The organism is Mesorhizobium sp. M0954 (assembly GCF_040319155.1).
Taxonomy (GTDB): Bacteria; Pseudomonadota; Alphaproteobacteria; order Rhizobiales; family Rhizobiaceae; genus Mesorhizobium.
On record NZ_JAMYNR010000004.1, the window covers coordinates 225,661 to 279,168 of the forward strand.

Sequence of the window (53,508 nt, forward strand, 5' to 3'; positions counted from 1 at the left end):
ATATGTTGATCGCCGCCGCCATTCCACCAAGATCTGCCGCTGCCTCGATGGTGTTGCCGACGAGCACACCCAACAGCACCGACCAGAGCAGCCACCGCGGGTAGAAGTCCTTGATGACGTGGAACAATCCGCGCCCCGACACCTGGCCGAGCTTCGACGACAGGTAGACGACCGCGTACATCATCGGCAACGTCACCGGAGCCGTCCAGAGCAGGTCGGGTCCGAAACGGGCGCCGGCACTGGCATAGGTGCCTATTGCGGAACAATCGTCGTCGGCCGCCCCTGTTATCAGTCCGAGGCCGAGCGCTCGTCCTATGCCGCCTTTGCCCTCCTTCGGTGGGATGGAATGATCGGAACCGGCCTGCCTCATTGCGACGGGACCGGGTTGCGAACGAAAGACGCGGCCTGCCATGCAATAATGGTAAGGATCGGTCGCGGCGCTGGTCTCATTTTGCTTCCTTCAACAACTTGCCCAAACCCGGCGTGCCATGACTTGTTCCGCGACGACGGGACAGGGGTTTTGTCTCAGGCAAAAAAGTTCGGGTTGACCGCTTCCGAACGCGAAGCGACTATCCGTTCGAGGCGAAGATCGCAGGAGGAAATGCAATGGACGAGCCCGGTCAGTGGCGCCACATGTCGAGCGCGCCAAGGGACGGCAGCAGAATCCTTGTCACGGTTCGGCCGTCCGAACAGGGTCCGGCCGAGGTCGACATGGCTTACTGGGCCCGCGCCGATCAGTTCGGCAGCGAAGGCTGGCGCGCCTCCGACTCGTCTCCAGGACGCATCGTCGAATATGCCGAACCCGAACTGAAGTGCTGGATGCCGCTGCCGTCGGCCAATCTCAGCAAGGGATCGATGCCTAGCCCCTGGGAGGGCGAAGATGTGCCGCTGGTGGATGGCTCCGGGATATGAGCGAGCGGGAAGGGTAGTTTTGATCGCTGGCGGGACAGCGCCCCCCTCTGGCCTGCCGGCCATCTCCCCCTCAAGGAGGGAGATTGGCCCTCATCGCGGCCTTCGCTAATCTCCGACGCTGCAAGAAGGGCGCGGCTATTGAAGCTGCCGATCTCCCCCTTGAAGGGGAGATGTCCGGCAGGACAGAGGGGGGTGTGAAGGAATGCCAACGTCCCGGTTGGCCCGCCTCGTTAGAACAGGAATGCGGCCGTGGCGGGGTTCGGGCCGGTGCGGCCGTCGGGCGAATCCATGCCCCGGATAAGCTCGAGGTCCTTCGCTTCCAACTCGAAATCGAAGACATCGAAATTGGCGGCGATGCGGTCCTGGTGGATCGACTTTGGAATGACGATCAGCCCTTCCTGAAGGTGCCACCTGACGATCGTCTGCGCCACCGACTTGCCGTGTTTCCTGGCGATGCTTTCAAGCGTCGGATCGCTCAACAGCCGGCCGCTGCCCAGTGGGCTCCAGCTCTCGATGCGGATGTTGTGCCTGTCGTGGAATTCACGTTTGTCACGCTGCTGGAAGCGGGGGTGGAGCTCGATCTGGTTGACGGTCGGCGTGACGCCGGTCTCGCCGATGATCCGTTCGAGGTGGTCCTGGTTGAAGTTCGAAACGCCGATCGACTTGATCCGGCCTGATTGCCTGAGTTCGATCAGCGTCTTCCAGGCCTCGACATATCTGTCCTGGCTGGGCACCGGCCAGTGGATCAGGAACAGGTCGATCTGTTCGATGCCGAGCTTGCTCATCGTCTCGTCGAAGGCGCGCAAGGCGGCGTCGCGCTGATGCGCGCCGTTGCGCAGTTTCGAGGTGATGAACAACTCGCTTCTCGGCACGCCGGCCGAGCGGATCGCCTGCCCGACACCTTCCTCGTTCTGATAGCCTTCGGCGGTGTCGATCAGCCTGTAGCCGGCCTCGATTCCCCAGCGCACCACCTTGGCGGTGATGGCTGGATCGACCTGCCACACGCCGAGGCCGATTTGCGGAATGGCGGAGCCGTCGTTCAATCTGATTTGTTCAGGTCTATTCAGGGTAATCTGTTCAGGCATGTTCAGGTCCTTCTGCATCGTTCCGCCCGGCGCAGGCTCTATCTAGTCTGAATGGCCGCCAAAGCCAGTCGATCTCAGGAGAATGTGAGGAGACGGACGTGAAGCGCTGATCCTCCGCTTCGGGCCGACAGCTCTCTGCGACCCACGGACTCCAGGGAACTCTATACAGGACGACCCCACTATCGCGGATTCTGTGGTATTCTGTGGACGATCCGAGGAGGCGACTGCGTTGACCAACAGCTTGGAAGCCGAAGGGGCAAGAGACTGGTCGCCCCTGCTGGTCGCGGCAGAACAAGGCGATGCGGAGGCGGTTCGATCGGAATTGGCGGCTGGCGCCGACATCAATCAGTCGGACGACGGCGGCTGGTCTGCACTTCACCTTTCAGCCCTCAATGGCCGCACAGCTGTGGTGGAGGCGCTGATCGAAGACCCGGAAATCGACGTGAATGCCAGAAACAAGTGGAAGAGCACGCCCTTGAGCCTTGCGTCGGCCAAGGGACATTACGCGTGTATCGCAGTCCTCGTGAGACACCCCCAAATAGAGATCAACGCGCGAGCTGACTACTACGGCAGAACGGCTCTTATCGAGGCGGCGAAGAACGGGCATCTCGAAGTCGTCAAGTTGCTCGTGGAGAATGGCGCGGAAGTAAATCTGACCGACAAGACGGGCAGAAACAACGCGCTCATCGAGGCTATCAAGGGGCGGCACTACGAGATCGCGGAATACCTGCTGGATTCTGGGAAAGTGAGCTTTATCAACAAAGAGATGAGGCTAAACGCCCTGATCTGGGCTGGCAGCTGCCACAACCCTCAGCTTATCGAAAAGCTGGAAGCCGCGATCCACCGTTTCTTCGACGGCAAATAAGGGCCTCGCCCTTACTGTCGCGGGGCGCGTCCGCATCTCCCGTCACGACAAGCTCGATGGCGCAAACGGTCCCGCGACGCTTCGCATAAATTATTCAACCAAATGGTTGACTATCTCAAAGCGTGCGTCTATATTCAACTACATGGTTGAATTAGAGACACCCAAGATGGACGCGGTTTTTCACGCCCTTGGCGACGCCACCCGGCGGCACATGCTTCGCGATCTCGCCGATGGCGAGAAAACGGTAAGCCAGCTGGCGGAACCCTTCGCGATGTCGCTCGCGGCGGCCTCCAAGCACATCAAGGCGCTGGAGAACGCAGGGCTTATTCGTCGAGAGGTGAGGGGCCGAACGCATCTGTGCCGACTAGCCCCTGGACCGCTGGCCAGCGCCCATCAGTGGCTCAGCTTCTACGAGCGCTTCTGGACCGGTCGTCTCGATGTTCTCGAACGCCTTCTTCGCGAAGAGGACGCACGCAAAGCCCAGGAAGAGCCCAGGAAATCGCCCAACTCAGAAGAAGGAGACGAGCAATGAACCAGATGAGAACCATCGACGCCTATGGCGAGCTGAGCGAGCCCGCCACGTTCACCATTCAGCGCCTCTTGCCCGGCCCCATCGAGCGCGTCTGGGCCTATCTCACCGAGAGTGACTTGCGCCGGCAATGGATGGCCGCGGGCCAGATGGAAATGAAGGCCGGCAGCTCGTTCGAATTGGTCTGGCGTAACGACGAGCTGACGGACCCGCCTGGCCAGCGACCAGCGGGCTTTCCCGAAGAGCATCGGATGGAGGGCCGGATCACCGAACTCGATCCGCCGCGCAAGCTTTCCATCACCTGGGGAAACACCGGCGGCGTCTCCTTCTTGCTGGAGGCGAAGGGTAACGATGTGCTGCTCACCGTCGTTCATCGCCGCCTGCCGGAACGTGCAATCCAGCTCAACATCACGGCCGGCTGGCACATACACCTCGACCTGCTGGCCGCCCGCCTGGCGGGCAAGACGCCGACCTCGTTCTGGGACGGCTGGAGCCGCCTGCGGGAAGAATACGACCGCCGCCTGCCGGCCTGATGTAACTCGCGGCGGCCATCCCTGAGGTCGCCGCCAGCAACACGAAGCAACGCTGAACCGATGAAACGTGCTTGCATCCCGCAAGCCTGATGGAGGAAGTCATGCGCAAATTAATCGCTGGAATGAAAATTTCCGTCGACGGCAAGATGGAGGGGCCCGAGGGTTACGCCGATTGGGTCGACGCGTGGTCGGACGAATACGGCCTGACGCCGCAAATCGACGCTTGCCTGCTTGGCAGCGTCATGTATGCCGGCTACGAGCGCTACTGGAGCGCCATCCAGAACGAGCCCGACAAGCCGCTGCCGATGACCGGCAAATTGCCGAAGCCGGCCGAGCTCGAATGGGCCCGCTTCGCCGCGCAGACCCCGCATTATGTGCTGTCGAACACAATGACTTCGGCGGCCTGGCCAAAGACGCGCTTCGTGCGGAATTTCGAGGATATCGCTGCACTGAAACAGCAGCCCGGCAAGGACATCTACCTTATGGGCGGCGCCCGAATTACCGCGAGCCTTATCGATGCCGGGCTGGTCGATGAGCTCAGGCTCATCGTCTATCCGCTGCTCGCCGGTGAAGGAAAGGCGCTGTTTGGGACGGCGAAAAATCGTCGTGGGCTCGAACTGCGCAAGGTCGAACAGCTTTCGGACGGCCGCGTTGGGCTGGTCTACGGGATCGGCTAAAGCGCGTCGCGTTCGATCGGCCTCATGCGATGCGCTTTTTACACGGCATGCATTAGCGCCAACGTCAGGCAACGACGCCGCGGCAGGCCCAGGCGACATTGGCAAAGGACCTCGGGCCGTCGGGCCGGCCGGCCTCATAGGCGTCGCGCATGGCGGCGTCGGTGCGCGCCCGCTCTTCCGGGTCGAGCGCGGCCACATACTTGCCGAGCGGCCCTTCGCCGGCGGCAATCGGCGCCCAGTAATCATCGAAATTTTGGTAGTCCATGCGGATCATCAACTGGGTTTCCGTAACGTCGCGGAGATCCTGTTCGACAAAGGTCCGTTTCATTTCACCCGGCTGCATCATCGGCTGCGTGCAATAGCGGGCACGCAACTGGCGTCCGCCTTCACTGAGCACCGCCACCGTGTCGATCATCATGCGCATCCCCGGCATGCCGCCGAGATGGTCCCATACCGTCGCCGCGACGACGCCGCCCGGCCGCACGACGCGGCGCATCTCGGCGACTGCCTTGCCGGCTTCGGGCACGAAATGGAGCACGAGCAGGGCTAGGGCACGGTCGAACGCGCCATCCTCAAAGGGCAGGGCGCAGGCATCCGCCTGACGGATTTTTATCCGCGGATCGGTGTTGCGTCGGATTGCCTCCTCGACGAAAACGGCCGAAAAGTCGATCGCCGCGACCTCGCCGAGGTCAGCGGCCTTGACGAGCGCGAAGGTCAGGCTGCCGGTACCGCAACCGACGTCGAGGATGTTTTCGCCGTCGGCAAGCCCCACGAAGTCGATGAACAGCGGCGCGAGTCTTTGGCTCCAGCGGCCCATGAGCTGCTCATAGCCGGCAGCATGATGAACATTGAAACTTGAAGTCATCGAAGCCTCCTCCCAAAGCCGTATGCTAGACTTCGGCGGCCGCTGACGAAAGCCACTTTTGGCGCGTGTTGGTTCGGCAGCCCGGAGCGCGCGAAGACATCGCCGGCCGGATTTGACGGCGCCGACCAGCCAGCCTCCGTGGCCTCGACCACCTATTCGGCGGGCAACCCGCGGCGCTTCCATTCGCTGCGCGGCACCGGATCTCCGACACGGAAGGCGAAGGAAATGACTTTCGTCGCGTCCGGATCGACCTCGCAACGATAGCTCAAATCGTACCACTGCCCGTTGGCACGGAAGGCGGTCCTGGGAACTTGCATGATAGTGCCTTCCTTCAGCCTGAATGAACGCAAGAGGTCGGGAAAATAGGGGGGCGAGGCGCGGCGCAACTGTTCGCGCAATTCCGTGAGGCAGAGCTGACCGATCCGCACGGGGCGGGGTATATTGCCCATTGCGCTTGTCGCTATCGGATCACCGGTTGCTGCTTCCGAGAACAACGTCTTGGCTTGCTGAAGCTTCAAGGGTTTTTGCTCCTTGACATCCGCTGGCTTGGGCTTCGGCGGCGGTGATGCGCCAGGCGACGGAGCCTGGTCTTTCCCCTCGACCGCTGTCACGGCAGGTGGCTGTGCAAGATCCTGGTTACTGGGAACTTGCGGCGCTGGCGGTTGTTCCGAACCATCCTCCGCACTGTTGCCGTCCAGAGACTTGCGAGGACCGGCGTCCTTCTCACCGAATTGGAAGACAGGTCTCTGCGCGGTGACCTCACGGCTCGTCGGCGTCTCGACCTTGGCTTCCGGCTGCTTTTCCGGCTTGGGCGGTTCAGCGGGGGACGGAGGTTTGGTTTTTTCCGGCGGTTTAGGCGGCGGCACGATATCAACTGCGATGGGCTGCTCCTTCTGCGGCTGCGGGGGCGACAGCGGCAGTGCGGACAAAAGAAGCGCGGCGGCGAGCAAATGCACGACCGCGGAGGCAGGCAAGGCCCACCCGAAAACCCGGCGCTGATCCCGTATGTCGTTTCTCATCATGACCGGTGTGTGGAATGAAATATTGGCGGCATCAAGCATCGATGCCGCCGGACGTCGAAATAACCCGTTGCGAATCGATAGTCGGCGGCTGCAACACGGCGCGGCATCCAATCGTGTGGCGTCGGCGTCCGCGCAGGGGACCGGGCCAGCAGCGCATGCGGCAAGTCGTCATTTCAGGCGGCTAGCAGGCACGCCCTGCCGGCACGGTGTCGCCGGTTGAAATCACAGGGAAACCGATAGCCCGCCGTCAACCGCCAGCACGTGCCCGTTGACGTAAGCGGCAGCGTCGGAGGCGAGAAACACCACGGCTCCGCCGAGCTCCTCAGGCTGGGCCCAGCGGCCCGCGGGGGTTCGTGCCTCGACCCATTTGGTGAAGGCCTCGTCGCGCATAAGTGCGGTGTTGAGCTCGGTGGCGAAATAGCCGGGGGCGATCGCGTTGACGGTGATGCCGTGACGGCCCAGCTCAGCGGCAGTGGAGCGTGTCAGCCCGTGCAGGCCCGCCTTTGCCGCCACATAGGCGTGAATGGTGGGACGGCCAAGGATCGCTGCGACCGATCCGGTGTTTATTATGCGCCCGAACTTGTTTGGCAGCATCAGGCGCACCGCGTCGCGCATCATGCGGAAGCAAGCCGACAGATTGACGGCAACCACATGGTTGAAATCCTCGTCCTGCCATTCGACCAGCGGTTTACGATGCTGGATGCCGGCGTTGTTGACCAGAATATCGAGGCGGCCGTGGCGTTCGACGATTCCTTCGAGCGACGCCCTTGAGATCGCCGCGTCGGTGACATCGAACGGCAGGGCTTCTGCACCGATCCTTTCGGCGGCCGCGGAAAGGGCGGCCATGTCGCGCGCATTGACGATCACCGTCGCGCCGTTTTCCGCAAGTGCCTTGGCCATGGCAAAACCAAGACCACGCGAGGCACCCGTGACCAATGCGACACGGCCCTTGAGCGAGAACAATTCCGGCATTGAGATCCCCTGTGAAAAGGGCGGGAGTTTCCTCCCGCCCAAAAGCACTATTTGGCGACGCAAGTGTCGGCTGTCTCCGGAGTGCAGACATCGAGGCCCGTGTAGGTCGGGTCGGCCGGCGGAGCCTTGCCCTCCTTCATTTCCTTCAGCGCCATCATCGTCTTGTAGCCCATCTCGAACGGCCGCTGGCCGACCTGGCCAAGGGAGAAACCTTCCTTCATCTGGTCGATCTGTACCGGAAGCGTGTCGGCAACGACAAGGGCCAGGGCTTTCGAGGCGATCTTGTCCTTGTACGGTGCGACCGCGGCGCGGTTGGCATCGGGAATGAACTGCGGGAAGCCACCGGTTGGGACGAATGCGTCGAGGTTCGGGTTTTTCGCCATGATATCCTCGAACTGTTGCACCGAAAGCGGGAAATCATCGTTGGTGTAGAGCGGACAGCCTTCGATTTCGGTCCAGCCGTTCTGGCCCGTCAGCCGATCCCCGGGCGAGGCCGCCGATTTGGTGCCCGAAAGCGTATCGCGAATGCCCTGCATGCGCTCGTTGTGGTTGGCCGCCGCGGCGCCGCCGGACTGGATGCAGATCGTGCCGCCTTTGGGCTTGATCTGCATTACAAGCTTGGCGAGGTTCTCGCCGATTTCGTAATTGTGCGTGCCGATATAGGCAACGCGGAGATCCTTGTTTTCGGGCAGGAGATCGGAGTCCCAGGTGAGGACCGGGATGCCGGCTTCCTTGGCGGCCTGCAGCGCAACCGCCATCGCCGCGGCGTTCGATGGCGACACGGCGATGCCGTCCACCTTCTTGGCCACGAGGTCCTGTACGATCTGCACCTGCTCGTCGCCACCACCATGTTCGCCGGGGCCGATATACATGCACTCCACGGCGCCATTGGATTCGGCCTCGGCTTTCTTGCAGCCGTCGCGTGCCTGGTCGAAGAAAGGATTGTTCATGTTCTTCGGCACCAGGGCGAAGGTGTATTTCGCCTGGGCGCCGGAAACGGCGAGCACCATTGCGCCAAGCGCCACGGCGGCCGTCAGCAGATGTTTTTTCATGTGACGTTCTCCTCCTGGGTGTGATCCCGCAAGCCTCCCGCCGGCGGGTTTCTAGCGGCGTTTTTTGGGCATCAAGACTGCCAGCGACGCGGCGAGAATCGATTTGCCGCCGGTTTGCATGCCCAAAAGAACCGCAAGAACGATGAAGGCGCCGACGAAGGCACCCTGCCAATTTGAATCGATACCGGCCATCAGCAGCGCATTCCTGATCACCTCGAGGAAGGCCGAACCGATGATCGCACCGAAGGCCGTGCCGGCGCCGCCCATGAGGCTGGCGCCGCCAATGACTGTCGCGGCGATAACGCGCAGCTCGTAGCCCTGGCCCATGGCATTGATGGCCGAGCCGTTATAGCCGAGGAGCAGGAGCGAGGCGAGCGCGGCGGTGAAAGCCGAGAAGACATAGGCCTGGAATTTAATCCAGTTGACCGGAACGCCGGTGAGCCGTGCCGCCTCCTCATTGCCGCCGATGGCGAAGAGATGCCGGGCCCAGGCTGTGAAGTTGAATACGAAGCCGAGAATCAGGGCCAAGATCACCATGGTCCAGAATTGTGACGACAGTTCTGGTATCCAATGCGGTGCCCAGTCGTTCGGACCATGCCGCGGCCATTTCCACTGACCGATTGCCTTCACGATCGGAGCATCGGGCCCGAACTGGTAGAGCATCTGGTTGGCCGAGAATACGACCGCCAGCGAGCGCGCGACGGACAGCATACCGAGGGTGACCACAAAGGACGGCATCCCGACATAGGCGACAAAGAATCCGTTGACCGCGCCACAGGCCAGACCGGAGAAAAGGCCCATGGCGAAGGCGACGTACCAGGGATAATGCCAAGTGAGGAACAGGCCGGCGACGATGACCACGAGACCCATGACGGAGCCGACCGACAGATCGATACCGCCGGTGATGATGACGATCGTCATGCCAAGTGCCATGATGCCGAAAGGTGCGAAATTGCGCGTCACATTGGCGACATTTTCAGACGTGCCGAAGCTCGGCTCCATCGCAGTCATCAACATGACGAGCGCGATGAGCGCGATCGTCACCCAGAAGGGCTGACTTGAAATCACACGCTGGAGAACTGTTTTTTCCTTGGTCGGGACGAAATCCGACATGGCCGGCCGGCCATGTTCTTCGACTGAGCCCTGAACGCCAATTGACTCCTGAACACTATTCGCCACGGATGGCCCCCGTTATCAGTCCAGTGATTTCCTCGGGCGATGTTTTGTCGGCTGGCTTGTCGGCAACTTTCGAGCCCCGCCTGAGGACGATAATGCGATCTGCCACGGCGAACACGTCAGGCATTCGGTGACTGATCAGCATGACGCCGACTCCTTGTGCTTTGAGGCGTCGGATCAGTTCGAGTACTTCCGCCACCTGGCGCACGGAGATGGCGGCCGTTGGTTCGTCCATCAGCACCAGCTTGGCATTTGAAAGCCGGGTCCGCGCGATGGCGACCGCCTGGCGCTGCCCACCCGACATCTTCCTGACGAGGTCGCGCGGCCGGGTTTCCGATTTGAGTTCCTTGAACAGCGCTGCCGAGCGATCGATCATCGCCTGCTTGTCAAGAATCCTGATCGGCCAGAAGCCTTTCTTGATCTCGCGCCCCAGAAAGACGTTCTGCGCGGCCGTCAGATTATCGGCGAGCGCCAGGTCCTGATAAACAACTTCGATCCCCTTGGCGCGGGCCTGCACGGGCTGGTGGAAGTGGCACACCTCGCCCTCGACTACAATTTCGCCGTCGCTCGGAGGAAAATTCCCGGCCACAGTCTTGACTATCGTCGACTTGCCGGCGCCGTTGTCCCCCATCAGACCAACGACTTCGCCTCGCTCCACCTGGAAGCTGACGTCAGTCAGGGCCTGGATAGCCCCGAAATTCTTGGAGACGTGGCAAACCTCAAGCACCGGCATCGCGGTCCTCCCGGGACAACATTTATCGGTCTTGTCCCTGGTCAATGCACAGCAGCTAATCAGCGAAACGTATTCAACACAATCATTTATTAGGTCAGGCCTTCCGGCCGTAACGCGCCTCGTCCAAGTGTGACTTGTAGCTGCTGCAGAGCACCGAGGCGCTCGGCCGATCCGTACAACAGCCACCAGGCGATCCTCATGCTTGCGCCGCTTCATATCCGTTTCGGGTGAAATGAGTGGGCATTTTTCGAGCGGTGCCAACGCCTCGGGTATGGAGCGCGGCAGAACACGGCTATGCGTCATTCAAACACACGAGGACAGTGGCCAAGCCTGTCCCTAGCGTGCGTCGGCCAGAGCGCACGTCAGGAGATGAACCCGCATTCGGGGGAGGCGAGGGTCAAGTATTGAAAATCCGCTCCTTGCCGGCGCTGCACGAGAGGGATATTCGGTCATGAATTTCAAAGGTTTGATCAAGCGTGCCGAGACAGTGGAGAGAGCGTTCAAGGAGCTCGAAACCGATTTGGCGGATGCGTTTAGCGAATGTCTCAATGTGGACGATCAGTCGCCGTTGAACGACGTCACTGTGCCGGATGAGACGGTATCGGATGAGAATCTCGCGACAACGGATGACAGCTCGCAGCTCGAAGCCAATGCGGACGCCTTCGAGACCGCACGACGGCTGTCCCCCCATACGCAAACCCGGCTGGCTGCCTTAAATGCGGTCGATGGGCTCTTTCACGACGCGCAGGAGTATCTGGGGGAGATCAATGCGAAACTGTCGGAGATCGCGACCTCGCATCATCTGACGGGCGAATTCCTGAAACTGCTTCACGGCGACATTCTTCGCGCCAACGAATTGGAGCTGGCAAATACCGGCCTGACCGCGCAGCAAAGGGTGCTGTCCGAACAGCTCCACGATGCAACCAGAAAGCAGCGCGAGCGCGACAGCGCTATCGAGGCCCTGCAGCAGCACGAGGCGAGCCTGGTCGAGGACAAGGAAGCACTTCGCGGCGCGCTGGCTGCGGCAAGGCTGGAACTCGTCGTCGCAGGCAATGCGAGCGCAAAACGCGAGGCCGAGTTCGGCGAGCTTGTCAAAACGCTCTCGGCCAGAGCGGTCGAGGCCAACAGACGCTCGCGCGAGAACGAGATGCTGCGGGAGAAGCATGTCAGTCTGTCGATCGATCTCGACAAGGCGCTGAAACGGGAGGCCGAGGCGCGGCACAGGCTGGACGAACTCTCGACCGTCCATGCCAATGACGCCGCGCAGGTTTCCGAACTGCTGGCCGCGCTTGGCAAGAGCGAGAAAGAGGAAATGCGGCTGCAGAAATCGCTCGATATGGCGCAGACGAAGCTATCGGAAATAACGGAAGCGGCCCGCCTCAGGGACGGTGACAGGGAAGCCGAGCTTGCACGCAGTGTCGCGGAGATGACCGGCTTGCGTTCTGAAATCGAGGACCTTCGATCGCGGCTGGAAGCCGCCTCCAACCACAACAGCGAAGCCGTCACCGAGATCGCCAGGCTCAAGGCTCAAGCGAGCGACGCGGTGGCCGAAAAGCAAATTGTCGAGCAAAAATTGTCCGCTCTCACGAAGGAGAGCGAACACGACAAGATGAACCTTTCCGCGGTCAGCGCGAATTTTTCGCAGCTTTCCCTGCAGCAGGCATCCGAACAGATACAGTTCGACGTCCAGCGGCAGGAATGCGAGGATCTGCGAGCCGAAGTCGCGTCGCTTCAAGCCCGGGTCAAGGAACTGTTGCCCTATGAGCGGCTCCACAAGGCCACCAACGCCAGACCGCGTGAAGACGGCGTGGTCGAGATCACCGCCGCGGTGGCGGAGAAGGCCCGCGCCAGCAGGCGGCGCCTTCGCCTGCGCGCTGCTTCGTAGCTCAGGCGCGGCTGTCTGAATTTCGACTGGTGCGAAGCGAACATCCGTCGATGGAAGCGATCCTTGGGGCTGGCCTCCCCTGCGTCAGGCTGCAATAGTGCACGCCGGTGAGGCGGAGGGGGCTGAGCGTGCGGCTATTCACAAACCGGAACCACCTCCGTTGGAGGTTGGCCGTCATCGCAATCATGGTGCTTTCGCCGAAGGCGGCGTCGGCCGACACCATTACGCCCGACCGGGTCGCCGCGGCCATTGCGAAGCTCGAATTGCTTGCCGAAGGCGTCGTCGCGGATGGTAGCGTGCCCGGTCTGGCCATCGGCGTCGTGCACGGCGACGAGGTGATCTTCCTCAAGGGGTTCGGGCATCGCGAAGCCGGAAAACCGGAGATCGTCGATGCTGACACGGTCTTCCAGATTGCCTCGCTCTCCAAGCCGGTCTCCGCCACCGTCGTGGCGGCGCTGGTCAGCGACGGGATCGCTTCGTGGGATTCCAAGATCGCCGACCTCGATCCGGCTTTCCGGCTCGCTCAGCCCTATCCGACCAGCGAACTCACGGTCCGCGACCTGTTTGCGCACCGCAGCGGGCTTCCCGGCACCGCCGGCGACGACCTCGAGGACATCGGCTATGACCGCGCGGAGATCCTGCGCCGGCTGCGGTTCGCGTCGCCGTCATCGAGCTTTCGTGCGGGCTATTCCTACAGCAATTTCGGACTGACCGAGGGTGCGGTCGCGGCCGCGAAGCCGACGGGTAAATCATGGGAAGAGGTCGCCGAAGAGAAGCTCTACCGTCCGCTTGGAATGGCCTCGACCAGCTCCCGTCATTCGGACTTCATCAAGCACGCCAACCGCGCCGAGCTCCACGCCAAAATCGATGGCGCCTGGACCGCGAAGGTCCAGCGCTATCCGGATGCGCAGGCGCCAGCAGGCGGCGTCAGCTCCACCGCACGCGACCTCTCGCAATGGATGCGCCTTGTGCTCGGCAACGGGGTCTATGCCGGCAAGAGACTCATTGCCGCCGATGCGCTGGAACAGACACATATTCCCTTGATGGTTCGCGGCAAGAACCCCGTCTCCGGAGGCGAGGCCTTCTACGGCCTCGGCTGGAATATCGAATTCGGCCGGCACGGGCTGATCTGGGGTCATGCGGGCGCCTTCAGCACCGGCGCACGCAGTCTGGTGATGCTCTTCCCCGAGGAGAAGCTTGGCATCGTCGTCATCGCCAACGCCTTTCCGACAGGCGTGCCGGACGGGCTGTCCGACAGCTTCGCCGATCTCGTCTTCGACGGAACCCTGGGCAAGGATAAGATAAAGGCATGGAATGATATCTATGCGAGCATGTTCGGCCCGGTGATTGCGGCGGCCAAGGCCACCTATGCCGCGCCGCCCTCTCCAGCAAGTCCGGCCGAGCCGGCCAGTGCCTATGCAGGCCGTTACTTCAACGACTTCTTCGGCGAAGCTATTGTGTCGGGCGAAGGAGACGCTCTTGTCCTTAAGGTCGGGCCTGCCGGTGCGCGGTCTTATCCACTGAAGCATTTCAACCGCGACCTCTTCGTGACCTTCCCCGATGCCGAGATGCCGGACAGGCCTTCGGCTGTCAGCTTTGCCCTCGGCCCCGACGGCAAGGCGTCGGCCATGACCGTTGATTTTCTCAACGACAATCATCTCGGCACGCTGCGGCGCGTGGGGGATTAGCCACCGGCGGTGAGGGAGCCTATGCCGGGCCGAACTGAAGCAATTTGAAGCAATTGCCGCTTCCCGACTTCAACTGCGTCAGGAAGCCTTTCGACCGGTCGATCCATTCCTGGTGCGATCTGGCATCGGCTTCGATTTCATTGGCCGGTGCAAGCTTGACGAAGCCGCGCCCCGTGCTGAAAAGCCAGCACGCGCGGCCGAGAAACCGCCTGCTGCGCTGGCGCAGCAGATCGGCATCATAAAAGACGTCGAGCACCTCCTGCTTGATCTTCCGCTCCTTTTCGGGATTGGCAATCGCAACCTCGATCGGCTCGCCGCCGATCGCATCCTGCAGGTCCTTGTAATCCAGGGCGATCTGGGTAGTGGCATATTTGATGTCGCTCTCGTTCCGGACGATGTTGAACCAAAGCATTGGGTTGAGCTCGTTGACGACGAACGATGCTTCGAAATCGCGTGACAGATTGAGAATATCGAACCCCTGAACATCGACGTCGCGCTCGACCAGAAGGATCTGGGAAACCTGCTTGGCAAGCCCCGTTCCGTGGGCGCTGACAGCGGCGTTGTCACCGCCGTGTTCCGGACTGACATAGGCACCGCCATCATCCAGCAGCGCGTCGAATTCGCCGAGGGCCTCCACGACAGCGCTGCCGCGGGCAACACGCGCTGCCAGTTTGGCGAGAACCTGCTGGAGCTCCGTTTCGCGTTTGCGCTGGTCCTGATAATTCTGCTGAAAAAAGAAGATGAACAGGGACACGCCAATCCCGATCAGGATCACGCCCAGCTGCGAAAAGATATTGCGATAATATTCCAGCAGCTTTTCACGATGGCGTACGTCGTCACGCACACTGTGCGCCACGCGAAGATTGACGATCAGCGAAACGACCAGGAGCCCGGCGCCGACCAGGATCAGGCCACCGATCAGCAGGTAGCCATGTCGTGAGTTGAAGTCCATTGCTTTGCCGCGCTCCCGAAACCCCAGACAGCGCAGACTAATACCATTCCGCCTCAACACCTACGATCATCCCCACCATTCGGCCACTGTTCTTACAGCCAGGACTACGCTCGCCATCCGCCTCGTTTCGTGGCGGTCTTCTCGCAGCCGGATTCAGGCCGCGTGCTTGGAACCAATGACCGGCGAGACTGTTCAGCTATGACTTTGATACGACGCCGACGTGCCCGGCCGGCTGGGCATGCGGCGATCTTGAGGAGTTCTCATCATGAAGATTTCGTCCAGATTTCGTTCAGTCGCAGTTGCCGTCATCGCTGCGGCGGCAGTTAGCTTTGCCAGCGTCGCGCATGCCGACAGCGGTACGATCCGCTTCGCCGTCTACAAGGCGGCCTTCTTTATCGGCGGCTCCGGAGGCGAGGGCACACTGACCTTCCATGGTCGCCGATATCCGATCTCGGTCGGCGGCATCTCGGGCGGCCTCGCCTTCGGCGCCTCCAAGACCTATTTCAAAGGTACCGTGCGCCACATACGCCGCGCCCGGGATGTGACGGGGGTGTACGGTGCAGCGGGCGGTGGCGGCGCGCTCGGCAAAGGAGCCCAGGTGATCGTCATGACCAATGACAAGGGTGCCCAACTCGAACTCACGGGCAGGCAGGTAGGCCTGCAAGTCAATGCCGATCTCAGCGGTATGAGCATCTCGCTGAAATGAAATAAGGACAGTCACTGCATTCGTTATTCCTTGGATGGGCCGGATTTGGCCGCTCCAAACCGCAGCCCATCCATCAGCAGCGACACCAATCGGCGCGAGCGATCGCGCCAGTCCTTGGTGTCCGGGGCCGAATAGATGCCGCCCAGCGCATGCAGCACGTCGGAGGCATCGACATCGCCGCGGATCGAGCCGTCGGCGACCGCAGCATCGATCAGCCGCCGCAAGGCGAGCGTCACCCTGCCGGAAACGTCGGAGAACAGGGTTGAGTTGGTCGTGAGCAGGATGCGCAGGCTTGTCGACAGCCCGCGCTTGGTGGCGATGTAGTCGACGAAGCGCTGCATCCATTGTTCGAGCGCCATGTCGGGCGCATGATCGCGGGCGAGTTCGTCGGCCGCCTGGCACAGTCCTTCCACTTCGCGCCGATAAACCACCTCGACCAGGTGCTCGCGGGTTGGGAAATGCCGGTAGAGCGTGCCGATGCCGACGCCGGCCTGGCGCGCAATCTCCTCCAGCGAGGCATCGACGCCTTGCGCGGCAAAGGCTTTTGCCGCGACCTCGACCAGAGCATCGCGGTTGCGCTGCGCGTCGGCGCGCAGCGGCTTTGCAACGGCGGCTTCGGTTTTGTCTCCAGAAATGACGGGCGGCTCCGCGGCCAATTTTTTCTCCAGTGCTGATCCGAAGCATACCCGGATAGGCAGGCCCCGTTTCAAGAACGCAGACGCTTCCACCTTCGTTACGTCTCCGACAAATATAATCGCAAGTAAATATAATCACAGGATCGGGTCTGGGCCGGCGTTCCGGCAGGCGAGGCATCTTGCCCGCCTCCAGTGCACGGCCCGTGGATGACGTCCGGAGGATGACGACGGAGGATATTTCCTCGCGGCCGGCACTCGTCATCTGTTCGGCCGATGCCGTGGGGCAAAAATGAGCCCATGTTGAGCACGATCCCCTCAGGATCATTGGACTGTCCTGCCCCTACAGACAGTTCAGAGAGCACCACCGGCTTGGGCCGGTGGTGCTTTTTTGTCTCCAGGCACGACGGCCGGCTGCCTGCCAATTTCCTCCAATTTTGATCATTTTCGATCCTGGGCTTGAACAGGACGGAGCAGGCCCTTAGGTAATAAGCGGAGGCGCCTCCGATTGTGGAGCGCCTTTCTCATGTAATCACGGGATCGGGTATGTCACGTCTTTCGACCTCCCAAGCCGCAGCCCTCCCGGAGCTCGCGCCAAGTCGAACCGACCCCCTCTGCCCTGCCGGGCACTTCCCCCAAGAGGAAGATAGCCTTCACCTAGCCATAAGCTGACCTTGCCGCTCGCCGGCCGGGCACCAGATCATCCCCTCCCGCGTCAAGCAACTGGAGCCAGACGCCCCATGACAAGCAAAACCCGAACTCCAATCCAACTTCGAATCAACGGACATCGACATGAGCTGGAGGTCGAACCGCGCGTTACCCTGCTCGACGCCTTGCGCGACCATCTCGGGCTGACCGGCACCAAGAAGGGCTGCGACCAGGGCCAGTGCGGCGCCTGCACCGTTCATATCGACGGCCAGCGCGTGCTGGCCTGCCTGACGCTTGCCACTCAGGCTGAAAGCAGGGACATCACCACCATCGAAGGGCTTGCCGGGGAGGATGGCACGCTGCATGCGGTGCAGGCCGCCTTCCTCGAACAGGATGCCTTCCAGTGCGGCTATTGCACGCCGGGCCAGATCATGTCGGCGGTCGCCTGCATTCGCGAAGGCCATGCCGGCTCGGATGAGGAGATCCGCGAATACATGGCCGGCAATCTCTGCCGCTGCGGCGCCTATCCGCATATCGTCGCCGCCGTGCGCCAGGCGGCCATGGAGGCCGCGTCATGAGAGACTTTTCGTATCTCCGCGCCGGCTCCGTCGATGCAGCCCGTGAGGCAGCAGCACTTCCCGGCGTCATGCTTCTCGCCGGCGGCACGACGCTTGTCGATCTCGCGAAATGCGGCGTTGCCGAACCCGAGACCGTGGTCGACATCACCCATCTCAAGGGACTGGACACGATTGCCGTTGATGACCGGGGCGCCACGGTCGGGGCGCTGGCCAGGATGAGCACCGTCGCCGACCATGCCGGTATCAAGAGCCGGTTCCCTGCCGTTTCGGAGGCGCTGTGGCAGGCGGCATCGGCGCAGCTGCGCAACATGGCGACGATCGGCGGCAATCTGATGCAGCGTACACGCTGCCCCTATTTCCGCGATCCGGCGAATTTCCCCGCCTGCAACAAGCGCTCGCCCGGCAGCGGCTGCTCGGCGATTGGCGGCGTCACCCGCGGCCATGCCGTGCTCGGCACCAGCGAGGCCTGCGTCGCCACCTATCCCGGCGACCTGGCGGTTGCACTCGTCGCCTTCGACGCGATTGTCCATCTCGGCGACCGTCAGATCGCCGTCGATGATTTTTTCCTGTTGCCGGGCAGCACGCCCGAAAGGGAGCATGCGATTGAGCCCGGCGAGATGATCACCGCGATCGGCATTCCCGCTTCGGCGGCCGCCCGCCGCTCGACCTATCTCAAGGTCCGCGACCGCCAGTCCTATGAATTCGCCGCGGCAAGTGCCGCGGTCGGCATCGAATTCGAGGCCGACGGAAGGACGATCCGCGATCTGCGCGTCGCGCTTGGCGGCGTCGCCACCAAGCCATGGCGCGCCCTTGCCGTCGAAGAGGCGCTGAAAGGCAAAGTGCTCGAGCCGGAGGTCGTCAGGCAAGCCAGCCTGCTCGCCGTCGAGGGCGCCGTCGACCATGGCGCCAACCACTACAAGATCGAACTGGCGCCGCGCGTCGTCGCCCGCGCCATCCTCAAAATGGGAGAAACGGCATGACCGTTCACGAGTTGAGAACAAGACCCGGCGATGCCAAACGCGGCGACGCTTCGGACGGTGCCGTCCTCGCCGACCAGGTCGGCGGCCGGCTGTCGCGCGTCGACGGCCCGGCCAAGATCACCGGTGCCGCCAAATACGCCGTCGAGCAGCAGCTCGAGGGGCTTACCCATGCGGTGCTGGTCGAGAGCACCATTGCCGCCGGCCGGGTGCGTTCGATCGACACGGCCGCGGCCAAGGCGTCGCCCGGCGTGCTGCTGGTGCTGACGCCCGACAATATCCTGCCGCTGAGAACCGCAACGGACTGGCTGGGCACGCCGCCGCCGGACGTCGCTTATTGCCCGCTGGCGCGCGACATCACCTTCAGCGGCCAGCATGTCGCGGCGGTGGTGGCCGAGAGTTTCGAGCAGGCGGTCGCCGCCGCGGCGCTGGTCAAGATCGCCTATGACGAGGCGCCGGCGATCGTCGACCTCAGCGATCCAAAGGCCGGCGACGGCATCCCCGTCGATGCGATGACCAAGGAATGGGGCGAGGCGGAGACAGCGTTCGCCTCGGCTCCGGTCAGGATCTGCAACGCCTACAACACGCCGCGCGAATACCAGGCGCCGATGGAGCCGCATGGCCTGATCGCAAAGTGGCAGGGCGACCAGCTGACGGTCTGGGAGCCGAGCCAATGGCTCGACGGCATGGCGCGGAGCTATGCCGAATGGTTCGGCGTGCCGTTCGAGAATGTACGACTGGTCTCGCCCTATATTGGCGGCGGCTTCGGCTCCAAGGCGTTTGCCTATGGCTACGGCGCTGTAGCGGCAGTCGCGGCGAAAATGCTGGGACGGCCGGTGAAGCTGGCGGTCACCAGGCCGCAGACCTTCACCGCCTATGGCGGACGGGCGGCGACGCGCCAGACCGTGGCGCTCGGCGCCAACGCGGAGGGCCAGATCCAGTCGATCGTGCATCGCGGCGTCAACGAGACCTCGGTCGACGGCATGTGGGTCGAGCCGCTCGGCTCGGTCACCTCGGTCATGTACGCGACGCCGAATTTCTCGTCGCGGCAGAACGTCGTGCGGGTCAACACGGTGGTGCCGGGGGCATTGCGCGCGCCGGGCGAGAACCCGAGCGCCTTCGGCATCGAAAGCGCCATCGACGAGCTCGCCTATGAGGTCGGTATCGATCCGCTGGAAATCCGGCTCAGGAACTATGCCGAGCAGGACCCGCATGCGAAGAAGCCGTGGTCGACACGGCAGCTGCGTGAGGCCTTTGCGGCCGGCGCCGAAGCCTTTGGCTGGTCGAAGCGGAACCCCCGGCCGCGTTCGATGCGCGACGGCAACCAGCTGATCGGCTGGGGTGTCGCGGCAGGTACCTATCCGGTGCGGCGCGCCTATGGCGAGGCGGTCGTGCGTATTCTCGCCGACGGCTCGGTCGAGGTCGAAAGCTCATCGATCGACATGGGGCAGGGCACCTACACGATCCTGGCGCAGACCGCCGCCGAGGTGGTGGGCGTGCCGGCGGAAAACGTCGTCGTCAAACTTGGCGATTCCCGCTATGCCCGTGCCGGCGTCACCGGCGGTTCGCGGCTGGCCGGGGTGATGACCGGCGCCGTCCACAAGGCGGCGAGTGCCGCGCTCGACCAGCTGATCGGGCTCGCCATCAGCGATCCGGCTTCGCCGTTCCATGCGCTGCAGGCCAACACGCTCGTCGTCGCCAATGGCCGCATCGCCTCGCCGCGCGGCAACGGCCCTGAAGTTTCCATCGCCGAACTGCTCAGAAGCGTCGGGCGCGAGCATATCGAGGCGAAGGGCGACACCATGCCGGCCAATTCGACGGTCGAGGACCGCTACAAGAACTACACCACCATAGCCATGGCGCTGCCGCACACCGAGGGCGACTATTCCCGCCACAGCTGGTGCGCGCATTTCATCGAAGTCCGTGTCGACGAGGACTTTGGCACGGTTCGCGTCTCCCGCGTGGTGTCGGCGCTGGATTCGGGCCGGCTCTACAATCCCAAGCTCGCCGAAAGCCAATGGAAGGGCGGCATCATCATGGGCATCGGCCAGGCGCTGCTCGAGGAGGGCATCGTCGACCGCCGGCATGGGCGCATCGTCAACGACAATTTCGCCGACTATCTCATCGCCACCAATGCCGACATTCCCGACATCGAGGTGATCTCGGTCGGTATTCCCGATCCGCATTCCTCGGCGCTTGGCGGCAAGGGGGTCGGCGAGCTGGGCATTGTCGGCGTGGCGCCGGCGATCGCCAACGCGGTATTCCACGCCACCGGGAAAAGGGTGCGGGACCTGCCGATCACGCTGGAGAAGCTGATTTAGGCGGAGGTTGGGACTGTCGGCGCATTGGCGATTGTCAAAAGCCGAGGTGACGACCGATCTCCCCACGAGAGGGGAGATCGGCAGCTTCAACGCTTTGCCTTTTTCAGGCTCACCACGACAGACTGAATGCAAGCTTGCCGAAATGCCGGCCGCCGGCCGCCATATGGGCGTAGGCCTCGGTCGCCTGATGCTGGCTGTAGACCGTGTCGATGACCGGATCGATACGGGCGGCGCCGATGGCCCGCGCCGCGTCGCGCAGGTCGGATACCGAACCGGTGTTGTTGCCCACCACCTTGAGTGCCTTGATGATGATCGGCAGCAGGTTCGTGGTGGCCTCGGCGCCGGTGACGAAGCCGATGGCGAACACCGTGCCGCCGGGCGCCGCGGCATTGATGGAGCGGGCGAAGGTCGCCGCGCCGCCGGTTTCGACGATCAGATCGGCGCCGAGCCCGTCGGTCAACTCGAGCACCTTGGCGTCCCAGTCCGGCGTCTCACGATAATTAATGAGATGATCCGCACCCAAGGCCTTGGCGCGGGCCAGCTTTTCGTCAGACGACGAGGTGATGATGACCGTGGCGCCGGCTGCCTTGGCCAGCTGCAGGGTCAGGATCGAGACACCGCCGGTACCGAGCAGGACGACGACCGACCCCGGCCCGGCATCGGCGGCGCGAAGCGCATTCCACGCGGTGGTGCCGGCGATCGGCAGCGTCGCTGCCGCTTCGAAGGACAGATGCGCCGGCATCGGCACGACGGCATCGGCCGGCAGCGCGACGTATTCGGCGAGCGAGCCGGGCAGTGTCAGCCCGCGCATCTCTCTGGTCTCGTAAGGCCGCGGACGGCCGCCGATCCAGCGCGGTTTTGCATGGGCGATGACGCGGTCGTTGATGGCGAGCCTCGACACGCCCTCGCCGATGCCGACGATCTCGCCGGCGCCGTCGACGACGGGAATGAGCGGAAAGCTCGGACCTGGATAGTTGCCGCTCGCTATCGCGACATCGACAAAATTGAGGCTTGCGGCGCGCAGGCGGATCAGCACTTCGCCGCGCTGCGGTTCAGGCGTGGGAACGGTGGCCGCGCGAAACGCGTCCAGTCTCGGGGCAGTCAGTTCGATCGCTTTCATGTCTCACTCCGGTTGATGGCCGATTGACGGGCCGGGATTGAGTGAAACTAGCTGCTGCGCTATTGGTATATAATCCTTGTGTTTTACATTTGAGCTCTGCGCCTGATGCAGCAATCGCACGAACCGGCAGCATTGGTCGAAATGGCCGCCTTCGCGGCCATCGCCGAAGCACGCTCCTTCACCAGGGCGGCCGCTCGCATCGGCCGCGACGCGACGATCCTGTCGCGGCGCCTTGCCTCGCTGGAAGAGCGGTTGGGCGTGCGCCTGCTGCACCGGACGACACGAAGCGTGTCGCTGACCGTGGCGGGTTCGGAATTTCTCATCCGGGTCCGCGCCATCCTGGCTGCGGTCGACGAGGCCGAGGCTGTCGCGTCGGCGCATGCCGGCGGCGGGCCGCGCGGCGTGCTGCGGCTGGCGCTGCCCGGCTCGTTCGGGCGCATGTGGATCGGCCCGCTGCTGCCCCAGTTTCTCGCCGAATTTCCCGACGTTCGTATCGAGGCCGAGTTCTCCAACCGCTTCGTCGATCTCGTCGCCGAGAATTTCGATGTCGCCGTGCGTCTCGGCGCGCTGGAGGATTCGCGGCTGGTGGCGCGCAAGGTCGCTACACGCCGGCGGCTGCTGTGCGCCGCGCCGTCCTACCTCGCCCGCCGGGGCACGCCTACTGCGCCGGAGGCGCTGCTGGAACACAGTTGCCTGGGCTTCTCGGGTTTCCAGACCTTTCCGGCCTGGGAGATGACCGACAGTTCGGGCCGTCGCGTCAGTATCGAGGTCTCCGGGCCGCTGGTCACCGATGATGCCGAGGTACTGGTCGAAGCCGCCGTGCAAGGCGTCGGACTGATGATGAGCACGGATTGGCTGGTCGGACGCGAGCTCGCCGACGGCCGTCTGGTGCCAGTGCTGGAGGACTGGACGCTTGCCGACGAGGGCGCCGTCTATGTCGTCATGCCTTCGGCCAAGGGGCAAGCCGCCAAGACACGTGCCTTCGCCGACTGGATCGGCAAACGCTTTGCGCCGGTCCCGCCGTGGCGGAGGTGAGGGTGCTGATCTCCCCCTCGAGGGGGGAGATTATGCGCTCAGCCGCCTCCGCCTCCACCACCCTGCTTGATGAAATGACCGAGCAGATCCATCGGCACCGGAAACACGACCGTCGACGAGCGTTCACCGGCGATGTCATGGAGAGCCTCGAAATAGCGTAGCTGCATGGCCTGCGGTGCTTCGGCCAGCATCTTGCCGGCCTCGACGAGCTTTGCCGCCGCCTGCTGTTCGCCGTCGGCATTGATCACTTTCGCACGCCGCAGCCGTTCCGCCTCGGCCTGCTTGGCGATGGCGCGGACCATGTTCTCGTTGAGGTCGACATGCTTGATCTCGACATCGGAGACCTTGATGCCCCAGGCATCGGTGCGCTGGTCGAGAATCTCCTGGATATCGCTGTTGAGCTTGTCACGTTCGGCCAGCATTTCATCGAGCTCATGCTTGCCGAGCACCGAGCGTAACGTGGTCTGTGCCAGCTGGTTGGTGGCGGTCATGAAGTCTTCAACCTGGATCACCGCCCGCTCGGCGTCGACGATACGAAAATACAGCACTGCGTTGACCTTCACCGAGACGTTGTCGCGCGAGATCACGTCCTGCGGCGGGACGTCCTGGACCACCACTCGCAGGTCGACCTTCACCATCTGCTGCACGAAGGGGATGAGGATGATAAGGCCGGGGCCCTTGACCCCGGTGAAGCGGCCGAGCGTGAAGACCACGCCGCGCTCATATTCCCGCAGGATGCGAATGGCCGCGGATAGGAACATGACCACGACGAGCGCTGCTGCCAGATAGGCCACATAACCGATGATCATTGCCTTGCTCCATCGCTTCTCACATTGCGGCGCCGTATCGTCAGCACAAGATCCCTGACATCGGCCACCTCGACGCTGTCGCCCACTGCAAGCGGTTCGTCGGCTTTTGCCCGCCAGCGCTCGCCCCGGGCGAGCACGTGGCCCTCGCTGCCCTGCCAGTCGAGAACCTTCGCCGGCAGCCCCTGCATGGCCTGTGCGCCAACACGCGGAACGTTCTTGCGGGCCGCCCACAGATAGCTGCCGGTCAGCAGCGCCAGGCCGAGCGTCAGGACGGCGGCGGTGCCGATAACGGCCCACGACATCTCGAAGCCGGGCCCCTCGATCCTGAGCAGCATGGCTGCGCCCAGCAGAAACGCAGCCACGCCTCCCAGCCCAAGGACCACAGTCGGGTTCAAGGCTTCGACGACCAGGAAGATGATGCCAAGCAGCATCAAGGCAAGGCCGGCATAGCTGATCGGCAGGAGATTGAGCGCATAGAGTCCGAGCAGAAGGCAAATCGTGCCGATCACGCCGGGTGCGACCGCGCCCGGGCTCGTGAATTCGAAGACGAGGCCATAGACGCCGACCAGCATCAGGATGACGGCGATGTTCGGGTCCGTGATGACGGCGAGAAGCCGGATGAGCCAGCCTGGTTCGAGCGTTTCGACCGGCAGCCCCTTCGTCGCCAATGCCTCTTTTTTGCCGGCGATCTCGACGGTCCGGCCGTCGGCCAGTTGAAGCAGTTCGGGGGTGTCACGGGCGACGAAGTCGATGACATGCTGCTGCAGCGCCGCGCCGGCCGACAGGCTGGCCGCCTCGCGCACGGCCTTTTCTCCCCATTCGGCATTGCGGCCGCGCAATTCAGCCAGGCTGCGGATCAGGGCAACGGCATCGTTCGTCGCCTTGGCGATCATCGCATCGCCCGCGGGTGCGTTCTTCTTGTCCTTGTCCGCCTCCGGGCCATCGTTCTTGCCGCCGGGAAACGATGGCAGCGGCCCGCCCATCTCGATCGGCGTTGCCGCGCCCAGATTGGTGCCGGGCGCCATCGCCGCCAGATGGGTGGCGTAGAGGATGTAGGTTCCGGCGCTCGCCGCGTGCCCGCCGGCGGGCGCGACATAGCCGATGACGGGAACCGGCGAGGCGAGAATGCCGGCGATCATCTCGCGCATGCTGGTGACCAGCCCGCCGGGCGTGTCCATCTGCAGGATGAGAGCCTGGGCATTTCGGTCCGCGGCCACCGCCAGTGCTTCCTCGAGCTGCCTGGCACTCGCCGGACCGATGGCGCCGTCTATCTCGACGCGCAACACAATTTTCTCCCGGCCGTCCGCCTCTCCGGTTGCTGAAGAGGGACAAACGGCCGCAACAGCCACGAAAGCCGCGGCAAGCAGGACCGCACGCGCGAGTTTCACGCTCAAAGCTCCACATCTAGGAATATGGGCTGGATTTTGCCGAAATCCATGACGCGGCGCGCGGCGGGTGACGCATCGCACGGTCCTGCTGGATGTCGGCCTGCTCAGCGGCGGCTACGGCACCGTAGAAGCTCCGCCAATCGGGCACGTTCCGCGTCTATGAAGATCCCGACGACATGCTGCGCCATGTCGACGAAGTCGGCGGCCGCACATGAAGGCGACCGGCGGGCTGTCGCCGTCATTCGATCACACCTATGTTTTGCGCATTGGAGCCATCTCTGGCGGGCTTCTATTGCGCGGCGTCCTCCTGGATTGTCTGTTCCTGGATTCGGGCGGGTGCCCCGAGACACTGATCGTAGCCGATGGTGCAATTATTCAGACATTCGTTGCGCCCCTGGATGGATTTGACGCTGTTGTAGTCGATCGGCACAGCCTGGCATTTCTTCTGGCACGCCTGGTCCTTCTCGGCGCAATTCGTGCCGTGGCCCTTAGGGTACTTCTTCGTGGTCGCTTCAGCGTTCAATGGCAAGACGGCCAGCAGCGCCAGCAGCGTCGGTATCAGTCGGAGCATACGCATGGATCCTCCCTTGCGCGTTAGACCTCTGCACTTGGAGGCAATGTTAGCGCGCCACTTCCGTTGGCCGCATCACCCGTGCGGGGGATGGATGGCAGCGGGGCCGCCGCTAGCCCAGGCAATTTCCCCGTGATCGGTTCTGATCGTCATCGCTCCGGCCGGCAGCCGATCACAAAACGCGACGACGTTCAGGCAATCATATCGCGCGCTGGGCACGATCAGACCGTCATAATCGAGGAAATGCGCGGCCTCGCCGATGTCTTGCGACCTCGGATATTCGGCGTGCTTTTCCTGATACGAAAGCTGCCCGTAGCGCGCGGTGTCGAGGCCAAGGGTCTGCAAGGCTGCCAGGTCGAGCAGTCTGAGCGTCCGGTCCAAAGCAAGATCGATCTCGAAGAGATTGTATCTGACGCGCGAAGGGATCACTGGCTGCCCCCGCGTCAGGTGGAATCGCATCTCGCTCAAGGCACCTTCGCGCTCTTGCGAGGTGTAGAGCACGTCGAACGTTCCATCGTCCCAACGGCCGCCGGAGCTCGAGCACTGGATCGGGCTGCGGCCCTGGCGCACCACACGCCAAACCGTCCCGGAGTATTCGACCGGAACCATTTCCTCGATAGCATCGATGAGCCGACTGTCTCGTCTCATCCGCCCGGCGATCGCCAATTACAGAAAGACCTCGTTCTCAAGCCGGTCGATGACTTTGAGCACGTCGAGGGCGCGGTCGTCGTGAATGAGATCTATCGCCCTTTCACCGTTCAATTGCGGGTGGCGAGCGTAAAGCCAGGTGCGGATATCGCTTGGCTCGTAGAATTCCTGCAGTCGGCCGACGATATAGTGCAGGTCCGACAGAATGAGCTCGCTGCGCGGCTGGGGCTTGATGTCGCCGGCCTTCCACCTCGAAACCGTGGCCTTGGACACGTCGGTGATGTTTGCAATATCGGTTCCCTTGAGGCCGCCAAACGTACCCAATTCGTCCAGGAACCTGGGGACCGCCCGCAACGCCGTGCTCATGCTTTTCTCTCCGGCTGCCGAGCCACTTCGCGTCGGACCAGCCCTTCAATTGCGCTGTCGCATTTCGGTTTCATAAAAGGAAAATATGAAACAGGAATGTTAATGTCAATCACCCGTTCGGTGCGAAGGCCCTGGAGCCAGCACTTCAGGCCTGAAGCAGCGCCAGCTCTTCGGCGCTCAGATGGCGTGCCTTGCCTTTGGCAAGCTCGCCGAGCTGCAATTGGCCGATCGCCACCCGCACCAGGCGCAGCACCTCGATATCGTGGGTGGCGAGCAGCCGGCGGATGTGGCGGTTGCGGCCCTCGTCGAGCACGATCTCCAGCCAGGCGGTGCTGGTGCCGCTTCCACTCGATCGAAAATCAATCGCCTGAATTGCTACAGCGCCCTGTCGCCGGTAATGCCACGGGACAATTTGTTTTGTATAGTCCTTGATGCCACGTGGCCGACGATGGTTCGATGACTTGGGAAGGGAAGATCATGCGAAGCGGATTGGCGAAATTCGTCGTGGCGGGTTGCGTCGCCGCTCAGGTCGTCCTGCAAGCGGCGCAGCCGGCGTTTGCCGCGCCGTGCGGCTGGACGGCGAAACTGGAGGAAGAGGAGGGCGGCAAAGTGCTGATGGCGTCGGTCTGCGGCGGATCGAATGGCGGCGCCCAGCTGACGCTGGCCTGTTTCGGCAAGCCGACGCTGAGCTATGATTTGGGCGACAGCGGTCCGCAACTGGAACCCGGCATCGCTTCGTTCGCGTTCAAGGCCGGCGGCAAGGCGGTGACCAAGACGCTTCAACTCGAAGAAATGTACAACACCTTCACCGTGGAATTGAGCAGCACCGACCCGCTGTTGGCCCTGCTGCGCTCCAAGGGCGAGGTCACGGTCGCCTCGGGCAAATATGGCGAGAACAGCTTTCCGCTTGCCGGCTCATCCGCCGCCATCGGCAAGGTGCTGGCCCAGTGCGGCAAAGCCAAGGCTCCTTCCGACAATGAAGATTGATGAACCCCTCACATTTCGGTTTGAATCACGCGAGACCATCGCCAGGCTTTGATCGATTTGTTTGTCCCGTCGGTTGGCCAGCTCCCATGCCCGCCTAAGAATCGCTCAAGATTTTTATGCAGAAAATCAAAGCCGCCGGCTGCGATCTGTGGTGTGCTGACGGATGTAATACCGACAGAGATTGATATCCGCCGCGCTGCTTGTTGCGTTACTTGGGCTTCGACTGGCAGCTGGCTGACTGTCGAGTCGCCGCCAGCAGTTCAGGCCTGAAGCAGCGCCTGCTCTTCCGCCCTCAGATGGCGTGCCTTGCCTTTGGCAAGGTCGCCGAGTTGCAGAGATCCGATCGCGATCCGTACCAGGCGCAGCACCTCGATATCGTGGGCGGCGAGCAGCCGGCGGATATGGCGGTTGCGGCCCTCGTCGAGCACGATCTCCAGCCAGGCGGTGCTGGTGCCGCCGCGCAGCAGCTCGATCGAGCGGGCTGTCAGCAATTCGCCGTCGACGGTCGCGCCGGCGCGCAACCGCGCCAGCATGGCCTCGTCGGGCAGCGCACCGATCTGCACGTGATAGGTCTTGGCGACGTGCGAGGCGGGGTCGAGCAGGCGCTGCGCGAAGCGCGTGTCGTTGGTCATCAACAGCAGGCCTTCGCTCGCCTTGTCGAGCCGGCCGACCGGCGAGACGAAAGGCAGGTCGAGGCCTGCCAGGCAGTCGTAGACGGTGCCGCGGTCCTGCGGGTCGTCGCGGGTGGTGACCAGCCCGCGCGGCTTGTTGAGCATCAGATAGACCTTGCGCTCGGCGGCGACGCGGCGGCCGTCGACCTCGATGCGATCGCGGCCTGGATCGACGCGCATCGAGCCGTTGCGCACGATCTTGCCGGCGACCCGCACACGCCCCTCGGCAACCAGAAGCTCGGCCTGCTTGCGCGAGCACAGGCCAAGCTTCGACAGCGCGCGACAGAGGCTGACGCCGGGAGGATTGGCTGCGGGGGCAGGGCGTTGCCGGGCAAGGTTCGGTCGTGGCGACATGGCGTTGTCTGTGGATTCTTGTATACGAGCATCCCACTATAGCCGGCCGCCGGCTATGTCCACGGAAGGGAACTGCATATCGTTTGCGTCGTGCGCAGCGGCTGCGAGGACTTGCATGAAAACAGCCGTTCGCCTTTGCCTGCTGCTCGCCTTCCTGCCGACATCGCCGGCGCATGCCGGCTGGCAGGCGGTCGAGAAGGTCGAGACCTATGCCATCTCAGGGCAATCCGGGCCGGAGCTCTATGCCTCGATCGGCGGGCGCGGGCCGCTGCTCGGCGAGCGCCGCGTCATCGCGCATACCAATTTCAAGCTGACCTGGGTGAGGGACTACCAGCCGCAAGGCGACGCCTGCGTGCTGGTGTCGGCGCGACCGAAGCTGATCATCACCTACACCTTGCCGAAGCCGGCCGCGCGGCTGCCGGGCGCAATCCAGAAGAACTGGGAGGTTTTCGCAGCCGGCCTCGCCGCCCACGAGAAGGTGCACGGCGCCAGCATCGTCGACATGGTGCACAAGATCGAGGCGGCCACCATTGGCCTGACCGTCGCCGATGACCGTGGCTGCAGCAAGATCAGGATCGAAGTGACGAGACGGCTCGCCGGAATCTCGCAGGCACAACGGCAGGCGAGCCGCGATTTCGACCGGGTCGACTTCGGCCCGGGCGGCAAGTTGCGGCAGCTTGTGTTCACGCTGATGACCGGCGGATGACGCTGCAGGGCTGCGGGGGCGGCGCAGGGTACCACCTTTGCGGCCCTCACGCCTGCTCGGTCGGATAGAGCGTCAGGATGTTGACGTTGACCCGTGGCGGCTGGCTCACCGCATACAGGATGGCGGCGGCGATATCCTCGCTTTCCAGCTGCTCCATGTCGTCCAGCCTTTGCTCGACCGCCTGGCGCACATCGGCACGCATATTCTGGGTGAACTCGGTCTTGACGGCGCCAGGCTCGATGCAGGTGACGCGGATGCCATCCTTGCCGATCTCGCGGCGCAGCGATTCCGCCATCGCGCTCACCGCGTGCTTGGTGCCGGAATAGACCACCGAAGGGTGGATGTAACGGCCGGTGCCGGACGAGACCACGACGATGTGGCCGGCGCCTTGCCGCTGCATCGACGGCAGTGCCGCATGGATCGGATAAAGCAGGCCCAGGATGTTGACGTCGACCATCCGGCGGTATTCTTCCGGCGTCGTGTTGCGGAACGGCGCGGCGACGCCGACCCCGGCAACCGCAAGCAGCATGTCGAGCCGGCCGTACTCCTGCTGGACCCGCTCGACCATCGCCGTGGCTTGCGCTTCGTCGGCGACGTCGACGGCAATCGGCAGTGCCGCGCTGCCGGTCTCACGGATCCGCTTCGCCAGATCGTCCAGCCGCTCGGCGCGCCGCGCGGCAATCGCCAGCGTGGCGCCCTCGGCCGCCAGCGCCAGGGCGGTGGCCTCGCCGATGCCGGAGGAGGCGCCAGTCACCAAGGCGATCTTGCCGCTCAGTTTTCCTGTCTGCATGTTTTCTCTCCTGACGCTTTGGACACGCCGTGAAGCTAGGGCGCAGGCTTTCGGGCAACAATGCTGATCGAAAACCGAATCCACCGTTAGGGTTTTGGCCCCAGCAAGCCCACGTCTGCGCACGAACGGGCCTTGACGCGACCGGAGGTGTTGCGTCTTGATATGGGGGCTGCGGGGCTTCGCATGAAAACAGCTGATCGACTACGTCTGCGGGTGGCTTGTTTGCATGCGACGCTTGCATGCACCCCCGCGATCCTCTCGCGACCGACAGGTCTGAGCGCCAGATGAAGGTCCTCGTCGTCCATTGCCATCCCTGCGCCGACAGCTTCAGCGGCGCCGTGCGCGACACGGTGCTGGAGACGCTTGCCGAAAGCAGACACCAGGTCCACCTGCTCGACCTCTATGCGGCCGGCTTCGATCCGGTCATGCGCACGCAGGAATGGCGCGGTTACCACGACAAGGCGGCGAACCTGCAACCGGTGCACGAACATGCGCAGGAGCTGCTCTGGGCGGAGGCGGTCGTCTTCATCTATCCGACCTGGTGGTATGGCCTGCCGGCGATGCTGAAAGGTTGGCTGGAGCGTGTGCTGGTGCCGGGCTTCGCTTTCGAGATGCCGACGGCACGACGCGGCCCGCGGCCCAAATTGCGGCACATACGCCGGGTGATGGCAATGACCACATGTGGCGCCACGCCGCTGATGTCGTGGATCATGGGACAGCCCGGCCGGCGGACCCTGCTGCGCGGCTTCCGCTCCGTCTGCCATCCGCTGTGCCGGACCAAATTCCTGGCGCTCTACCGGATGGACAGCGTCTCGGCCGCCGGACGCCAGGCGCATTTGCAGCGGGTCAGAAAAGCGGTTGCCGGCCTTGGCCGCGCTGATGCGGTCGCCACCATAGTGCCTGGCTGATCAGCCGGGTGGGCCGTCGCCGGCGCGGGCAATCGCTTTGGACGGGCGATTGCGCCAGGTTGGTGTTGGGGACGGCCAGTTATCGAAGTAGGCGCCGCCCCTCTGGCCCTGCCGGGCGTTTCTCCCCGTAAACGGCAGGGCAATCGAATATGGACTTGACGGACCCACCTACCGAACGCTGCAACGCCTGAAACGAAAAACCCGCCTCGGAGGCGGGTCGTTGGGAGCCAATTAGCACCATACCCAAACTAGTAGCATAGCTGCCGGCACAAAGCAAGAACAAAATACGCCGTGGCGATAGAAAATCCGAATTCCTGCTCGTCCGAGGTCGCTGCTCAGAACGATTGCAAACTCGTATTCCTTCGCCCCACTTGGCATCTCCCGTAGGGGCAGGGCAAATCGCATGTGGATTCTTACGAAGAAGGGACCCCCACCCCTAACCCCTCCCCACAAGGGGGAGGGAACGCTGCCGCGTGCCTTTACTTCCCCTTGGCGCCGAAAAGCAGGCAATTTGCCGAGGTCGGCGCCGACGGAAGTCTCCCTCCCCCTTGTGGGGAGGGGTTAGGGGTGGGTCCTTCGTAGAGCGAAAGCGTAGAGCGAAAGCCTCCGCTTTCCATCTGCGATAGCCCTGCCATAAACGGGGAGATAGACCCGGCCGCAACGCTGGCGCCATGCTTGCAACGTTGGCGCTTTGCGAAATTGTCGAAGGCAGCGTCCCTCGCTCCGTCTACAACGACGCCAGCAAGCAGGCATGGGGCGGCGCAAACCCGTGAAGTAAGGGGCTGATTCAACTTTAGGTCTAAAGCGATTGCTCGCCATGGCCTTTGCAGGGTGGCTGCTCGCCGAACCAAAACAGATCGGACAGATGAAGGCCGCGCAATGACCGTCACCATCTACCACAACCCCGATTGCGGCACCTCGCGCAACACGCTGGCCATGATCAGGCAGTCCGGCGAGGAGCCTGAGGTGGTCGAATATCTAAAAAATCCGCCGTCGCGCGAAAAGCTCGTCGAGCTGATCGCAGCGATGGGCATGACGCCGCGCCAATTGCTGCGCGAAAAGGGCACGCCCTATGCCGAACTTGGCCTGGGCGACCCGAAGTGGAGCGACGACGAGATCCTCGATTTCATGCTGGCGCATCCGATCCTGATCAACCGGCCGATCGTGGTGACGCCGCCCGGCACCATGCTCGCCCGACCCTCCGAAGCCGTGCTCGATATCCTGCCCAATCCGGATATCGGCCCGTTCACCAAGGAGGACGGCGAGGTCGTCATCGACGCCAGCGGCAAGCGCGTCGCCTAGATATCGGCCTATTTCGATTTTTGTCGAAATCCGCTTGACGTGCAGCGATTCTGGAAATAGCTTATTTCCATGAGACTCGAAAAAGCAGCCTTGCAACTTGAAGCCCTCGGCAACCCGACGCGGTTGCAGCTCTACCGCACCCTGGTCCGGGCGGGCGATGAGGGGCTTCCGGTCGGGCGCATCCAGGACAGGCTCGGCATCGCCGCCTCGACGCTGTCGCATCACCTCAAGCGGCTGGTCGACACCGGCCTGGTGACGCAGGAGCGGCAGGCGACGACGCTGATCTGCCGGGCCAACTATCCCGCCATGAATGGGCTCATCGGATACCTCGCGGACGAATGCTGCGCCGACGCCACCTGTGCGCCGGCATCGGCGGAAGCGACGGCCAAGACGGCGGCGTGATTTTTTTGGCACCATAATTCGAAATTACCGGAAGGATGGAAGATATGGAAATGATCGAAAAGCTCCCGGTCGCGGTGATCGGCGCCGGGCCGGTCGGTCTGGCGGCAGCGGTCCACCTCATCGCGCAAGGTATTCCTGTCAAAGTCTACGAAGCCGGCAATACGGTTGCATCCAACCTCAGGGATTGGGGCCATGTCCGGGTGTTCACGCCCTGGCGCTATTGCGTCGATCAGGCGGCTAGAAACCTGCTCGAGGCGCATGGCTGGCGGATGCCTGAGCCCGAGGCATTCCCAACCGCGGACGACCTCGTCGCTGATTATCTCGAGCCGCTTGCAAAGCTTCCGCAATTGTCGCCGTCGATCGAAACCGGCGCCCGGGTCGTCGGCATTTCGCGCTGGGGCGCCGACAAGGTGCTGAGCAAGGGACGCGAGAACCGGCCGTTCATGCTGGCGGTCGAGACTGCCGATGGTACAAGACGCGACAGCGCACGTGCCGTCATCGATGCTTCGGGAACCTGGCAGATGCCGAACCCGCTCGGCGCCGGCGGAATTCCTGCAGAAGGCGAGGCCGAATTTGCCGACCGCATCGCCTACGGCATCCCCGATATTCTCGGCCGCGACCGCAGCCTTTATGGTGGGAAGACGACGCTGGTCGCCGGCTCCGGCCATTCGGCCGCCAATGCGGTGCTGGATCTCGCCAGCCTGGCAAATGTGGAGGCCGGCACCGCTTTCATCTGGACAACGCGCGGCACCGACCTGGTGCGCATCTACGGTGGCGGTGATGCCGACCAATTGCCGGCACGCGGCGAACTCGGCGCCGAAGTGCGCGAACTCGCCGAGAGCGGCGGCGTCAGGCTGGTGACGGGCTTTGCGGCTGTTTCGATCCGCGATGCCAACGGCCGGCTGGTCGTCGAAGGCCAGACCAGGGACGGTTTGCAGGCGCTTGGCCCGGTCGACCGCATCATCGCCGCGACCGGACAACGCCCGGATCTGTCGCTGACCCGTGAGCTTCGGCTCGAGCTCGATCCATGGCTGGAAAGCGTCAAGGCACTGGGACCGTTGATCGATCCCAACGAGCATTCGTGCGGCGACGTGCCGCCGCACGGCCACCGTGAGATCAGTCATCCAGAGCAAGGGTTCTATACGGTCGGCATCAAGAGCTATGGCCGCGCGCCGACCTTCCTGCTGCTGACCGGCTATGAGCAGGTCCGCTCGGTCGCGGCGGCGATCGCAGGAGACATGGTGGCGGCCGACAATGTCCAGCTTGTGCTGCCCGAGACCGGCGTCTGCACCGTGCCGCGGATCGGCATTGCCGACAAGGGTTGCTGCGGCGGTCCGGCGCCGGCAGTGGTGGATGCGTGCTGTGTCGCCGACGCCAAGGCGAAGGCGGTCGGCAAAGGCGGCTGTGGCTGCAGCGTCGCGGCATGAGTTTTTCGCCGCCTTCGCCGGCCATCGTGCGCAGCCGCGGCGCGATCATCACCGCGCTTGGCCTGACGCAGATCATGGCGTGGGGGTCTTCCTACTATCTTCCCGCGGTCATCGCGCCGGCAGTCTCCTCCGATACCGGCTGGCCGCTGGCATGGGTTGTCGGCGGCCTGTCTCTCGGCTTGCTCACGGCAGGATTGATCTCTCCGCGCGTCGGCTCGTCGATCGAGCGGCATGGCGGCCGCAACGTTCTGGCGTTCAGCGCCGGATGCATCGGGCTCGGCCAGATCGGGCTGGCTCTTGCCCCTAATCTTGCGGCCTATATCGCGGCCTGGCTGGTCATCGGCCTGGGCATGGGGGCAGGGCTCTACGATGCCGCTTTCGCGACGCTTGGCCGCCACTACGGCCAGGGCGCGCGCTCCGCCATCACCATGCTGACGCTGTTCGGCGGCCTTGCGAGCACCATCTGCTGGCCGATCTCAGCCTTGCTGCTGGGGGAGGTCGGCTGGCGCGGCACCTGCCTGGTTTACGCCGCCTTTCAGCTGGCAATTGCGCTGCCGCTCTATCTGGTGATCCTGCCCCGGGAGCCGCCGCAACCGGCAGTCAAACCGGGAGTGAAGAAGGCGGCACCCATTCTCGACAACCAAGCCGATCCGTCGATCATGATCGTTCTGGCCGCGACCCTGACACTCGCAGCGGTGATCTCGTCGACACTATCGGTGCATCTGCTCACAATCCTGCAAGGCAGCGGCATGGCGCTTGCCGCAGCCGTCGGGCTCGGCGTGCTGGTTGGTCCATCACAGGTGGCGGCGCGCGCGATCGAGATGATGATCGCGCGCTACCACCATCCGATTTTCACCAAGTTTGCCTCGGTTACGTTTGTGGCGATCGGCGTTTCGACGCTCTGGGCCGGCATGCCGATCATCCCGCTGGCGCTCGGTTTCTACGGCGCAGGCATCGGCCTCGAATCCATCGCCCGGGGAACGCTGCCGCTCGCGCTGTTCGGCTCGAATGGCTATGCGAGACTGATGGGCCGCCTCGCCATGCCGAGCCTGATCGCCCAGGCGGCGGCACCCTCGGCCGGCGCATTGCTGCTGGATCGCTTCGGCCCGCACGGGACGTTGGCCGCGCTTTCCGGCCTGGCGCTGGCCAACGTCATCCTCGCATGCGGCTTGGGCTGGCGGATGCTCCGCCGGCGGCAATCGCAGGTTCAAACCCGATAGGATTTCGACCTGCGTTCGGCGCCTTCAACTGGAGAGCGGGAGATCTTCCAAGGGATCGACAAGGAAAGACGCGGCGATCAGATCGTCCGCATCGAGGCGCAGTGAGCCTTTGGCGCCGCCCATAATGGCGGCAACCTTTTGAAACGTCTTGATCTCATGCTCGGTAATCTGGGCACTTTGCATTCTGGATTTGAGGTCAGCGACGCGCAGCCCCAAACTGTGGGACATTCCGATTTTACGGTTCGACATGGTAAGATGCTCCTCCCCGGCCCATGTTTGTTTTGCCACCCGCCCTTATTCGTATTTCCTCCGCCTGCCTAAATATGAGGCATCGCGATACAGCGCCCGAACGCCCGATGCAAGGGAAGGTTCCGGCGCGCAGCGGTCACGAAATAATAATAGGTAGGAAGCACGGCCGATGGTCCGGCCGGAGGTAGGACTTAGGTACGACGCCCCGCCGGACAGAGGGCTCCGGTGGCTTAGCGGCTGGCGAGGACCATGCGGTTGCCTTCGCTGTCGCGAAACTCCGCCACCGTGCGCCCCGGCTGCCACGGCGCCTCATGCGGTTCGGTGACGATCTCGACGCCGTCCTTCTTCAGCGCCGCGATCATTGCCCCGACATTTTCGTCGACCAGCACCAATACGGGCTCCGCTCCGGGAGCGTCGTCGGCGCGCCTGACAAAATGCAGGTTCGTCACGGCATGCGGAAATGCCAGCTCGATCCAGCGCCAGCCGCCATCACCCATCTTCTGGTCGGCCATGACCTGGCAGGCGAGATGCCTGGTGTAGAACGCCTTGGCGCGGTCCTGCTCGAACACCGGAAGCTCGGCAAACTGGATATGCATGATCGTCTCTCCTGCTTGATGGCTGCCGCGCAGCCGCCCACGCGGGAAAGACGATGCGGGCAACCGAAAAGATTCGTCGGCAAGGAGAATCTTTTCAGCGCAGCCGGTCGTCCTTCGTTCATACCAACCAGTCAGGAGACGACGATGGACTACGCGCTCATTCGATACGGTGTGAACCAAGCCGACCTGGCAGATAACCGCGTGCTGGTCGAAAAAGTATTTGAAGCGCTGGGCGAGGCGGCACCGCCGACGATGTGCTATCTTGTGCTCGAGCTGGACGACGGCTCGTTCGTCCACATCGTCGGCCAGGACGGCGATTCGTCGGCGCTGACCGGGCTTGCCGCCTTCAAGGCATTTGCGGAAAACCACGCCCAGCGCCGTTCGACCCCGGCAATGCGATCGCCTGTCAAAGTCATCGGCAACTATCGTATGCTGGCGGATCAGAAAGCCGGGTAGCGCCCGCCATGCCGCTCGCGCAGAAATGGGACGCTACGCCGAAAATGAACAGGGCGACTTTGGAGGTGATGCTCGTCGGGTTGCGGCCAAGGCTGCATCGCTACTGCGCGCGTATGGCCGGCTCGGTGATCGACGGCGAGGACATCGTCCAGGAGGTCCTGATCAAGGCGCTGCAGGCGATCGACGGGGGTGCGATCGTCGAACGTCCCGAGCAATGGCTGTTTCGCATAGCCCACAATGCCGCGCAGGATCATCTGCGGCGGCGCAATCGGGAAAGGTCGCGCATGACCGAGGCCGACATGAGCGTGATCGAGGATCCCTCCGGCAGCGCCGACAGCCGGCTCGCCGCCCAGACCGGCCTGCGCTCCTTCATGCAGCTTTCGGTGCCGCAGCGCAGCGCCGTGATCCTGGTCGACGTGCTCGGGCTCAGCCTGCATGAGACCTGCGAAGTCACCGGCGCGACGCTCGCCGCCACCAAGGCCGCGCTGCATCGCGGGCGGGCGCAGCTCAAGTTGCTGGCGCTGCAGCCCGAACAGGCGCTTGCGCCGAGGCTCGACGCCGATGACGAGCGCCGGCTGCGGCGCTATGTCGACCTGTTCAACGCGCGCGACTTCGACGCGGTCAGGGCACTGATCGCCGAGGACGTGCGGCTCGACGTCGTCAACCGCGTCCGCCTGCGCGGCAAGGCCGAGGTGTCGACCTATTTCGGCAATTATGCCCGTATCAGCGACTGGACATTGTCGCTCGGCTTCGTCGACGACAGGCCGGCGATCCTGATCCGCCACCCGCAAGCGGCCGACGGCGCGGTGCGCGGCTTCATGCTGGTCGAGTGGCGGAACGATCAGGTCATCCAGATCCGCGACTTCCGCTATGCGCCCTGGTGCCTGGTCGACGCGGAGATCAGGGCCGTGGAGGGGTGAGGAGAGCGCTGGAAATGGTGCGAAATGGCGATCAGGCAGCCTCCTGCTGTTTGACCTAAACGCAATTGCCACATGGCAGCACGTTCTTAGAGCGGTTCCGGTTCTCTTAGAACCGGTAACTCGCTCTAACTATCTGTTTTGCCGCATTTATGCGGACGCCACATGACTCCATTTGGCGGCAGAATCCTCTAGCCGATACGCACGCGGCGCGTCACTTGGCCATTGCTTTCCCAGTATGTGTGTTTCTTGGCTATCAAGGGATCGTCCATCGCCGGTTGAATTTGTCCTGTGGTGCTGACCGCGCGCGAGGTCACGGTGTGTTCTCCAGGAGAGGGATTTGCCCAAGCCAGGGACCATATTTTCCAGGCGTGTTCGGCCTCCTCACTGTGGTCAATGGTCGCTGGTGTCCAAGGCCCTTGATCGATTTGCACTTCGACCCGGTCGATCGGCGCCCCCCAGGCTGCCCCAACGATGCGGTAATCTGAATCTTTCCGGGTAACCTTCGCAGGCGCGGACTTTATCAGCGCTCGCCCGACTGACGTCTCGGCCCATACGGTCTCGCCGTTGTGGTCCTCCTCCCGGATGGTGACATAGTCACGGGCCATCAGAAGGCTCATGAACCGCGTATCGCGAACCTCGATGCGCTTTAGCCACTTGACGTTGGCGATCCCGTACCAGCCTGGCGCAATGAGCCGTACCGGGAAGCCATTGGGCGCCGGCAAGGCGGCCCCGTTCATTTCATAGCAGAGGAGATTGTCGGGGTTCATCGCGTCGGCGAGCGACATGCTACGAGCGAAGTTCTGCTGCATCTTGACGTCGCGTATCGGGATCTCGCCTGTGTCGGTACCGAAAAAGACGACCTCGATGCCCTTCTCCAGAACGCCAGCTTCCTCAAGGATCGGGGCGAGCGGCGTCCCTGCCCAGCGAGCATTGCCGATGCCGCCGGTGAAAAAGGGAAACCCGTGGTTGCCCGAGCATTCCACTGTGAAAACGACCTCCTGCCGCGGTCGCGCCCTGATGTCGGCGAGCGTTAACTCGAGGGGCTTCTTGACCAGGCCTCCGATCTCCATCGACCATGTCTTCTCGTCGATCGTTGGTCGGTTGAAATGCGAGATGCTGAAGAACTTGTCGTTTGGCGTTATCCAGCTATCCAAATCCTCCCAGACAAGCTGCTTCTGGATACCCACCGGATCGGGATTTTCGGTCGGCTGATCCAGCCATCGAATAACTTCCTCGTTCGGCCGTGTTGGAAAAGCGTAAGCCCGGCGCGAGGTATAGAGAGCAGCAATTGCGGCAAGAGCCGCGCTTCCTTGAACAAGAAGTTCTCTGCGCTGAAAATCAGGCATGTTGTTTACCTCCCAGTTGATCCGGAACGGGCTGCAACGTGCCTTAGGCCGTAGCCTGATCACGGATAGGCGACACAATGTGAGGTCTGCCCACCCGGAAGTATCCGGGTAGGTCAGATAATCACCGACGCAAGTCAAGCATGTGAAGCGTTGCACGAAACGCCAGCTCGCGTTTCGCATGCTAAGAGTGCGCCTTTGAGAAGGAACTGTCCACAACTTGGACGGGACATGATGATGATTGCAGCATTCCATGCCGATTTCCGGTCCTGCCAAAATCGTTGCTGCTCTGATCGCTGCCGAACGCCCGCTTCTGGGTCATTTCCGGACCTTCGCGGGTTCTCGTCGAACCGGTGTTTCCTGCCGGCCCGTGGGTTGGCCGGGCGGCCGGCATCGCCCTGATTGCCTGGGGCACCGCAACGCTTTTGGTCTGACGACCAGGGCCGCCTCGAATGTCGCATTTGCAGGAGGAGGGCGGGCCCGGGCGGCACATCAGAACCAATCTGCATAACGAGGTGGCCAGCAAGCAGGCCGCCTGGCTCGGGCGCGGCAGATCATTCACACGTGAACCATTCGCCAACCGAGCGGGGACACCCTAATTGGTGGTGACTTGCGTCACCGCCACGCCGGTTATCCTGCCGTTCCCGGCTGTGTAGGTGAGCGTCTGCGTGACCGTGGTGTCCTTCTGGTCGGGAGACGAAGGAGGATAAGAGGCGGCGAAGCCGAAATGGCCGTAACGATCGGGCTTGGCGGCGCCAAATTTCGCGGCCACGTCGCTCAGCGGCGCTCCGACGCCGGGCGTATCGAGTTCAATTGCTGTCAGGCTGGCAGGTGCGCCGGCGCATCCTTCCGGCACCTTGCCTTCCGGGTTCGGCTGCAGGGCGACGGACAGGACACCGTGGTCGGAGCCGCCCATCTCGCCGGAGACGAACCAGAAGATCGACGGCGATCCGCCGGCGTCGGGGCCGGCATAGCAAAGCCAGTGGCGTGAATCTCCGGCGTCGCCTTCATCGTGCATCGCTCCGCCGAAGGCTTTTTCGACATCGGCAAGCGTGGTTTCCTCAAGCTTTATCTCCAGCGGCCCGGCCTTGACCTGCTTGAACAGCGGGCTGGCCACCGGCGAGTTGATATCGCCCAGGGATGGAATCGCCCGGTCCGGGTTGAGCGGCTTGGCCAGCGTCGTTGCATTGGTCACCAGTCCGGCAACGATGAGGGCGAAATATCCGGCGTTCTGTCCCATGCCGATCTCCTGTCGTTCGAAGTGAGGGCGGAAGGATTTGCGAGCGGGTGCTACCCTGTCTGGTTGATACCCAAACCGGTGCACGACGAACTGGTCCCAAGATAAATTCACAACGGCGCAGCCTTCAACGTCATTCCGGCGACTTGGCAACCAAAGTGTAATCGAGGCTCACAGTTCCTTCTCGGCCAGCTCGCGAAATGCGTCGGGAACCGACCGCTGTAGCCCGAGCGCGACCGAGGCGTAGCCCACCGCCTCCCAGCCGAAGCGGTCGCGGATCTTGTCGACGGCGCGGTCCGCGGTCCAGCGCGCCGCGCCCTTGCTGGTGCCGGGGCGGCGGCGGTCGTCGTCGAGCCCGAGCGGCAGTTCCAGTTGCAGGCCGGCATGCTGCTCCAGATGCGATACGGCGATCGCCAGCAGCGAGATTGTCTTTTCGTGCGGATGGTCGATGAGCACCTTGCGCACCAGCGCCTCGGCGATCTCGGCCAGCATGGCGGTTGCCGATATCGGCTGGTCGAGCGTGATCGAGCGCGTCACCGAGCGCAAATCGGCAAAGCGGACGCGAACCGTCACTGTACGGCCGGGCCGGGATTTCGCCCGCAATCTTGTGGCGACCCTGTCGGCCAGATGCAGCAAAGCCGGCACGAAGACCTGCTCCTCGGCCGGTTTTCGGCCAAGCGCCGACTGCGCACCCGCCGAGCGCGCCCGGCGCTGCGTCTCGAGCTTGCGCGGATCGCGGTTCCACGCCAGCGCGTTGAGTTTCTCTCCCGCCGCCGACCCGAGCAGGCGCTCAAGCGCCCCACCATTGGTCTTCGCCAGCTCGCCGATGGTGTTGACGCCGATGCCGGCCAGCCGCTGCCTGGTGACCGGGCCGACGCCCCACATCAGCTCGACCGGCAGGTGGTGCAGGAATTCCAGCTCGTGGCGCGGATCGACCACCACCAGCCCGTCCGGTTTTGCGACCTGTGAGGCGATCTTGGCCAGATGCTTGGTGCGGGCTACGCCGACCGAGATCGGCAGGCCGAGCTCGGCCCGCACGCGGCGGCGGATCTTGCCGGCGATCTCGGCCGGCGAGCCGAACAAATGGGTGCAGCCGGCGACGTCGGCAAAGGCCTCGTCGATCGAAATCCGCTCGACCACCGGCGTGAAATCGCCGAGCACCTTGATTGCCGCATCGCCCAGCCGCTGATAGTCCTTGAAATGGCCGCCGACGAAGACGAGTTGCGGGCAGAGTTCCCGCGCCCGCCGTCCCGGCATACCGCCGCGCACGCCGAACGCCTTGGCTTCATAGGATGCGGCCAGCACCACGCCGCCGCCGACGGCAATCGGCTTGCCGCGCAAGGCCGGGTCGAGCAACTGTTCGACCGAGGCATAGAAGGCATCCAGATCCGCGTGGAGGATGTTGGCTTCCATCCGGCCCGTTCGCCCGCGGCGGTTCGAACGCCGCATTGTCTCGAGTTGTGATGAGAACATAGAGAGAACATTTTGGGTGGATTGTCAAGCAGCGCGGAGGCGGCCGCAGATGACGAGCGCGCGGCAAATGTTCAGCCGCGCAGCCGATCGCGGGCCTGCATCAGCGCGAATCCCAACAGGTTCTCGCCGCGCCACAGCAGCGGGTTCACCGCCCTCTCGTCATCCGCCGCAAGGCCGATACCCCACACCCGGTCGACAGGGCTCGCCTCGACCAGCACCCGGTCATGCGTCGACAACAGATATTCGCGCAGCGCCGCGTTCTGACGGAACTTCTGAAAGCTCCCTTCAGTCACGATGCGATATTTGTCTGCATCCCATTTGGTGCCATCGAAGCCGCTCACCTGGCGGCCAAGCTGCTTTGCCTGCTTGGGGCTCGCCGCCCTGAGGATTTGTGTTGCCGTCGGAGCATCACCGAACAGTCGTGCCTTCTCGGCCATCATCCAGTGTTCGGCAGTCGGATAGCTCAGGCCATCGACGGTAAAAGGCGCATGCCACCACTGGCTGAAGCACGACGTGCTTATTCGGCCGTCCTTAGACGGCTGATGGCCCCAGAAGAACAGGAACTTCTGCCGGGGCTTTGCGCGAAAGGTTTTCTCAAGCCAGGTTCGGTCGTAAATCATGGGCGGATGGAGCAGGGCGAAAGGCCGGCTTGTCAATGCTCCATCCAGAGTGGGTAGCGAAGATGAGCGGTCGGCGCTGAATGCGATGAAATGCTGATCTACAGCGCCATCTTGTAGCCGAGATGACTGGCGGTGAAGCCGAGGCGCTCGTAAAAAGCGTGCGCCTCCCGTCGACCTTTGTCCGTGGTGAGCTGGACGAAGCTGCAATTGCGCGAACGGCAGGTTTCAATCGCCCATTCGATCATCAGCTTGCCGACGCCGCGCGAGCGCCATTGCCGGACGACGCGAACGCCTTCGATCTGGCCGCGCCAGTCGCCTTTTCTCGAAATGCCTGGAAGGAAGCTGAGCTGCAGCGTTCCGACCACTTGCCCGGCCCCGACGGCCACGGCCAGCAACTGGTTGGGATCGGTATCGATTGCGCTGAAGGCATCGAGATAGGATGGCGCCAGCGGCGTGGACGGGTCTTCCCGGTCTGCGCCGAGCACATCGTCCGCAAGCATTGCAACGATCGCCGGCAGGTCGGGCGCCTGCGCGCGACGGAATTCGATCTCGCTCATCGCGCGGAGACATACGGCGCGGTGTCGGCGATCGCAATATCCGTTTTGACTTGCAAGGGAGGCCCGCGCGCCTTCAGGTGGCCTCGAGCGCCCAGAGGCGGTGGCCGTAGCGGCGGAAGAAGCGGGCGAAGAGGCGCTGCTGCCTGGCGCGGGTGAGGTCGGCGGCGCGCCTTTCCTGTCGCCAGTGCGGCATGTTGCGGAACATCGACAGAAAGCGGGCGGCATCCTCGAGTGCCTCCTCGGCCGACTGTGCCGGGCGGATCGCCGCCAGGAACAGAGCGCGGCTCGGCTTCATCTGGTCAATCGCCGCCTTGCGGTGGCGATGACCCTGGCGTGCCTTGCGGATGCCGTCCTGGCGGATGGCCGCGAAAGCGGCAAGCATGGCCGGGCTGTCGCCGCTATAGCCGCAGGCATGGGCGAACTGGGCTGGGTCCATCGTCATTCCCTTGCTGCCGGCCGGCCGCGGTTCTGTTGCTCGCGCCGATTCCGGTCCTCACCACGTATAAGCATAACTCAAATAAGTGAACAAGTTAAACTTTCACGTTGATGTAAGCGGAACCGACTCGACTCCGCTCCAAAAACCGATAATGTTGCGAACAAAGCAGGAACAACGATGGGGATAACCATGGCATTGGCAGGCAAGGAAGCGACGATCGCCGATGTTGTCTCGATTGCCGTCGAATGCATCGACTGCGGCCGCAACAGGTGGTGGAAGCCGGCCGAGCTCAAGCGGCATGGGGTGATGCCGGAGACACCGCTGGCCGCACTTTCGGGGCGCCTGATCTGCAAGGCCTGCCGGGCCGACGGCCTGCCGGGCGCCGCCGTCTCGATCCAGGCCGCCTTCATCGACGACCGGCAACGGACCCGCGCCGAGGCGCGCCTGCTCAATGGTCGAGAGCTGCAGTCGAGGCGGGCTTGAGGGGGACGGGGACGGTGTTCTTCCTTCTCCCCTTGTGGGAGAAGGTGGCCGAGCGAAGCTCGGTCGCATGAGGGGTGTTGGACGGATCGCGGAGTTGAAGACGTAGGGATTTAGACTAGAATCATCCGAATATTTTTAAACGCCTCATTTCTTCCAACACCCCTCATCCGGCTCGACGCTGCGCGCCGATCCACCTTCTCCCCAAGGGGAGAAGGGCGCGCCGGCGCCTCCTCAATACCCCAGCAGTTCCTTGAGCGGGATGACGCGGAAGACGTTCTTGATGGCGTAGCGGTTGAAGGACAGCGTCTTGGGCGGGTTGTACTGTTCGACGATCAGCTCGGCGGCGGTGCGCTTGACCAGCTTCTTGATGAAGGCCTTGCCGTTTTGCTCGTTCTCCTCGGGCAGGGTCTCGATCACCACATGGTCGCCGGGCAACGCTTCGCGGCCGCCGCAATAGATCATCTCGCCGGGCTCGTAGCGCGGCACCATCGAATCGCTCAGCACGTGCAGCGCAAACACATTGCGCAGATGCCGGATCCCCGGCGGCCGCTGGACATAGCCGGCCGGCTGGCCGTTGAAGGTGAAGTCGCCATCGTCGCCGCCGACGGCGGTGCCGAGAAGCTGGATGTCCATCGGCCCGGCGGGCAGGGGGCCGGGATCGGTGACGATCTCGGCATCGGCGACCGGTCCGGCATCTTCGAGGAAAACGACCTCGCCCTTGCCGAGCGCCACCGGGTCGACGCGCAGGAAAGCGGCGGTCTTCAAAAGGTTCTCGGTCTTGGGCAGGTTGCGCCCGGTCTCCCAATTGCCGACGGCAGCGACGTCGGTGTCGTTGTGCTCGGCAATGTGACGCATCACCAGGCCGCGCTGCTTGCGCGCCCGGCGGATCGCCGCTCCGACCTTGATCGACAGTGCAGTTTTCGCCATGGCTCCATCTGAGGCATAAGATTCGGTTTCGTCTATGCAAGAATCGCTTGCATTACGATTTGAGTTATGCTCTTATGTAGGCATGCACAAGTCGCTTCGCCAGCTTTCGGTCCTTGAATCCGCCGTTCAGCGCGCCGGCAGCGCTCGCCTGGAGGCGGTAGCGCAACCGATCGCCGGGGCCATGCATGTGCCAACCCTTTCCCCTTCGTCGGGGCTGTCCTCCTCCCCGGCCGGGACGATGCCCGAGGCTCGCGCCTCGGATCCGGCAGCGCAAGCGGCCGGAACGGCCGGAGCCGTTCCCCTCCCGGCTCCGGCCACGAATTACCTGCCGGCCGGCAATGCGGAAGCCGCGGTTTCCTGCATCCGCACCGAAGACGGCACGGTCATCGCCTTCGACAAGCGGACGGGCAAGGCAGTGTCCGGCGCAACAAGGCAGGGCGGCCGAGATGAAGCTCGATCGCAGCAGACCATGCGAAGGCTGACCGGCTTTCGAGCCTGAGGCCGGCGAAGCCGGCGCCGCACACAACCATTTTTGCAGGGAATGAAACATCATGGCCGCCCGCTATTCCGCCTCGGAACTGGAACAAATCGAGAACTGGCTGACGAGCGGACTGTCGGCAGCGAAGATCGCCACCCGGTTGACCGCGCTGCGCGGCCGCCCGGCCTCGCGTGCAGCCATCATCGGCATCGTCCACCGCACCGCCCGTTTGCGCACCATCGGCCTTGCCAGATCCAAGGGCTGGTGTGGCGGACGCTCTGGCGGCCGGCTCGGAAATTCGGCGCCTGAGCCATCAAGCACTGCTGATCAAGCGGAGTCGGCTCCGAAGGCCGAGCCACGCTGCCGCCCGGCAAGGCTGTCGGCCAGGCTGGCGCCGCCGGCCTGGCAGCCGGGTCCGGCTCGGATCACCGGGACCGATGGCGCACCGCTCGAAATGCCGGCGCCGCGCCCGATCGCCGCCGGCGGCCGCCAGCCGCATTTCGCCGCCATGCGCTTCATCGATTGCCTGTTCGAGCGCTGCCGCGCGCCGCTCGACACGACGCCGCAGGAGGATGCGGAAAACGACGCCCCCGGCAGCCGGCCAGGTTTGGACATGCTGTGCTGCGGAATGCGCACGAACCCATCGAAAAGCTACTGCGCCTATCACGCTGCGCGCTTCCTGCGCACGCTGCCGGCCGAAGCGATTTGAGCCCGCTGCAATGAGGCTGGAAGTTCGCCAGCGCCCGACGACCAAAACCCAGGAGGACCGAGCCGATGAGCACCAAAACCGCCCAAAAGGCCAAAGCCAGGCCACCGAGATTGCCGAAAGGCGAGGCCGAGCAGGTGCGCATCCGCAAGGAGATCGGCCATGATTTCGCACTGAAGGACGACCGGTTCGGCCGCAAGCGGCTGGCGAAGGGGACGCAGGAGGGAGCGCGCCTCTATGAGGTCTCCAATGACGGCCACACAGCGACCGGCGGCATCGTGCGGGTGCGCAACGTCGACCCGCTGAGCGGCCTCACCTCGCTGTCGCGCCAGCAGCGCGAGGCGGGCATGCGCTACCGCCAGGATTTCCGCAACTCGTCCGAGGCAACCGCCAAGCCGATGGCCTGGGCCGAGCGCGTCGACGGCGGCCGCACCGGCAGCGGCGTCGCCGAACACATCCTGTCCGCCGGCCGCGACCATGCCGAAGCCACCAGGGCGCTTGCCCACTGGGAGATCGTCGGCATCGTGCAAAAGGTCTGCTGTGCCGACGCAACGGTCAAGAGCCTGGCCGAACAGGCCGGCGAGCCGCGCGACGTGGTGGTGAAACTACTCAAGATCGGGCTCGACATATTGGCCGTACATTACGGCATGATGCTGATGCGCAAGCCGAGATGAGGAGCCCCGCCGATCCGGCCGGCACTACCGGCCGGATCGATCCGTCAACGACGGCAGACACGGATTCTTTCGATAATCCGGTGGTGATGACGCCAGTGCCTGATGACTTCGGTGTGGCAGCGCCGGTGGTACCGGTACCGGTAGCGCGGCGCGTAGTCCTCGTTATAGACATCATAGCGGTAACGGGGAACGTACTCATCGTCGTAATCGGAATACCGATGGTGGCGATAGTAATAGTCGTCGTCGTCATAGCCGTTGCCGATGCCGATTGTGACGCTGCCGCCGGCATTCGCCGGGCCGATCACGGAAGCCGCCGATGCGATGGCGATCACCGAGGCAAGCAGGAGCTTCTTCATAGCTACCTCCTTCTTTAACGTCCCTCTAATAGAAAAACCCCCGAGGGGCAGCCTCGTTCCATAGATTGGCAAGATGTAACGAACGGACGAGCCCGAAGTTTAGCGCCTGCTGGCGCGAAAACGCCGCTGGCTGCGCCGGGGTCGGATCGTCGACGCAGCGTGGCCGCTCCTCTCATCAAACAGCGGCAATCGCGCGTCAGTCCCGTTTTTGGCGACGTCTGCCTACAGAACATGGCCCAGTTCCAGCAAAACGAACGCGGTCGCACCCAGCACAGCGAGGGCGTAGGCCGCATAAAGAACAAGCAGCATTACCTCAAAGTCCCGGACGAAGCTTGCGGCAATCCTGGTCTCCTTAGACTCTGCTTTCTCGATGCGGTCGGTTTCCAACTCCTCCGTTGCCATGACGAGGCAGACAATCCTGTCGTTGTCGGCCGCCTGCAATATCCGTTCCGTCAAATCGACTGCAATCACTGGATCATCGGCCAACTGATCCCGCGATAGCCGGCTTTCAGTGACGGTCTGGATTTCACGCTTTCTCACGCACGCATAATTGCGTTGACTAAATTAGGTTCCACTAAAATATATAGATTGCCTCGACCCGATCACGACGTGGTGAGGCGTGAGCCCAGCTGGGCGGGGAACCGCCGCCCGAGGTCCGCATTTGTCGACTGTCGGGGCGAATCGCGATCCGCATCCTCCGATCAAAGGGCGCGGGCTTCTTCATAGGCTGCTACGATGCGCCATTGCTGGTAGGTCGCAATGCCAAAGCAGCCAAACTCTCATATCGCGAACGCAGCGCCGACGTCTTCGGTGCTGACCGGTTATGACGAAGATCGCATGCTTACTTATATCCGGCTGCTCGACGCTTCGGCGGAAGGAACGGACTGGCGCGAGGTCGCCCGCATCGTCCTGCATCTTGATCCGGAGCGGGAGCCGGAGAGGGCTTTCCGGGCGTGGGCGACACATCTGGCGCGTGCACGATGGATGACCAGGAAGCGGAACGAGTTGCGCCAGTAGCATAAAGAGCGGTGCGGACGAGCACCCTGACATTTAAGCGGAACTGCCGTTTCGGTCTGGCCGTTGAGGGAGAAGGCCAACATGGAAAAGCGCCCAATGACTTCTTGGCGAGCCAATACTTTCGAGTTGTGCTGCCTTCTTGCAGTTCCGCTGTCGCTTCTCCTTACCGTTTTCCTGGCGGGTCTCATCCTTAGCTGACCCCCGCATGGTTGCTTGCCGAGGAGCCCGTGTCGGTCAACGCGGCACCAACGCCCGCCTGAAGGATTCCGGCGGGAAAGGCTGCAAGGATTACCGAGGCGAGCAGGAGCTTCTTCATAGCCACGTCCGTTTTAACGTCCCTCTAGCTAACAGAGACGGCTGAGAGGCGGCAGCATTCCGCGGGTGGTGCGATTTACGAGACTGAGGAAGCTGCATTGTGGTCGGGCGCGAATTACCGCAGATGTCGCCCCGGCCGTTCAACATGGTTTACTTTTCGACGCCGCGCTGCCTAACTGCCAAATGGGGGCAAGCGATGTCAACGAGTCGACAACAAGCTCTGGCATGATTGCGCGGAGCTAAAGAATGCCGGGTGCGCTACAGGAGAAGCAGCTCAATCCGATTGTTTTCGGACGGCCCGAGCTTAGCCTGATACAACCAATATCGAATGCTATCGCAGCCCTTCCCTCTACGCGCTACTATGGCAGCAAGCGGAAACTTCTCTCTTGGATATATGAGAATATCCGAGGTCTTGAGTTTCAGACGGTCCTTGACCTTTTTGGAGGGACGGCTTCAGTTTCGCTTCTTCTGAAAGCTATGCGCAAGACAGTCACTTACCACGACGGTTTTCGGTTTAATGAGGACGTGGGGCGGACACTGTTATCGAACATGCCTGCGCTAACGCGATTGGACCTGGTCAATTTCTTAGCTCGGGTCGTGCCGCGGCGTGGTTTAATTTCGGAACTGTTCGCCGGAATTTATTACACAGACGAGGAAAACGCTTGGCTGGACGGAATTGCTAACCAACTGAATGAAACTACACTTCCTGCGGCAGAGATATCTCTTCTGCGTTATCTTCTGTACCAAGCATGCCTAAAAAAACGTCCTTTTAATTTGTTTCACAGAGCAAATCTGCACTTGAGAACGAATCGCGAGATTAAACGGTCATTTGGGAATTTTGCGACTTGGGAGCGCAGCTTTGAGCATCACATGATCCAAGCATATGATGAACTTGCCATAAAACCTTCGTTTCACAAGGAGTGTACGATTTTGCCGTCGCGTAACGCGGAGGATATATCAAATGGCTACGATTTAGTATATATTGATCCACCGTATATCAGTCTTCAAGAGCGGTATAACCATGATGATTATTGGCGACGCTATCATTTCCTTGAGGGGTTGGCGCAATATGGAGAATGGGAAAAACTCTTAGATCCGATTTCTAACATCCGATTGCTTCAGCAGCCGCAGTGGATGATAGAGTGGTCACGTCGAAAGACTTTCTCCGACAGACTATACGCACTAATAAAAACGCACAAAAATTCTATAGTTGTTCTTTCTTACGTCACGAACGCCTTTCCGCTGGAGTCGGAAATAAAGCGCTTCTTCGAGGAAGAATTTTCAAACGTGACTTTGCACACAAGAGAGCATAGTCATGCGCTTAGTCGGTCACCAAGAAGAGAATTGCTCTTCATAGGACACCCGCGAACATGAACCTTGAAACAGGTAAGCTTGCTGTACCGCAGTGGCTCGTTTTGATCTTGACAATGCTAGCGTTGGTCATCGCGGCTGGCGTTTTCTATTATTATCTCGATCCTAGCAATGTGAAGCTGGTCGGCTTGGCTGGCGGTATCGTCACGGGCCTAATTGTCTTCATTCTGACCTTTGTGACGTCGATCCGCCCGCTGCAAAAACTCGATCGATATGAGAAGATGGGAGTAAGAGGCGTTCTCGCCAATCGACACGACAAGGTCTACTACGCCGATCTGGTCGGGGGCGCGGAAAAGATCGTTCGTGTCATGGGCGCTTCCTGTACACGCTTCGTCGACGATTTCCTTGACATGCGTAACGAGGATAAAGTCCTGGTGGACGCCCTTCGGAAGCATCGGCGTCTGAATGTTCAACTTCTCGTACCGGAACAACGTCATATGGCCGGAGATGCCAAAACCCGTACGCATGCTTTGGACAAGAAGCTGGACGAACTAAGGACTGAATTTGGCGACCGGGTAGCATTGCGCCGATTTCCGCACCGGGCGCAACATAGTTTTGTCATCGCTGACGATGACCTGATTGCTGGACCGATTTTTGAGGGAGACCTCAGCAAATATGCACCTGCGGTGCATGTTGTGATGTCGACAAGGTTTGCCCAAAAGTATGATGAACATTTCGAGGGGGTCTGGAAATCTTGTGCCCCAAAATCCTGATCTCAGGATAGAAGTCAGCCCTCGAATCCACCTCGGCCTGATCTCAATGCACGATGGCGCTGTTCGCAAGAACGGCGGGATCGGTTTCTCCGTCGCTGGACCTGCGGCGACGATCGAGCTTAAAGCAGCAGATCAGTTACGTGTTCGAGACAATCGTAGTCACCCCTTCAATCGAGCAGAGATCGATCAGGTGCTGGCGGCGATGGGGCATCTCCTGTCATCAGAACAACTTGCCACGACCGCCGATGTCCTCATTGCGGGTGCGTTTCGCACCCATGTCGGAATGGGTTCAGGAACAGCTATTCGATTGGCTATTACAGAGGGATTGCATCTTCTCGATGAACGGGCCCCTTCAAGGCAGCAACTAGTCGAGCGATCGGGGAGAGGAGGTACGTCCGGTATCGGTGTGAGTACTTATTTTTCCGGGGGGATGGTCCTCGATCTCGGCGCTGTGAATGACGGCTCCCCTTTCGTCCCCTCCTCGCGAATAAGTGCGGGACGAAGTCCGACGACACTCCCTTGTCTCGAAATGCCTAAGTGGCCGCTTTGCCTCTGTGTTCCCGAGTCGATCCCCTCCAAGACGCAAGAGGAGGAGGCTGAGTTCTTTGCACGGACGGCTCCGCTCACCGCCGCTGCATCATATCGCGCCAGCTATGAGGCACTTTTCCATGCCTACGCATCGGTCGCAGAGGCCAATTATCGGGGCTTTTGCAGCGCGGTCGAAGCCATGCAAGAAACCGATTGGAAAGCTTGCGAATGGCGGGAGTACGGCGAGCCGCTACAGGCGCTAAGGCGAAGCCTTAGACGACTTGGGGTCGATTGCGTCGGAATGTCCAGTCTCGGTCCAATGCTTTTCTGCTTTGGGAGCCCGGCAGTCTTGAACACAATCGTGCGCGAGCAAAAATCGCTGGACTGTCATACGTTTCAAACCATGCCGAACAATTGCGGCCGGATGATATCTCGGATGTTGCCATGCGGGAGCTGACCTTCTTCACATCTAACGCCACTAAATTGGCGCATGCCCGCTATATCGTGGAGGGCCATCCGATTAGAATAAAAGGCTTTCGGCAGCGCACTTATCATGCTGACTATGATGAACCCCGATTATCCTCGCGAGAAGAGCTTCTTGAGGCAAGCTATCAAAGTGCACTTCGGCAATGTGAAAAGGCCGGAATCGCCGTAGACAGTCACCCCTTTGTGCTAGAGGACACCTCGGTCAAGATCGATGCTTTGAGCGTCGATGGACAGGAATCACCGGGTCTCGATATCAAATATTGGATGAAAAACCAAACATTTAGCGCGCTTGACGCGTCTCTCAAGGCCCGCGGTAACTTGCGGTCAGCGTCAGTCCGGTCCGACGTGCTGTTGCACGTCCCTAACAACTTGAAGGCTTCCTGGGAGGTCGAAAACAACTACCTGGTTTTTGTAGGAAAGCAACTCGGAAAAGTCGTTGATGCTGAAATCAACTTCGAATCGGATTTAGTTTATCCCTGGCTCGACAATCAGACATTCAACAAGTGGTTCCAGCCTTCTGGCGTCAGCCTTCCCTTTGGTGCCTTGGCAATAGCCGCAGCAGATCCTGTCGATTTTCGGCGGAAGTCGTTTGAGAAATTGATAAAATTTTTGGAAGAGCGGCGTTATCTTACCATCGATGCTCGACAGCTAGAGTTCGAATTCGATAGCAAGCCAAGCTTCATCCTGAGCGGTTACACGTGCGCTGGGAAGACTGCCGCCAGTCAATATCTCGCGAGAAAGTTCGGATACTTGCACGTTGAGGCAAGTGATTTCATGTACCTGAGCTACTACTACCGCCACGGATACACCGGCGCTATCTCGATCGGGGATTTTGCCGAACGTGCGCTCAGTCAGAAACCGAACATCGCGGCCGAGAAGGTGGCGGAGCACGTCGCAGAGAATCTCTCATCTCCCGTGGTGGTCTCGGGCTTTCGCGCACCCGAAGAGATCAAATTCCTCCGAGACGTTCTGGCTGCACGCGGCAAAGCATTCCGTACAGTCTTCGTCAGCGCCGACCAAGAAATTCGATTCAAGCGGCTTCAGGCGCGAATGCGACCGGGCGATGATATAACAATCGACGAATTTCGGCGTCGTGATAAGCAACAAGAGCGAATGGGACTGGAACAAATCCGTAGTTTGCCCGCCATAGCCTATCTTCCAAACTCCGACAGCCTTGAAAAGTATTTTAAGGATGTTGACTTAATGATTGGTTCAGTTATCGAAGATGATATAGAGATATTGACCGCCATCGCGAGCTTGGCGTCGCTACGTGAGATAAAGTTGGAAGACGCCATACTGATTGCGTTGCTAAGCGCATGGAGCGAAGAGGAGACGCGCCCATTCTTTTCGACTACACGGATCGCACTTATGATAAAGGGTGTTTTCAAGGGCATAGTCCCAAAACATAAAGATAACGTAAGCCGTTACTTCAATCAGGATTTTTATGCTTACTATGAGATTTCTAGCGGCGATGGTGTTGCCGCACGCAGATATCGGCTGTCGAATACCGGTTACGGCATGGCCGTGCGTGCCTTGAGACTTCTGAGACGAGATCAACGGCTGTAATCATGCAAACGCCGATCTGGGCGTTTGTGAAGACAGTGACTGACCCATATAGCAGATGGCCTACGCTCCCTACCTTGCCGCCATCACATCCGAAAACAGCGCCCGCTCCACCGCCGGTTCCAGCGTTTCGGCGAATGGCGTCGCCAGGTGGTGGCGGTCGCGGAAGGCTAGTTTGCCGTCGATGAAGACGTGGCAGGTGGTCTGGTCGCAAAAGCGGTCGGTCATGTCGATGTAAGCAGCGTTCGGTGTCGAGCGCACGATATCGCGCTCGATGGTGGCGATGTCGTCGTTTGCCGCCATGATCCGCGGCGTGTCGCATGTCGCGGGCGTCTGGCCTCGCCACAGCGCCCGCGCCACGCATTTGTCGGCGTAGCTTGCATTGTAGGGAACGTCCCTGATGACCGCGACCTTGATGCCGGCCTGGCTGAAGGCCTGAAGCGTCCAGGTGAGGCCCGTCCGCCACTGCGCTTGCCAATCGGCGTGCCTCAA

61 protein-coding genes and 2 pseudogenes (2 of these 63 cut by a window edge) are annotated in these 53,508 nt (G+C 62.2%); 31 read left to right on the forward strand and 32 right to left on the reverse strand.

The window, feature by feature from the left end:
• On the reverse strand, positions 1-370 hold the beginning of the coding sequence (locus NKH93_RS07805; protein WP_352472192.1) for an Nramp family divalent metal transporter. It extends 923 nt beyond the left edge of the window; the window shows 370 of its 1,293 coding nt (coding positions 1-370); it begins with the start codon at positions 368-370; the stop codon falls past the left edge of the window.
• 236 nt (positions 371-606) lie between these two features.
• Here NKH93_RS07805 and NKH93_RS07810 point away from each other — a divergent pair, with 236 nt between their 5' ends.
• Positions 607-912, forward strand: a complete 306-nt coding sequence (locus NKH93_RS07810; protein WP_023677305.1) for a hypothetical protein — start codon at positions 607-609, stop codon at positions 910-912.
• Between the two features lie 230 nt (positions 913-1,142).
• On the opposite strand, the gene NKH93_RS07815 is transcribed toward NKH93_RS07810, so the two are convergent.
• Positions 1,143-1,997 carry an aldo/keto reductase gene (locus NKH93_RS07815; protein ID WP_352451452.1) on the reverse strand — a complete coding sequence of 285 codons (855 nt, stop codon included), beginning with the start codon at positions 1,995-1,997 and terminating at the stop codon, positions 1,143-1,145.
• Positions 1,998-2,226: 229 nt separating this feature from the next.
• Here NKH93_RS07815 and NKH93_RS07820 point away from each other — a divergent pair, with 229 nt between their 5' ends.
• The 4 genes from NKH93_RS07820 (at position 2,227) to NKH93_RS07835 (ending at position 4,601) form a co-directional block, all read left to right on the forward strand.
• Positions 2,227-2,862 (forward strand): ankyrin repeat domain-containing protein, encoded by a 636-nt coding sequence (locus NKH93_RS07820; protein WP_352472190.1) that lies wholly within the window; start codon positions 2,227-2,229, stop codon positions 2,860-2,862.
• A gap of 142 nt (positions 2,863-3,004) precedes the next feature.
• On the forward strand, positions 3,005-3,394 hold the full coding sequence (locus NKH93_RS07825; RefSeq protein WP_352472205.1) for an ArsR/SmtB family transcription factor: 390 nt from the start codon (positions 3,005-3,007) through the stop codon (positions 3,392-3,394).
• Complete coding sequence (locus tag NKH93_RS07830; RefSeq protein ID WP_352472189.1) at positions 3,391-3,924, forward strand: SRPBCC family protein; 534 nt, start codon at positions 3,391-3,393, stop codon at positions 3,922-3,924. Before NKH93_RS07825 ends, NKH93_RS07830 begins: the two co-directional genes overlap by 4 nt.
• A gap of 101 nt (positions 3,925-4,025) precedes the next feature.
• Positions 4,026-4,601 (forward strand): dihydrofolate reductase family protein, encoded by a 576-nt coding sequence (locus NKH93_RS07835; RefSeq protein ID WP_352472188.1) that lies wholly within the window; start codon positions 4,026-4,028, stop codon positions 4,599-4,601.
• 64 nt (positions 4,602-4,665) lie between these two features.
• Here the strand turns inward: NKH93_RS07835 and NKH93_RS07840 are convergent, their stop codons facing one another.
• The 6 genes from NKH93_RS07840 to NKH93_RS07865 all read right to left on the reverse strand — a co-directional run bounded on the left by NKH93_RS07840 (position 4,666) and on the right by NKH93_RS07865 (position 10,421).
• Complete coding sequence (locus NKH93_RS07840; RefSeq protein ID WP_352472187.1) at positions 4,666-5,466, reverse strand: class I SAM-dependent methyltransferase; 801 nt, start codon at positions 5,464-5,466, stop codon at positions 4,666-4,668.
• Positions 5,467-5,618: 152 nt separating this feature from the next.
• Positions 5,619-6,527 carry a DUF930 domain-containing protein gene (locus NKH93_RS07845; protein WP_352472186.1) on the reverse strand — a complete coding sequence of 303 codons (909 nt, stop codon included), beginning with the start codon at positions 6,525-6,527 and terminating at the stop codon, positions 5,619-5,621.
• 183 nt (positions 6,528-6,710) lie between these two features.
• Positions 6,711-7,460 carry a glucose 1-dehydrogenase gene (locus tag NKH93_RS07850; protein ID WP_352451446.1) on the reverse strand — a complete coding sequence of 250 codons (750 nt, stop codon included), beginning with the start codon at positions 7,458-7,460 and terminating at the stop codon, positions 6,711-6,713.
• 47 nt (positions 7,461-7,507) lie between these two features.
• Complete coding sequence (locus NKH93_RS07855; RefSeq protein WP_023677316.1) at positions 7,508-8,512, reverse strand: sugar-binding protein; 1,005 nt, start codon at positions 8,510-8,512, stop codon at positions 7,508-7,510.
• A gap of 51 nt (positions 8,513-8,563) precedes the next feature.
• Positions 8,564-9,625, reverse strand: a complete 1,062-nt coding sequence (locus NKH93_RS07860) for an ABC transporter permease (protein ID WP_352472185.1) — start codon at positions 9,623-9,625, stop codon at positions 8,564-8,566.
• Positions 9,626-9,680: 55 nt separating this feature from the next.
• Entirely contained in the window at positions 9,681-10,421 is a 741-nt protein-coding gene (locus NKH93_RS07865; RefSeq protein ID WP_352451444.1) for an ATP-binding cassette domain-containing protein, read from the reverse strand.
• Between the two features lie 451 nt (positions 10,422-10,872).
• Here NKH93_RS07865 and NKH93_RS07870 point away from each other — a divergent pair, with 451 nt between their 5' ends.
• Together NKH93_RS07870 and NKH93_RS07875 are read left to right on the forward strand one after the other, a co-directional pair.
• Entirely contained in the window at positions 10,873-12,306 is a 1,434-nt protein-coding gene (locus tag NKH93_RS07870) for a coiled-coil domain-containing protein (protein ID WP_352472183.1), read from the forward strand.
• A gap of 185 nt (positions 12,307-12,491) precedes the next feature.
• Positions 12,492-13,994, forward strand: coding sequence for a serine hydrolase (locus NKH93_RS07875; RefSeq protein ID WP_352472204.1), 1,503 nt, complete (start codon positions 12,492-12,494; stop codon positions 13,992-13,994).
• A gap of 19 nt (positions 13,995-14,013) precedes the next feature.
• Here NKH93_RS07875 and NKH93_RS07880 read toward each other — a convergent pair whose 3' ends face one another.
• A complete protein-coding gene (locus tag NKH93_RS07880) occupies positions 14,014-14,946 on the reverse strand; it encodes a hypothetical protein (RefSeq protein WP_352472182.1) in 933 nt (310 codons plus the stop codon).
• A gap of 265 nt (positions 14,947-15,211) precedes the next feature.
• On the opposite strand from NKH93_RS07880, the gene NKH93_RS07885 reads away from it, so the two are divergent.
• Positions 15,212-15,652, forward strand: coding sequence for a lipid-binding SYLF domain-containing protein (locus tag NKH93_RS07885; protein WP_352451439.1), 441 nt, complete (start codon positions 15,212-15,214; stop codon positions 15,650-15,652).
• A gap of 23 nt (positions 15,653-15,675) precedes the next feature.
• On the opposite strand, the gene NKH93_RS07890 is transcribed toward NKH93_RS07885, so the two are convergent.
• On the reverse strand, positions 15,676-16,308 hold the full coding sequence (locus NKH93_RS07890) for a TetR/AcrR family transcriptional regulator (RefSeq protein WP_023677324.1): 633 nt from the start codon (positions 16,306-16,308) through the stop codon (positions 15,676-15,678).
• A gap of 716 nt (positions 16,309-17,024) precedes the next feature.
• On the opposite strand from NKH93_RS07890, the gene NKH93_RS07895 reads away from it, so the two are divergent.
• Genes NKH93_RS07895 through NKH93_RS07905 form a run of 3 tightly spaced genes read left to right on the forward strand, consistent with a single transcriptional unit; the run spans position 17,025 to position 20,808 of the window.
• Positions 17,025-17,510, forward strand: a complete 486-nt coding sequence (locus NKH93_RS07895) for a (2Fe-2S)-binding protein (protein ID WP_352451438.1) — start codon at positions 17,025-17,027, stop codon at positions 17,508-17,510.
• Positions 17,507-18,490, forward strand: a complete 984-nt coding sequence (locus tag NKH93_RS07900) for an FAD binding domain-containing protein (RefSeq protein ID WP_352920274.1) — start codon at positions 17,507-17,509, stop codon at positions 18,488-18,490. Before NKH93_RS07895 ends, NKH93_RS07900 begins: the two co-directional genes overlap by 4 nt.
• The gene (locus NKH93_RS07905; RefSeq protein WP_352837847.1) at positions 18,487-20,808 is read left to right on the forward strand and encodes a xanthine dehydrogenase family protein molybdopterin-binding subunit; all 2,322 of its coding nucleotides are present in this window, start codon (positions 18,487-18,489) and stop codon (positions 20,806-20,808) included. The genes NKH93_RS07900 and NKH93_RS07905 overlap by 4 nt, the downstream gene beginning before the upstream one ends.
• 109 nt (positions 20,809-20,917) lie before the next feature.
• Here NKH93_RS07905 and NKH93_RS07910 read toward each other — a convergent pair whose 3' ends face one another.
• A complete protein-coding gene (locus tag NKH93_RS07910; RefSeq protein ID WP_352564187.1) occupies positions 20,918-21,928 on the reverse strand; it encodes a zinc-dependent alcohol dehydrogenase family protein in 1,011 nt (336 codons plus the stop codon).
• Between the two features lie 105 nt (positions 21,929-22,033).
• Between NKH93_RS07910 and NKH93_RS07915 the strand changes: the two genes are divergently transcribed.
• The gene (locus tag NKH93_RS07915; protein WP_352920272.1) at positions 22,034-22,963 is read left to right on the forward strand and encodes a LysR family transcriptional regulator; all 930 of its coding nucleotides are present in this window, start codon (positions 22,034-22,036) and stop codon (positions 22,961-22,963) included.
• 38 nt (positions 22,964-23,001) lie between these two features.
• On the opposite strand, the gene NKH93_RS07920 is transcribed toward NKH93_RS07915, so the two are convergent.
• Both NKH93_RS07920 and NKH93_RS07925 read right to left on the reverse strand, forming a co-directional pair.
• Positions 23,002-23,772: a slipin family protein gene (locus NKH93_RS07920; RefSeq protein WP_023680344.1), complete on the reverse strand. Its 771-nt coding sequence runs from the start codon at positions 23,770-23,772 to the stop codon at positions 23,002-23,004.
• On the reverse strand, positions 23,769-25,160 hold the full coding sequence (locus NKH93_RS07925) for an NfeD family protein (protein WP_352920269.1): 1,392 nt from the start codon (positions 25,158-25,160) through the stop codon (positions 23,769-23,771). Before NKH93_RS07925 ends, NKH93_RS07920 begins: the two co-directional genes overlap by 4 nt.
• Before the next feature lie 88 nt (positions 25,161-25,248).
• On the opposite strand from NKH93_RS07925, the pseudogene NKH93_RS07930 reads away from it, so the two are divergent.
• Positions 25,249-25,375, forward strand: a pseudogene (locus tag NKH93_RS07930) (HAD family hydrolase); the annotation flags it as partial.
• Between the two features lie 74 nt (positions 25,376-25,449).
• Here the strand turns inward: NKH93_RS07930 and NKH93_RS07935 are convergent.
• The 4 genes and pseudogenes from NKH93_RS07935 to NKH93_RS07950 form a co-directional block, all read right to left on the reverse strand.
• Complete coding sequence (locus NKH93_RS07935; protein ID WP_352472174.1) at positions 25,450-25,737, reverse strand: hypothetical protein; 288 nt, start codon at positions 25,735-25,737, stop codon at positions 25,450-25,452.
• A 69-nt stretch (positions 25,738-25,806) separates the two neighbouring features.
• Positions 25,807-26,397, reverse strand: coding sequence for an RES family NAD+ phosphorylase (locus NKH93_RS07940; RefSeq protein WP_352579470.1), 591 nt, complete (start codon positions 26,395-26,397; stop codon positions 25,807-25,809).
• On the reverse strand, positions 26,398-26,745 hold the full coding sequence (locus NKH93_RS07945) for an antitoxin Xre/MbcA/ParS toxin-binding domain-containing protein (RefSeq protein WP_023680350.1): 348 nt from the start codon (positions 26,743-26,745) through the stop codon (positions 26,398-26,400).
• Positions 26,746-26,890: 145 nt separating this feature from the next.
• Positions 26,891-27,088: pseudogene (locus NKH93_RS07950) on the reverse strand (pseudouridine synthase); the annotation flags it as partial.
• Between the two features lie 134 nt (positions 27,089-27,222).
• On the opposite strand from NKH93_RS07950, the gene NKH93_RS07955 reads away from it, so the two are divergent.
• Positions 27,223-27,732 (forward strand): hypothetical protein, encoded by a 510-nt coding sequence (locus NKH93_RS07955; protein WP_352920266.1) that lies wholly within the window; start codon positions 27,223-27,225, stop codon positions 27,730-27,732.
• A 260-nt stretch (positions 27,733-27,992) separates the two neighbouring features.
• Here the strand turns inward: NKH93_RS07955 and NKH93_RS07960 are convergent, their stop codons facing one another.
• Positions 27,993-28,757: a pseudouridine synthase gene (locus NKH93_RS07960; protein ID WP_352920263.1), complete on the reverse strand. Its 765-nt coding sequence runs from the start codon at positions 28,755-28,757 to the stop codon at positions 27,993-27,995.
• 115 nt (positions 28,758-28,872) lie between these two features.
• Here NKH93_RS07960 and NKH93_RS07965 point away from each other — a divergent pair, with 115 nt between their 5' ends.
• A complete protein-coding gene (locus NKH93_RS07965; protein WP_352834109.1) occupies positions 28,873-29,463 on the forward strand; it encodes a DUF922 domain-containing Zn-dependent protease in 591 nt (196 codons plus the stop codon).
• 46 nt (positions 29,464-29,509) lie between these two features.
• Here NKH93_RS07965 and NKH93_RS07970 read toward each other — a convergent pair whose 3' ends face one another.
• On the reverse strand, positions 29,510-30,253 hold the full coding sequence (locus tag NKH93_RS07970) for an SDR family oxidoreductase (protein WP_352834112.1): 744 nt from the start codon (positions 30,251-30,253) through the stop codon (positions 29,510-29,512).
• A gap of 284 nt (positions 30,254-30,537) precedes the next feature.
• Here NKH93_RS07970 and NKH93_RS07975 point away from each other — a divergent pair, with 284 nt between their 5' ends.
• The 5 genes from NKH93_RS07975 to NKH93_RS07995 all read left to right on the forward strand — a co-directional run bounded on the left by NKH93_RS07975 (position 30,538) and on the right by NKH93_RS07995 (position 35,512).
• Entirely contained in the window at positions 30,538-31,161 is a 624-nt protein-coding gene (locus NKH93_RS07975) for an NAD(P)H-dependent oxidoreductase (protein ID WP_352920260.1), read from the forward strand.
• Positions 31,162-32,040: 879 nt separating this feature from the next.
• Entirely contained in the window at positions 32,041-32,463 is a 423-nt protein-coding gene (gene arsC, locus NKH93_RS07980) for an arsenate reductase (glutaredoxin) (protein ID WP_352969794.1), read from the forward strand.
• A 69-nt stretch (positions 32,464-32,532) separates the two neighbouring features.
• The gene (locus NKH93_RS07985; RefSeq protein WP_352920255.1) at positions 32,533-32,865 is read left to right on the forward strand and encodes an ArsR/SmtB family transcription factor; all 333 of its coding nucleotides are present in this window, start codon (positions 32,533-32,535) and stop codon (positions 32,863-32,865) included.
• A gap of 50 nt (positions 32,866-32,915) precedes the next feature.
• Positions 32,916-34,292, forward strand: a complete 1,377-nt coding sequence (locus NKH93_RS07990; protein WP_352920252.1) for an FAD-dependent oxidoreductase — start codon at positions 32,916-32,918, stop codon at positions 34,290-34,292.
• Entirely contained in the window at positions 34,289-35,512 is a 1,224-nt protein-coding gene (locus NKH93_RS07995; RefSeq protein ID WP_352920249.1) for an MFS transporter, read from the forward strand. Before NKH93_RS07990 ends, NKH93_RS07995 begins: the two co-directional genes overlap by 4 nt.
• A gap of 24 nt (positions 35,513-35,536) precedes the next feature.
• Here NKH93_RS07995 and NKH93_RS08000 read toward each other — a convergent pair whose 3' ends face one another.
• Both NKH93_RS08000 and NKH93_RS08005 read right to left on the reverse strand, forming a co-directional pair.
• On the reverse strand, positions 35,537-35,761 hold the full coding sequence (locus NKH93_RS08000) for a hypothetical protein (RefSeq protein ID WP_031213090.1): 225 nt from the start codon (positions 35,759-35,761) through the stop codon (positions 35,537-35,539).
• Between the two features lie 230 nt (positions 35,762-35,991).
• Positions 35,992-36,357, reverse strand: a complete 366-nt coding sequence (locus NKH93_RS08005) for a VOC family protein (protein WP_352472157.1) — start codon at positions 36,355-36,357, stop codon at positions 35,992-35,994.
• A gap of 144 nt (positions 36,358-36,501) precedes the next feature.
• Between NKH93_RS08005 and NKH93_RS08010 the strand changes: the two genes are divergently transcribed.
• Together NKH93_RS08010 and NKH93_RS08015 are read left to right on the forward strand one after the other, a co-directional pair.
• A complete protein-coding gene (locus tag NKH93_RS08010) occupies positions 36,502-36,813 on the forward strand; it encodes a hypothetical protein (protein WP_352472155.1) in 312 nt (103 codons plus the stop codon).
• A gap of 44 nt (positions 36,814-36,857) precedes the next feature.
• Complete coding sequence (locus NKH93_RS08015; protein ID WP_352920246.1) at positions 36,858-37,733, forward strand: sigma-70 family RNA polymerase sigma factor; 876 nt, start codon at positions 36,858-36,860, stop codon at positions 37,731-37,733.
• Positions 37,734-37,921: 188 nt separating this feature from the next.
• On the opposite strand, the gene NKH93_RS08020 is transcribed toward NKH93_RS08015, so the two are convergent.
• The 6 genes from NKH93_RS08020 to NKH93_RS08045 all read right to left on the reverse strand — a co-directional run bounded on the left by NKH93_RS08020 (position 37,922) and on the right by NKH93_RS08045 (position 43,405).
• Positions 37,922-39,079: a sulfite oxidase gene (locus tag NKH93_RS08020; RefSeq protein WP_352472151.1), complete on the reverse strand. Its 1,158-nt coding sequence runs from the start codon at positions 39,077-39,079 to the stop codon at positions 37,922-37,924.
• 592 nt (positions 39,080-39,671) lie between these two features.
• Positions 39,672-40,316, reverse strand: coding sequence for a hypothetical protein (locus NKH93_RS08025; protein WP_352770568.1), 645 nt, complete (start codon positions 40,314-40,316; stop codon positions 39,672-39,674).
• 168 nt (positions 40,317-40,484) lie between these two features.
• A complete protein-coding gene (dinB, locus tag NKH93_RS08030; protein WP_352969798.1) occupies positions 40,485-41,726 on the reverse strand; it encodes a DNA polymerase IV in 1,242 nt (413 codons plus the stop codon).
• A 131-nt stretch (positions 41,727-41,857) separates the two neighbouring features.
• Positions 41,858-42,406 carry a riboflavin biosynthesis intermediates N-glycosidase gene (gene ybiA, locus NKH93_RS08035; RefSeq protein ID WP_352834135.1) on the reverse strand — a complete coding sequence of 183 codons (549 nt, stop codon included), beginning with the start codon at positions 42,404-42,406 and terminating at the stop codon, positions 41,858-41,860.
• Between the two features lie 98 nt (positions 42,407-42,504).
• Complete coding sequence (locus NKH93_RS08040) at positions 42,505-42,963, reverse strand: GNAT family N-acetyltransferase (protein ID WP_352920238.1); 459 nt, start codon at positions 42,961-42,963, stop codon at positions 42,505-42,507.
• 73 nt (positions 42,964-43,036) lie between these two features.
• Complete coding sequence (locus NKH93_RS08045) at positions 43,037-43,405, reverse strand: hypothetical protein (protein WP_352920236.1); 369 nt, start codon at positions 43,403-43,405, stop codon at positions 43,037-43,039.
• A 171-nt stretch (positions 43,406-43,576) separates the two neighbouring features.
• Here NKH93_RS08045 and NKH93_RS08050 point away from each other — a divergent pair, with 171 nt between their 5' ends.
• The gene (locus NKH93_RS08050) at positions 43,577-43,882 is read left to right on the forward strand and encodes a hypothetical protein (protein ID WP_352501226.1); all 306 of its coding nucleotides are present in this window, start codon (positions 43,577-43,579) and stop codon (positions 43,880-43,882) included.
• Between the two features lie 231 nt (positions 43,883-44,113).
• Here NKH93_RS08050 and NKH93_RS08055 read toward each other — a convergent pair whose 3' ends face one another.
• Positions 44,114-44,809: an XRE family transcriptional regulator gene (locus tag NKH93_RS08055; RefSeq protein WP_352457320.1), complete on the reverse strand. Its 696-nt coding sequence runs from the start codon at positions 44,807-44,809 to the stop codon at positions 44,114-44,116.
• A gap of 238 nt (positions 44,810-45,047) precedes the next feature.
• Here NKH93_RS08055 and NKH93_RS08060 point away from each other — a divergent pair, with 238 nt between their 5' ends.
• From NKH93_RS08060 to NKH93_RS08070, 3 genes are all read left to right on the forward strand, one after another.
• On the forward strand, positions 45,048-45,308 hold the full coding sequence (locus NKH93_RS08060) for a hypothetical protein (RefSeq protein WP_352920234.1): 261 nt from the start codon (positions 45,048-45,050) through the stop codon (positions 45,306-45,308).
• A 52-nt stretch (positions 45,309-45,360) separates the two neighbouring features.
• Positions 45,361-45,996 carry a high mobility group family protein gene (locus NKH93_RS08065; RefSeq protein WP_352685142.1) on the forward strand — a complete coding sequence of 212 codons (636 nt, stop codon included), beginning with the start codon at positions 45,361-45,363 and terminating at the stop codon, positions 45,994-45,996.
• Between the two features lie 65 nt (positions 45,997-46,061).
• Positions 46,062-46,667: a DUF6456 domain-containing protein gene (locus tag NKH93_RS08070; RefSeq protein WP_352920231.1), complete on the forward strand. Its 606-nt coding sequence runs from the start codon at positions 46,062-46,064 to the stop codon at positions 46,665-46,667.
• A gap of 44 nt (positions 46,668-46,711) precedes the next feature.
• Here the strand turns inward: NKH93_RS08070 and NKH93_RS08075 are convergent, their stop codons facing one another.
• Both NKH93_RS08075 and NKH93_RS08080 read right to left on the reverse strand, forming a co-directional pair.
• Entirely contained in the window at positions 46,712-47,023 is a 312-nt protein-coding gene (locus NKH93_RS08075) for a hypothetical protein (protein WP_352467934.1), read from the reverse strand.
• A 222-nt stretch (positions 47,024-47,245) separates the two neighbouring features.
• Complete coding sequence (locus NKH93_RS08080; RefSeq protein WP_352920228.1) at positions 47,246-47,563, reverse strand: hypothetical protein; 318 nt, start codon at positions 47,561-47,563, stop codon at positions 47,246-47,248.
• Between the two features lie 219 nt (positions 47,564-47,782).
• Here NKH93_RS08080 and NKH93_RS08085 point away from each other — a divergent pair, with 219 nt between their 5' ends.
• A complete protein-coding gene (locus NKH93_RS08085; RefSeq protein WP_352774435.1) occupies positions 47,783-48,040 on the forward strand; it encodes a hypothetical protein in 258 nt (85 codons plus the stop codon).
• A gap of 190 nt (positions 48,041-48,230) precedes the next feature.
• Here the strand turns inward: NKH93_RS08085 and NKH93_RS08090 are convergent, their stop codons facing one another.
• Complete coding sequence (locus NKH93_RS08090) at positions 48,231-48,356, reverse strand: hypothetical protein (RefSeq protein WP_352920225.1); 126 nt, start codon at positions 48,354-48,356, stop codon at positions 48,231-48,233.
• A 245-nt stretch (positions 48,357-48,601) separates the two neighbouring features.
• On the opposite strand from NKH93_RS08090, the gene NKH93_RS08095 reads away from it, so the two are divergent.
• Genes NKH93_RS08095 through NKH93_RS08110 form a run of 4 tightly spaced genes read left to right on the forward strand, consistent with a single transcriptional unit; the run spans position 48,602 to position 53,019 of the window.
• Complete coding sequence (locus tag NKH93_RS08095; protein ID WP_352969803.1) at positions 48,602-49,729, forward strand: DNA adenine methylase; 1,128 nt, start codon at positions 48,602-48,604, stop codon at positions 49,727-49,729.
• Positions 49,726-50,439 (forward strand): hypothetical protein, encoded by a 714-nt coding sequence (locus NKH93_RS08100; protein ID WP_352920219.1) that lies wholly within the window; start codon positions 49,726-49,728, stop codon positions 50,437-50,439. Before NKH93_RS08095 ends, NKH93_RS08100 begins: the two co-directional genes overlap by 4 nt.
• The gene (locus NKH93_RS08105) at positions 50,390-51,424 is read left to right on the forward strand and encodes a beta-ribofuranosylaminobenzene 5'-phosphate synthase family protein (protein WP_352920216.1); all 1,035 of its coding nucleotides are present in this window, start codon (positions 50,390-50,392) and stop codon (positions 51,422-51,424) included. Before NKH93_RS08100 ends, NKH93_RS08105 begins: the two co-directional genes overlap by 50 nt.
• On the forward strand, positions 51,412-53,019 hold the full coding sequence (locus NKH93_RS08110) for a non-canonical purine NTP pyrophosphatase (protein WP_352920213.1): 1,608 nt from the start codon (positions 51,412-51,414) through the stop codon (positions 53,017-53,019). The genes NKH93_RS08105 and NKH93_RS08110 overlap by 13 nt, the downstream gene beginning before the upstream one ends.
• A 69-nt stretch (positions 53,020-53,088) precedes the next feature.
• On the opposite strand, the gene NKH93_RS08115 is transcribed toward NKH93_RS08110, so the two are convergent.
• Positions 53,089-53,508 carry the 3' portion of an acyltransferase family protein gene (locus NKH93_RS08115; RefSeq protein ID WP_352920210.1) on the reverse strand. Its footprint extends 1,545 nt past the window's final position, so 420 of the gene's 1,965 nt are visible here — the last part of the coding sequence; its start codon lies off the right edge, out of view; the stop codon is at positions 53,089-53,091.

Excerpts from the sequence above, each read along its gene's own strand:
- NKH93_RS07810 (WP_023677305.1), top strand. The coding sequence starts at position 607 with ATGGACGAGCCCGGTCAGTGGCGCCACATGTCGAGCGCGCCAAGGGAC.
- NKH93_RS07815 (WP_352451452.1), bottom strand. The coding sequence starts at position 1,997 with ATGCCTGAACAGATTACCCTGAATAGACCTGAACAAATCAGATTGAAC.
- NKH93_RS07825 (WP_352472205.1), top strand. The coding sequence starts at position 3,005 with ATGGTTGAATTAGAGACACCCAAGATGGACGCGGTTTTTCACGCCCTT.
- NKH93_RS07830 (WP_352472189.1), top strand. The coding sequence starts at position 3,391 with ATGAACCAGATGAGAACCATCGACGCCTATGGCGAGCTGAGCGAGCCC.
- NKH93_RS07835 (WP_352472188.1), top strand. The coding sequence starts at position 4,026 with ATGCGCAAATTAATCGCTGGAATGAAAATTTCCGTCGACGGCAAGATG.
- NKH93_RS07840 (WP_352472187.1), bottom strand. The coding sequence starts at position 5,466 with ATGACTTCAAGTTTCAATGTTCATCATGCTGCCGGCTATGAGCAGCTC.
- NKH93_RS07845 (WP_352472186.1), bottom strand. The coding sequence starts at position 6,527 with ATGCTTGATGCCGCCAATATTTCATTCCACACACCGGTCATGATGAGA.
- NKH93_RS07850 (WP_352451446.1), bottom strand. The coding sequence starts at position 7,460 with ATGCCGGAATTGTTCTCGCTCAAGGGCCGTGTCGCATTGGTCACGGGT.
- NKH93_RS07855 (WP_023677316.1), bottom strand. The coding sequence starts at position 8,512 with ATGAAAAAACATCTGCTGACGGCCGCCGTGGCGCTTGGCGCAATGGTG.
- NKH93_RS07860 (WP_352472185.1), bottom strand. The coding sequence starts at position 9,625 with ATGTCGGATTTCGTCCCGACCAAGGAAAAAACAGTTCTCCAGCGTGTG.
- NKH93_RS07865 (WP_352451444.1), bottom strand. The coding sequence starts at position 10,421 with ATGCCGGTGCTTGAGGTTTGCCACGTCTCCAAGAATTTCGGGGCTATC.
- NKH93_RS07870 (WP_352472183.1), top strand. The coding sequence starts at position 10,873 with ATGAATTTCAAAGGTTTGATCAAGCGTGCCGAGACAGTGGAGAGAGCG.
- NKH93_RS07875 (WP_352472204.1), top strand. The coding sequence starts at position 12,492 with ATGGTGCTTTCGCCGAAGGCGGCGTCGGCCGACACCATTACGCCCGAC.
- NKH93_RS07880 (WP_352472182.1), bottom strand. The coding sequence starts at position 14,946 with ATGGACTTCAACTCACGACATGGCTACCTGCTGATCGGTGGCCTGATC.
- NKH93_RS07885 (WP_352451439.1), top strand. The coding sequence starts at position 15,212 with ATGAAGATTTCGTCCAGATTTCGTTCAGTCGCAGTTGCCGTCATCGCT.
- NKH93_RS07895 (WP_352451438.1), top strand. The coding sequence starts at position 17,025 with ATGACAAGCAAAACCCGAACTCCAATCCAACTTCGAATCAACGGACAT.
- NKH93_RS07900 (WP_352920274.1), top strand. The coding sequence starts at position 17,507 with ATGAGAGACTTTTCGTATCTCCGCGCCGGCTCCGTCGATGCAGCCCGT.
- NKH93_RS07905 (WP_352837847.1), top strand. The coding sequence starts at position 18,487 with ATGACCGTTCACGAGTTGAGAACAAGACCCGGCGATGCCAAACGCGGC.
- NKH93_RS07910 (WP_352564187.1), bottom strand. The coding sequence starts at position 21,928 with ATGAAAGCGATCGAACTGACTGCCCCGAGACTGGACGCGTTTCGCGCG.
- NKH93_RS07915 (WP_352920272.1), top strand. The coding sequence starts at position 22,034 with ATGCAGCAATCGCACGAACCGGCAGCATTGGTCGAAATGGCCGCCTTC.
- NKH93_RS07920 (WP_023680344.1), bottom strand. The coding sequence starts at position 23,772 with ATGATCATCGGTTATGTGGCCTATCTGGCAGCAGCGCTCGTCGTGGTC.
- NKH93_RS07935 (WP_352472174.1), bottom strand. The coding sequence starts at position 25,737 with ATGCGTATGCTCCGACTGATACCGACGCTGCTGGCGCTGCTGGCCGTC.
- NKH93_RS07945 (WP_023680350.1), bottom strand. The coding sequence starts at position 26,745 with ATGAGCACGGCGTTGCGGGCGGTCCCCAGGTTCCTGGACGAATTGGGT.
- NKH93_RS07955 (WP_352920266.1), top strand. The coding sequence starts at position 27,223 with ATGCGAAGCGGATTGGCGAAATTCGTCGTGGCGGGTTGCGTCGCCGCT.
- NKH93_RS07960 (WP_352920263.1), bottom strand. The coding sequence starts at position 28,757 with ATGTCGCCACGACCGAACCTTGCCCGGCAACGCCCTGCCCCCGCAGCC.
- NKH93_RS07965 (WP_352834109.1), top strand. The coding sequence starts at position 28,873 with ATGAAAACAGCCGTTCGCCTTTGCCTGCTGCTCGCCTTCCTGCCGACA.
- NKH93_RS07970 (WP_352834112.1), bottom strand. The coding sequence starts at position 30,253 with ATGCAGACAGGAAAACTGAGCGGCAAGATCGCCTTGGTGACTGGCGCC.
- NKH93_RS07975 (WP_352920260.1), top strand. The coding sequence starts at position 30,538 with ATGAAGGTCCTCGTCGTCCATTGCCATCCCTGCGCCGACAGCTTCAGC.
- arsC (WP_352969794.1), top strand. The coding sequence starts at position 32,041 with ATGACCGTCACCATCTACCACAACCCCGATTGCGGCACCTCGCGCAAC.
- NKH93_RS07985 (WP_352920255.1), top strand. The coding sequence starts at position 32,533 with ATGAGACTCGAAAAAGCAGCCTTGCAACTTGAAGCCCTCGGCAACCCG.
- NKH93_RS07990 (WP_352920252.1), top strand. The coding sequence starts at position 32,916 with ATGATCGAAAAGCTCCCGGTCGCGGTGATCGGCGCCGGGCCGGTCGGT.
- NKH93_RS07995 (WP_352920249.1), top strand. The coding sequence starts at position 34,289 with ATGAGTTTTTCGCCGCCTTCGCCGGCCATCGTGCGCAGCCGCGGCGCG.
- NKH93_RS08000 (WP_031213090.1), bottom strand. The coding sequence starts at position 35,761 with ATGTCGAACCGTAAAATCGGAATGTCCCACAGTTTGGGGCTGCGCGTC.
- NKH93_RS08005 (WP_352472157.1), bottom strand. The coding sequence starts at position 36,357 with ATGCATATCCAGTTTGCCGAGCTTCCGGTGTTCGAGCAGGACCGCGCC.
- NKH93_RS08010 (WP_352472155.1), top strand. The coding sequence starts at position 36,502 with ATGGACTACGCGCTCATTCGATACGGTGTGAACCAAGCCGACCTGGCA.
- NKH93_RS08015 (WP_352920246.1), top strand. The coding sequence starts at position 36,858 with ATGAACAGGGCGACTTTGGAGGTGATGCTCGTCGGGTTGCGGCCAAGG.
- NKH93_RS08020 (WP_352472151.1), bottom strand. The coding sequence starts at position 39,079 with ATGCCTGATTTTCAGCGCAGAGAACTTCTTGTTCAAGGAAGCGCGGCT.
- NKH93_RS08025 (WP_352770568.1), bottom strand. The coding sequence starts at position 40,316 with ATGGGACAGAACGCCGGATATTTCGCCCTCATCGTTGCCGGACTGGTG.
- dinB (WP_352969798.1), bottom strand. The coding sequence starts at position 41,726 with ATGGAAGCCAACATCCTCCACGCGGATCTGGATGCCTTCTATGCCTCG.
- ybiA (WP_352834135.1), bottom strand. The coding sequence starts at position 42,406 with ATGATTTACGACCGAACCTGGCTTGAGAAAACCTTTCGCGCAAAGCCC.
- NKH93_RS08040 (WP_352920238.1), bottom strand. The coding sequence starts at position 42,963 with ATGAGCGAGATCGAATTCCGTCGCGCGCAGGCGCCCGACCTGCCGGCG.
- NKH93_RS08045 (WP_352920236.1), bottom strand. The coding sequence starts at position 43,405 with ATGACGATGGACCCAGCCCAGTTCGCCCATGCCTGCGGCTATAGCGGC.
- NKH93_RS08050 (WP_352501226.1), top strand. The coding sequence starts at position 43,577 with ATGGGGATAACCATGGCATTGGCAGGCAAGGAAGCGACGATCGCCGAT.
- NKH93_RS08055 (WP_352457320.1), bottom strand. The coding sequence starts at position 44,809 with ATGGCGAAAACTGCACTGTCGATCAAGGTCGGAGCGGCGATCCGCCGG.
- NKH93_RS08060 (WP_352920234.1), top strand. The coding sequence starts at position 45,048 with ATGCCCGAGGCTCGCGCCTCGGATCCGGCAGCGCAAGCGGCCGGAACG.
- NKH93_RS08065 (WP_352685142.1), top strand. The coding sequence starts at position 45,361 with ATGGCCGCCCGCTATTCCGCCTCGGAACTGGAACAAATCGAGAACTGG.
- NKH93_RS08070 (WP_352920231.1), top strand. The coding sequence starts at position 46,062 with ATGAGCACCAAAACCGCCCAAAAGGCCAAAGCCAGGCCACCGAGATTG.
- NKH93_RS08075 (WP_352467934.1), bottom strand. The coding sequence starts at position 47,023 with ATGAAGAAGCTCCTGCTTGCCTCGGTGATCGCCATCGCATCGGCGGCT.
- NKH93_RS08085 (WP_352774435.1), top strand. The coding sequence starts at position 47,783 with ATGCCAAAGCAGCCAAACTCTCATATCGCGAACGCAGCGCCGACGTCT.
- NKH93_RS08090 (WP_352920225.1), bottom strand. The coding sequence starts at position 48,356 with ATGAAGAAGCTCCTGCTCGCCTCGGTAATCCTTGCAGCCTTTCCCGCC.
- NKH93_RS08095 (WP_352969803.1), top strand. The coding sequence starts at position 48,602 with ATGCCGGGTGCGCTACAGGAGAAGCAGCTCAATCCGATTGTTTTCGGA.
- NKH93_RS08100 (WP_352920219.1), top strand. The coding sequence starts at position 49,726 with ATGAACCTTGAAACAGGTAAGCTTGCTGTACCGCAGTGGCTCGTTTTG.
- NKH93_RS08105 (WP_352920216.1), top strand. The coding sequence starts at position 50,390 with ATGATGAACATTTCGAGGGGGTCTGGAAATCTTGTGCCCCAAAATCCT.
- NKH93_RS08110 (WP_352920213.1), top strand. The coding sequence starts at position 51,412 with ATGCGGGAGCTGACCTTCTTCACATCTAACGCCACTAAATTGGCGCAT.